This is a genomic window from Pyramidobacter sp. C12-8 (genome assembly GCF_002007215.1).
Taxonomy (GTDB): Bacteria; Synergistota; Synergistia; order Synergistales; family Dethiosulfovibrionaceae; genus Pyramidobacter.
In genome coordinates, this window is sequence record NZ_MUHX01000018.1 from 1 (window position 1) to 50746 (window position 50746).

General features: G+C 64.3%; 45 protein-coding genes and 1 riboswitch. Of the genes, 28 read left to right on the top strand and 17 right to left on the bottom strand.

Annotated elements, in window-relative coordinates:
- Positions 1 to 544: helix-turn-helix domain-containing protein (locus B0D78_RS07795; protein WP_143521785.1), on the bottom strand; the 544-nt coding region annotated here is incomplete at its 3' end.
- Between the two features lie 126 nt (positions 545 to 670).
- Positions 671 to 918: riboswitch (cobalamin riboswitch) on the top strand.
- 153 nt (positions 919 to 1071) lie between these two features.
- Here B0D78_RS07795 and B0D78_RS07800 point away from each other — a divergent pair.
- From B0D78_RS07800 to B0D78_RS07880, 17 genes are all read left to right on the top strand, one after another.
- Complete coding sequence (locus B0D78_RS07800) at positions 1072 to 2616, top strand: ABC transporter substrate-binding protein (protein ID WP_078016452.1); 1545 nt, start codon at positions 1072 to 1074, stop codon at positions 2614 to 2616.
- An 87-nt stretch (positions 2617 to 2703) separates the two neighbouring features.
- Positions 2704 to 3693 carry an ABC transporter permease gene (locus B0D78_RS07805; protein ID WP_199674641.1) on the top strand — a complete coding sequence of 330 codons (990 nt, stop codon included), beginning with the start codon at positions 2704 to 2706 and terminating at the stop codon, positions 3691 to 3693.
- Positions 3686 to 4540, top strand: a complete 855-nt coding sequence (locus B0D78_RS07810) for an ABC transporter permease (RefSeq protein ID WP_199674642.1) — start codon at positions 3686 to 3688, stop codon at positions 4538 to 4540. Before B0D78_RS07805 ends, B0D78_RS07810 begins: the two co-directional genes overlap by 8 nt.
- Positions 4541 to 4549: 9 nt before the next feature.
- Complete coding sequence (locus B0D78_RS07815; protein ID WP_078016414.1) at positions 4550 to 5416, top strand: ATP-binding cassette domain-containing protein; 867 nt, start codon at positions 4550 to 4552, stop codon at positions 5414 to 5416.
- Complete coding sequence (locus B0D78_RS07820) at positions 5409 to 6038, top strand: ABC transporter ATP-binding protein (RefSeq protein WP_078016415.1); 630 nt, start codon at positions 5409 to 5411, stop codon at positions 6036 to 6038. The genes B0D78_RS07815 and B0D78_RS07820 overlap by 8 nt, the downstream gene beginning before the upstream one ends.
- Before the next feature lie 260 nt (positions 6039 to 6298).
- The gene (locus B0D78_RS07825; RefSeq protein WP_078016416.1) at positions 6299 to 7678 is read left to right on the top strand and encodes an NAD(P)/FAD-dependent oxidoreductase; all 1380 of its coding nucleotides are present in this window, start codon (positions 6299 to 6301) and stop codon (positions 7676 to 7678) included.
- Between the two features lie 119 nt (positions 7679 to 7797).
- Positions 7798 to 8598, top strand: a complete 801-nt coding sequence (gene nudC / locus B0D78_RS07830) for an NAD(+) diphosphatase (RefSeq protein ID WP_078016417.1) — start codon at positions 7798 to 7800, stop codon at positions 8596 to 8598.
- Positions 8599 to 8950: 352 nt separating this feature from the next.
- The gene (locus B0D78_RS07835) at positions 8951 to 10081 is read left to right on the top strand and encodes an ABC transporter substrate-binding protein (RefSeq protein WP_078016418.1); all 1131 of its coding nucleotides are present in this window, start codon (positions 8951 to 8953) and stop codon (positions 10079 to 10081) included.
- Between the two features lie 170 nt (positions 10082 to 10251).
- Positions 10252 to 11133, top strand: coding sequence for a branched-chain amino acid ABC transporter permease (locus tag B0D78_RS07840; RefSeq protein ID WP_078016419.1), 882 nt, complete (start codon positions 10252 to 10254; stop codon positions 11131 to 11133).
- A gap of 2 nt (positions 11134 to 11135) precedes the next feature.
- Complete coding sequence (locus B0D78_RS07845; protein ID WP_078016420.1) at positions 11136 to 12206, top strand: branched-chain amino acid ABC transporter permease; 1071 nt, start codon at positions 11136 to 11138, stop codon at positions 12204 to 12206.
- Positions 12196 to 13029, top strand: a complete 834-nt coding sequence (locus tag B0D78_RS07850) for an ABC transporter ATP-binding protein (RefSeq protein ID WP_078016421.1) — start codon at positions 12196 to 12198, stop codon at positions 13027 to 13029. Before B0D78_RS07845 ends, B0D78_RS07850 begins: the two co-directional genes overlap by 11 nt.
- A gap of 2 nt (positions 13030 to 13031) precedes the next feature.
- The gene (locus B0D78_RS07855; protein WP_205948276.1) at positions 13032 to 13751 is read left to right on the top strand and encodes an ABC transporter ATP-binding protein; all 720 of its coding nucleotides are present in this window, start codon (positions 13032 to 13034) and stop codon (positions 13749 to 13751) included.
- A gap of 548 nt (positions 13752 to 14299) precedes the next feature.
- A complete protein-coding gene (locus B0D78_RS07860; RefSeq protein WP_078016422.1) occupies positions 14300 to 16132 on the top strand; it encodes an NAD(P)-binding protein in 1833 nt (610 codons plus the stop codon).
- Entirely contained in the window at positions 16126 to 17859 is a 1734-nt protein-coding gene (locus tag B0D78_RS07865; RefSeq protein WP_078016423.1) for an NADH-dependent [FeFe] hydrogenase, group A6, read from the top strand. Before B0D78_RS07860 ends, B0D78_RS07865 begins: the two co-directional genes overlap by 7 nt.
- A gap of 174 nt (positions 17860 to 18033) precedes the next feature.
- Positions 18034 to 18873 carry an MBL fold metallo-hydrolase gene (locus tag B0D78_RS07870; RefSeq protein WP_168170058.1) on the top strand — a complete coding sequence of 280 codons (840 nt, stop codon included), beginning with the start codon at positions 18034 to 18036 and terminating at the stop codon, positions 18871 to 18873.
- 124 nt (positions 18874 to 18997) lie between these two features.
- Positions 18998 to 20182, top strand: coding sequence for a trans-sulfuration enzyme family protein (locus B0D78_RS07875; protein ID WP_078016425.1), 1185 nt, complete (start codon positions 18998 to 19000; stop codon positions 20180 to 20182).
- 76 nt (positions 20183 to 20258) lie between these two features.
- Positions 20259 to 21680, top strand: a complete 1422-nt coding sequence (locus tag B0D78_RS07880) for a YfcC family protein (RefSeq protein WP_078016426.1) — start codon at positions 20259 to 20261, stop codon at positions 21678 to 21680.
- Positions 21681 to 21850: 170 nt separating this feature from the next.
- Here B0D78_RS07880 and B0D78_RS07885 read toward each other — a convergent pair whose 3' ends face one another.
- The 12 genes from B0D78_RS07885 to B0D78_RS07940 form a co-directional block, all read right to left on the bottom strand.
- Positions 21851 to 23305, bottom strand: a complete 1455-nt coding sequence (locus B0D78_RS07885; protein WP_078016427.1) for a Na+/H+ antiporter NhaC family protein — start codon at positions 23303 to 23305, stop codon at positions 21851 to 21853.
- A gap of 270 nt (positions 23306 to 23575) precedes the next feature.
- A complete protein-coding gene (locus tag B0D78_RS07890) occupies positions 23576 to 24169 on the bottom strand; it encodes a hypothetical protein (RefSeq protein ID WP_078016428.1) in 594 nt (197 codons plus the stop codon).
- 229 nt (positions 24170 to 24398) lie between these two features.
- A complete protein-coding gene (locus B0D78_RS07895; RefSeq protein WP_120372981.1) occupies positions 24399 to 25883 on the bottom strand; it encodes an ankyrin repeat domain-containing protein in 1485 nt (494 codons plus the stop codon).
- 317 nt (positions 25884 to 26200) lie between these two features.
- Positions 26201 to 27346, bottom strand: a complete 1146-nt coding sequence (locus tag B0D78_RS07900; protein WP_078016430.1) for a M20 metallopeptidase family protein — start codon at positions 27344 to 27346, stop codon at positions 26201 to 26203.
- Positions 27347 to 27393: 47 nt separating this feature from the next.
- The gene (locus tag B0D78_RS12825; protein ID WP_168170059.1) at positions 27394 to 27597 is read right to left on the bottom strand and encodes a hypothetical protein; all 204 of its coding nucleotides are present in this window, start codon (positions 27595 to 27597) and stop codon (positions 27394 to 27396) included.
- 34 nt (positions 27598 to 27631) lie between these two features.
- Positions 27632 to 28876 carry an aspartate kinase gene (locus B0D78_RS07910; protein WP_078016432.1) on the bottom strand — a complete coding sequence of 415 codons (1245 nt, stop codon included), beginning with the start codon at positions 28874 to 28876 and terminating at the stop codon, positions 27632 to 27634.
- 3 nt (positions 28877 to 28879) lie between these two features.
- Positions 28880 to 29578 carry a 2,3,4,5-tetrahydropyridine-2,6-dicarboxylate N-acetyltransferase gene (gene dapD / locus B0D78_RS07915; RefSeq protein ID WP_078016433.1) on the bottom strand — a complete coding sequence of 233 codons (699 nt, stop codon included), beginning with the start codon at positions 29576 to 29578 and terminating at the stop codon, positions 28880 to 28882.
- 27 nt (positions 29579 to 29605) lie between these two features.
- Positions 29606 to 30253, bottom strand: a complete 648-nt coding sequence (locus B0D78_RS07920) for a 4-hydroxy-tetrahydrodipicolinate reductase (RefSeq protein ID WP_078016434.1) — start codon at positions 30251 to 30253, stop codon at positions 29606 to 29608.
- The gene (gene dapA, locus B0D78_RS07925; RefSeq protein WP_078016435.1) at positions 30253 to 31143 is read right to left on the bottom strand and encodes a 4-hydroxy-tetrahydrodipicolinate synthase; all 891 of its coding nucleotides are present in this window, start codon (positions 31141 to 31143) and stop codon (positions 30253 to 30255) included. The genes B0D78_RS07920 and dapA overlap by 1 nt, the downstream gene beginning before the upstream one ends.
- A 246-nt stretch (positions 31144 to 31389) precedes the next feature.
- Positions 31390 to 32376 carry an aspartate-semialdehyde dehydrogenase gene (locus B0D78_RS07930; RefSeq protein ID WP_078016436.1) on the bottom strand — a complete coding sequence of 329 codons (987 nt, stop codon included), beginning with the start codon at positions 32374 to 32376 and terminating at the stop codon, positions 31390 to 31392.
- 538 nt (positions 32377 to 32914) lie between these two features.
- The gene (locus B0D78_RS07935; protein ID WP_168170060.1) at positions 32915 to 34288 is read right to left on the bottom strand and encodes an MATE family efflux transporter; all 1374 of its coding nucleotides are present in this window, start codon (positions 34286 to 34288) and stop codon (positions 32915 to 32917) included.
- A gap of 242 nt (positions 34289 to 34530) precedes the next feature.
- On the bottom strand, positions 34531 to 35730 hold the full coding sequence (locus B0D78_RS07940; RefSeq protein ID WP_078016438.1) for a dicarboxylate/amino acid:cation symporter: 1200 nt from the start codon (positions 35728 to 35730) through the stop codon (positions 34531 to 34533).
- 333 nt (positions 35731 to 36063) lie between these two features.
- Between B0D78_RS07940 and B0D78_RS07945 the strand changes: the two genes are divergently transcribed.
- Both B0D78_RS07945 and B0D78_RS07950 read left to right on the top strand, forming a co-directional pair.
- Positions 36064 to 37512 carry a M20 family metallopeptidase gene (locus tag B0D78_RS07945; RefSeq protein ID WP_078016439.1) on the top strand — a complete coding sequence of 483 codons (1449 nt, stop codon included), beginning with the start codon at positions 36064 to 36066 and terminating at the stop codon, positions 37510 to 37512.
- Between the two features lie 56 nt (positions 37513 to 37568).
- Complete coding sequence (locus tag B0D78_RS07950; protein WP_078016440.1) at positions 37569 to 38714, top strand: DUF362 domain-containing protein; 1146 nt, start codon at positions 37569 to 37571, stop codon at positions 38712 to 38714.
- An 88-nt stretch (positions 38715 to 38802) separates the two neighbouring features.
- Here the strand turns inward: B0D78_RS07950 and B0D78_RS07955 are convergent, their stop codons facing one another.
- Entirely contained in the window at positions 38803 to 39501 is a 699-nt protein-coding gene (locus tag B0D78_RS07955) for an aspartate/glutamate racemase family protein (protein WP_168170061.1), read from the bottom strand.
- 188 nt (positions 39502 to 39689) lie between these two features.
- On the opposite strand from B0D78_RS07955, the gene cobT reads away from it, so the two are divergent.
- From cobT to pcp, 9 genes are all read left to right on the top strand, one after another.
- The gene (cobT, locus tag B0D78_RS07960) at positions 39690 to 40751 is read left to right on the top strand and encodes a nicotinate-nucleotide--dimethylbenzimidazole phosphoribosyltransferase (RefSeq protein ID WP_078016441.1); all 1062 of its coding nucleotides are present in this window, start codon (positions 39690 to 39692) and stop codon (positions 40749 to 40751) included.
- 113 nt (positions 40752 to 40864) lie between these two features.
- Positions 40865 to 41185, top strand: a complete 321-nt coding sequence (locus B0D78_RS07965; protein WP_078016442.1) for a cysteine-rich small domain-containing protein — start codon at positions 40865 to 40867, stop codon at positions 41183 to 41185.
- Between the two features lie 52 nt (positions 41186 to 41237).
- On the top strand, positions 41238 to 41759 hold the full coding sequence (locus B0D78_RS07970; RefSeq protein ID WP_078016443.1) for a bifunctional adenosylcobinamide kinase/adenosylcobinamide-phosphate guanylyltransferase: 522 nt from the start codon (positions 41238 to 41240) through the stop codon (positions 41757 to 41759).
- Complete coding sequence (locus B0D78_RS07975) at positions 41747 to 42535, top strand: adenosylcobinamide-GDP ribazoletransferase (RefSeq protein ID WP_168170062.1); 789 nt, start codon at positions 41747 to 41749, stop codon at positions 42533 to 42535. Before B0D78_RS07970 ends, B0D78_RS07975 begins: the two co-directional genes overlap by 13 nt.
- Positions 42520 to 43095, top strand: coding sequence for a histidine phosphatase family protein (locus tag B0D78_RS07980; protein ID WP_158606288.1), 576 nt, complete (start codon positions 42520 to 42522; stop codon positions 43093 to 43095). The genes B0D78_RS07975 and B0D78_RS07980 overlap by 16 nt, the downstream gene beginning before the upstream one ends.
- The gene (gene cbiB / locus B0D78_RS07985) at positions 43092 to 44072 is read left to right on the top strand and encodes an adenosylcobinamide-phosphate synthase CbiB (protein ID WP_078016446.1); all 981 of its coding nucleotides are present in this window, start codon (positions 43092 to 43094) and stop codon (positions 44070 to 44072) included. Before B0D78_RS07980 ends, cbiB begins: the two co-directional genes overlap by 4 nt.
- Before the next feature lie 237 nt (positions 44073 to 44309).
- The gene (locus B0D78_RS07990) at positions 44310 to 45227 is read left to right on the top strand and encodes an NAD-dependent epimerase/dehydratase family protein (RefSeq protein ID WP_078016447.1); all 918 of its coding nucleotides are present in this window, start codon (positions 44310 to 44312) and stop codon (positions 45225 to 45227) included.
- Positions 45228 to 45345: 118 nt separating this feature from the next.
- Entirely contained in the window at positions 45346 to 46455 is a 1110-nt protein-coding gene (locus B0D78_RS07995) for a pyridoxal phosphate-dependent aminotransferase (protein WP_078016448.1), read from the top strand.
- 43 nt (positions 46456 to 46498) lie between these two features.
- Positions 46499 to 47116, top strand: coding sequence for a pyroglutamyl-peptidase I (gene pcp, locus B0D78_RS08000; protein ID WP_240496145.1), 618 nt, complete (start codon positions 46499 to 46501; stop codon positions 47114 to 47116).
- Between the two features lie 128 nt (positions 47117 to 47244).
- On the opposite strand, the gene B0D78_RS08005 is transcribed toward pcp, so the two are convergent.
- From B0D78_RS08005 to B0D78_RS08015, 3 genes are all read right to left on the bottom strand, one after another.
- On the bottom strand, positions 47245 to 47787 hold the full coding sequence (locus B0D78_RS08005; protein ID WP_078016449.1) for a nitroreductase family protein: 543 nt from the start codon (positions 47785 to 47787) through the stop codon (positions 47245 to 47247).
- Between the two features lie 167 nt (positions 47788 to 47954).
- Positions 47955 to 49322, bottom strand: coding sequence for a tRNA uridine-5-carboxymethylaminomethyl(34) synthesis GTPase MnmE (mnmE, locus tag B0D78_RS08010; RefSeq protein WP_078016450.1), 1368 nt, complete (start codon positions 49320 to 49322; stop codon positions 47955 to 47957).
- Positions 49323 to 49441: 119 nt separating this feature from the next.
- On the bottom strand, positions 49442 to 50299 hold the full coding sequence (locus B0D78_RS08015) for an alpha/beta hydrolase family protein (RefSeq protein ID WP_168170063.1): 858 nt from the start codon (positions 50297 to 50299) through the stop codon (positions 49442 to 49444).
- Positions 50300 to 50746 lie beyond the last annotated feature (447 nt).

Genomic DNA, 50746 nt, shown 5'->3' on the forward strand with positions numbered 1-50746 from the left:
AACAGGCGCCAGTCACGATCCCCGTCGCATCGTCAATATAAGCGTGCAGCGTCGCGCGCCCGTTCCCCCTGCCAAACCATTCAAACGACGTGGCGTCAGTCTGCCACAACATCCCCGCGGCCACCTTCCGCGGTCGGGAACGGTGAAGCTTCGGCCGCCGCCGCACACTCTTCTTGCTCCTGATCCCCTCGTCCTTCAGAATGCGGACGACACTCGAACGGCTGATCCCGATCCCCTCCCGTTCGTTCAGGCATTCCGCAAAGTGAGAGAAGTTGAAATCGTAATAGACCTCCTTATACGCCTTCAGCACCGACTCCCGAACCTCATCTCCGATCCTGCGCCGAGACGTTCTGCCGCGGTTACCATGAACAAGCCCCGCCGCCCCTTGAGCGACGAACCTCTTCTTGATCCTGATGATTTGCCGTTGACAGAGCCCCAGCTTCTCCGCCGCCTCCCTGTTCGTCATGCGTCCGTCGACAAGCGCTCCGATAATCCTGATACGATCCAGTTCCTTTTGTGACAATGTCATTCGCTCCTGTTTCATGAACGGTATTATCTCAGAGTGACATTTTCTTGGAACAGTTATGGGGGACTTTATCACTGAACAACGACATCTCTTCTTTGTCGTCAATTGATTTTTTCACGAAGTTATATTAAACTCGCTGCATGGAAAGAATTGCGGAAAATGTGTCGCCGTTTCCCTTCCGTTCGGCGGAAACGGCGTAAATGGAATGGGGTGAAAATCCCCGCGCGGCCGGCACTGTAAGCGCGAGGTCACGCCGAAGCGCCGCCGTGGTATGGGCGCCGGGACGAAAGTCCGTCACTGTGGCTTCGCCATGGGAAGACAGGCGTGAACGCGGCAAGACCATCGTCTTCCAGAGCGCGAGTCAGGAGACTTACACATTTTCGAAAGAAGCGTTCGCCGTGCCCAAAGCGAGCGCCGAGTGCGCGTGAAAACGGACGCGCCGGTTTGTGTCCTTGCGGACGCAGCCGGCGCGTTTTTTCGTTTTCACTCTCCGGCCAAAGCGCCAAGAGCGCGGTTTTCCGCGCAAGCATACTTTGGAGGCAGACATGAAAAAGAGTTTTCTTGCGGCGTTGGCTCTGGCAGCCGTGCTCTGCGGCACGGCCATGGCGAAGGACGAGATCGTGATCTCTACGGGCGTCAACATGGTGGCGGGCAAATTCGATCCCATTCTCGGGCACGGCGTGTGGGGACCCGATATTTTCCACTGCCATCTGCTGAAATCGGGAAAGGACAACGTGCTCGAGAAAGATCTGGCGGTACGCGAGAAAATCAGCGGCGACGGTCTCAGCTACACGTATGAGATCCGCCGCGACGTAAAGTTCGCCGACGGCACGCCGCTGACCGCCCAAGACATCGTCTTCACCTACGAGAAGACCAAGGCCAGCGTTTCGGCCGCCGACCTGACGGTCATGGAGAGCGTGAAGGCCCTCGACGATTTCACGGTGGAATTCACGTTGAGCGAGCCTTCGTCGCTGTTCCCTTACGCTCTGAGCTTTGTGGGCATCGTGCCGGCGCACGCTTATCACGAAGCGTACGGCGACCGGCCGGTGTGTTCGGGAGCCTGGCGCGTCGTCGATTTCCAGAAAGATCAGCAGTTGATTCTCGAACCGAACCCCTATTATTACGGCACAAAATCGCCGTTCCGGCGCGTCACGATTCTCAAGATCGACGAAGACGCGGCGTTGGCCGCCGCTCAATCGGGGCAGCTGGATCTCGTCCTCGTCAATTCCGAGTACGCGCACTCGGCGGTGGAAGGGATGGAGCTGCTGAGCCTCGACGTCCTGGGGACGTTGGCGGTGAACCTGCCGGTCATTCCGGAGGGAACGGCCCCCGACGGAAGCAAGACGGGCAACAACGTGACGTGCGACCCCGCGATCCGCAAGGCGCTGGATATCGGCATCAACCGCCGGCAGCTGGTGGAACGCGCTCTGAACGGCATGGGCACGCCGGCCTGCTCGATTGGCAGCGACACGCTTCCTTGGGCGGCTCATATCGATTTTGAGGACAATCGCGTCGAAGAAGCCAAAAAGCTCCTCGAAGACGCCGGCTGGAAAGATACCGACGGAGACGGCATCCGCGAGAAAAACGGCGTCAAGGCCGAGTTCACCGTCACCGGCCGCAGCAACGATCTGGATCGCTACAATACGGTGGTGGCGCTGGCTGATAACGCCAAAGCTCTCGGCATCCGCATCATCGCCAGATCGGCGCCCTGGGCGGAATGCCGAAAAGCCCGCGCGGTCCCTACGTGTTGGAGCGTCGGCGCTCCCAGCCCCATGGACTTCAGACTGTATTACCATTCCTCCAACATCAACAAGGCCGTCATCAACAATCCGTCGTCCTACAGCAATCCCGACGTCGACGCGCTCATCGACCAGGCGATGCGCGCCACGGACCAGAACACGGCCAGCGCGTTCTGGAGCAAGGCCGAGGCCCGTGCCGCCGCGGACGTGCCGTTTCTGTACATCAGCCGTCCCCGGAACAATTATCTCGTCCGCAAGGGGCTACGCCTCCCCCCGCTGAATAAGATCCCCGTACGCAATCAGGGACTTTCGGTCGTCGAGAACATGAACGAGTGGTCCTGGGACGACTGAGGCTTTTCATGAAGTTCTGCCGAAAGGCGGAATTCAGCCATGCTTTCGTTTTTTCGACACAGGACAAAGGAAGGAGCTCCCGTTCCCGTGAATAAAAGCCTTCTGAAATATCTGAGCGGCTCGCTGACGCGAATGCTGCTCTTGCTTGCATCCGCTTCGATGCTCAGTTTCTTTCTGGTCACCGCCTCGCCGATGAACGCCGTCGACGCCTTTCTGGGCGAGATCAACGTCTCCGACGAACAGCGGGCCCACATCGAAGAACAATGGGATTTGGACAAGCCGCCGCTCCAGCGCTATGTGATCTGGGCAAAACGCGCGCTTCACGGCGATTTGGGCAGGTCGGTGTCGCTGCATCAGCCGGTTGCGTCGGTGCTGCGCGAGCGTTTCAAGGCCTCGCTGCTGCTGATGGGCACGGCATGGACGCTCTCCGGCGCGCTGGGGCTCGTTCTTGGCGTCGCCGCCGGCACGTATCGCGACAGCTGGCTCGATAAGATCGTCAGGACGTTCAGCCTCGTGCTGGCGTCGACGCCGACGTTCTGGATCGGTCTGCTGGTGCTGGTGGTCTTCGCCGTCGAGCTGCGCTGGTTCCCGCTGGGACTCTCCATTCCGATCGGGCGCCTCGCCTCGGAGGTCACCTGGGGCGAACGGCTCCATCACCTCGTCCTGCCGGCGCTGACATTGTCCATCACAGGCGTGGCCAACATCGCGCTGCACACGCGGCAGAAGCTGATCGACGTGCTCGAGAGCGAGTACGTCGTCTTCGCCCGCGCCCGCGGCGAGACGCTCGGCCAGATCATCCGCCGCCACGGCCTGCGCAACATCGCCCTGCCGGCGGTGACGCTGCAGTGCGCTTCGGTGAGCGAACTGTTCGGCGGCTCGGTGCTGGCGGAGAAAGTTTTCTCCTATCCAGGGCTTGGCGCCACCGCCGTCGAGGCGGGGCTTCACGCCGACGCGCCGCTGCTGATGGGAATCGCGTTGTTCAGCGTCCTTTTCGTGTTCGCCGGCAACCTCGCGGCCAACCTCATTTACGGCTTCGTCGACCCGCAGATCCGCGAGGGAGGGCGCTCCAGTGTCTGAGCTTGCCTGCGCAAAACCGGCGAGGGCCTGGCTGAATCGCCGCCGCAAAACGCTGCTGATGATCGGCACGGGAACGCTGATCTTGTCGGGCGTATTCGTCTGGGGGCTGCTGCTGCCGCCGGAAAGTTTCGAGGCAAACTATTCGGCCCGCCGCCTGGCGCCGTCGCTGGCGCATCTGTTCGGCACGGACAATCTCGGGCGAGACATGTTCTACCGCACGGTCGCGGGGCTGTCGCTGAGCATCCGTATCGGCCTGCTGTCGGCGGCGATCAGTTCGGTGATCGCACTGGTCCTCGGCAGTCTGTCGGCGATCTTCGGCGGCACGGTGGACGCCGTGGTCAACTATCTCGTCGATCTGTGCATGGGCGTGCCGCACCTGATCCTGCTCATTCTGATTTCCATCGCCATGGGCGGCGGCGCGGCCGGCGTCATCACGGGCGTGGCGGTGACGCACTGGCCCAACCTGACGCGACTGATTCGCGCCGAGGTCATGCAGATCCGTTCGGCCCAGTACGTGCAGGTGGCCCGCAGGCTGGGCAAAGGGCCGCTGCACATCGCCGTACGGCACATCGTCCCGCACGTCTTCCCGCAGTACGTGGTGGGTCTGATCCTGCTGTTTCCGCACGCGATCCTGCACGAAGCGGGCATCACCTTCCTCGGCTACGGTCTGCCGCTGGACACGCCGGCCATGGGCGTGATCCTCTCGGAATCGATGAAGTATCTGGCGGCGGGGATGTGGTGGCCGGCGTTCTTCCCCGGAGTCGCGCTGCTGCTGGTGACGCAGCTTTTCGACGGCGTCGGCGACTATCTGCGGGTACTGATCGACCCGCACAGCGCCCGCGAATAGGAGGCCCTCATGAACGAAGACAAGCACATCCTGCTTGACGTGCGCCACCTGTCGGTCGGTTTCGAGAGCTACGACGCGCGGCTGGAGAAAGTGACGTTCCAGGCCATCGCCGATCTGAGCGTGACGCTGAGCGCGGGCGAGATTCTCGCCGTGGTCGGTTCCAGCGGTTCCGGCAAAAGCCTGCTGGCGCACGCGGTGATGGGCATTCTGCCCGGCAACGCGCGCACCGGCGGCGAGATGTTCTACCGCGGCGAAGCGATGACGGCGGAAACGAAAGCGCGGCTGCGCGGGCGCGAGATCGCCTTCATCCCCCAGTCGGTGGCGTTTCTCGACCCGCTGATGCGCGTCGGTCCCCAAGTCTGCGGCGTCCCGGGCAGGGGACGGTGTGCGAAGATGCGCGAAGCGTTCGCCCATTTCGGTCTGAAGCCGGGCGTGGAAAAACTCTATCCATTCCAGCTTTCGGGCGGCATGGCGCGGCGCGTGCTGCTCTCCACGGCCTACGTGGCCGACGCCGAACTGATCATCGCCGACGAGCCGACGCCGGGGCTCGATTTGGAGATCGCGCTGGAGGCGCTCAAAGACTTCCGCGTCATGGCCGATCACGGCAAGGCGGTGCTGCTGATCACGCACGACATCGACCTGGCGCTGCACGTCGCCGACGCGATCTCGATCTTTTACGACGGACGCGTCGTGGAGACGGCGGCCGTCAGCTCTTTCAGCGGCGACGGAGAAGGGCTGAAGCACCCGTACAGCCGCGCGCTGTTCCGGGCGCTGCCGCAGAACGGCTTTCGCCTCGACCGCTGCGCGGCGTGCGGTTCCAGCGGCGCGACCTGGGACGTGGACGAACGGGGAATGAGGTGCGGCTGCCATGCTTGAGGTGAAAAAAATTTCTTTCCGCTACGGCAGCGGTCCGTGGATTTTGAAGGACGTCAGCCTCTCCGTGGCGGAAGGCGAGCGCGTCGCCATTCTCGGCCCCAGCGGCTACGGCAAGAGCACGCTGGCCAAGGTGATGGCCGGCTACGAGCGTCCCGCCAGCGGCGCAGTGCTGTGGAACGGCGCGCCGCTGCCGGCGAGAGGCTACTGCCCCGTGCAGCTCGTCTATCAGCATCCTGAAAAAGCGCTCAACCCGCGCTGGAAGATGGAAAGATCTCTGTACGAAGCGGGGCCGTTGGACGGCGAGGTGCTGAACGAAATGGGCATCCGTTCCATCTGGTACGACCGCTGGCCCGTCGAGCTGTCCGGCGGCGAACTGCAGCGCTTCTGCGTCGCCCGCGTGATGCGCCCCGAGACGCGCCTGCTGATCGCCGACGAGATGACCACCATGCTCGACGCGCTCAATCAGGCGCACATCTGGAACTTCGTGCTGAACTACGCCGAGCGCCATCGCATGGGACTCGTCGCCATCACGCACAATCCTTCGCTGGCCGAGCGCGTGGCCACGCGGATTATCCGCATCCCCGAACTGAACCGCGTGGAAGTGGACCGCCGCGACCTGTAACAGACCGGGCACTGACGGCAAACGGCCGCGCGACGATGGATTTTTTCATCGTCGCGCGGCCGTTTATATTGTTCCACGTGGAATATTTTCGCCTGAATCCTCTCGGCGTCAGGATCGAAGAGTTTCTCGCCCAGGGCAGTTCGACGAGAGCGCACCGCTTTTTCCGCGCCGACATTTTTGTTTTTCCCGGCATGCTATAATTCATCAAGATCTCGAACGGTAAAATCAAACGTTCCCAAAAAGAACTTGGGGGAAGAATCATGAACTACGATGCGATCATCGTCGGCGCGGGGCCGGCGGGGATTTTCGCGGCGCAGGAACTGGCCGGCGCCGGCAAAAGAGTGCTGATCGTCGACAAGGGGCGGCTGATCAGGGAACGAATCTGCCCGATCATGGCGGGACAAGCCGACCGCTGCGTCAACTGCCCGTCCTGCGCGGTGGTGTCCGGCTGGGGCGGCGCGGGGTCGGCTTCCGACGGCAAGCTGACGATCACGACCGGCTACGGCGGCAACCTCGAAGAGTACGTCGGCACGGCGGAGCTGGAGCGCCTGATGAAAGCCGTGGACGACCGTTTCGTCGCCGACGGCGCCGATCCCCATCTTTACGAGCCGAGCGGGCAGAACGTGCACGACACGATCCGCCGGGCCGCCTCGAAAGGCATCAAGGTGCTGCCGGCCAGGATCCGCCACATCGGCACCGACGCCTCGCGCGAGGTGCTCGACGCCATGTACCGCTCCCTGCGCGACAAATGCGACATCCTCATGAACACCTTCGTACAGGACATCCTTGTCGAAAACGGTGCCGCCGTCGGCGTGGTCACGAGCGACGGCACAGAACACCGAGCCGCCGACGTCATCGTCGCGCCGGGACGCGACGGCGCTTCGTGGCTGGAGGGGATCGTCAGACGACTGAAGCTGCCGATCGCCTCGATGCCGGTGGACATCGGCGTGCGCGTCGAAGTGCCCGACAGCGCCTGCGAAGAGCTGACCCGCGACTTTTACGAAGTCAAATGTCTCTACAACACGCCCACGTTCGACGACCGCGTGCGCACTTTCTGCATGAACCCGTCGGGCTTCGTGGTTTCCGAGTTCAACCGCACGCACGGCCTCGTCACCGTCAACGGGCACAGTCTCAAGAACACCAAGTCGCACAACACCAACTTCGCCGTGCTCGTCACCAAGAATTTCACGCGCCCGTTCACCGACCCGATCGGCTACGCCACGCACATCGCCCGCCTCGCCAACATGCTGGCCGGCGGCGGATTGCTGGTGCAGCGCCTCGGCGACCTGCGCGACGGTCGCCGCTCCACGCCCGACCGCATCGCCCGCGGCATGATCGAGCAGACCGGCCCCGCCGTCCCCGGCGACCTCAGCCTCGTGCTGCCCCACCGCCACATGACCGACATCGTCGAGTTCCTCGACGCGCTGAACGTGATCATGCCCGGCGTCAACCAGAACGACACGCTGCTCTACGGCGTGGAGATCAAGCTCTATTCGCTGCGTCTCGAGCTGGGAAACAACCTCGCCGTGCCCAACGTCAAACATCTGTACATGGCCGGCGACGGGGCCGGCGTCAGCCGCGGCATCATCCAGGCGGCGGCCAGCGGGCTTGTGGCCGGAAGGGCCGTTCTCGGCGCCTGAACTCTTAAAAATCTTCTTTGGAATGCAGGGAGGCTGATTCTTCATGGAAGAAAAACGCGTTACGCCCGGCGCGCCCCGCGTCATGCCCATTCGGGCCGCGAAAGCCGGGGGCGCTCTGAATGCTTGACGAAAACACGGCCGTACTTTTTCAGGGCGATTCGGTCCTGCTCTTTCAGGGGCGCCTGCCCGGCGCCGCCGAGGCGGGGCGGTTGCCGTTGAGCGACTCGGGGCCCTTCGGCAGTCTCGGTCCCGCTGGCTGCGTCTGGGGACGCGTCGAAGCGGACGCAAAACTCCCCGAGGGCTGGAGCGCCGTCAGCCGCCGCTCTTTCGGCGAGCAGTTCGGCAGGGAAGACTTTCAGGCCATGAGCGCCGCCTGGGGCCTGGCCGACTGGCATCGTCAGGCCCGCTACTGCGGCTGCTGCGGCGCGAAGATGGAGCCCGCGCCCGGCGAGCAGCACGCCATGAAGTGCCCCAGCTGCGGGCACACGCTCTTTCCCGTCATCTGCCCGGCCATGATCGTGGCCGTCGAGCGCGACGGCAAGCTACTGCTGGCCATGAACCGGCGGAACAGATTCAACCGTTTCAGCGTGCTGGCGGGATTTCTCGAAGTCGGCGAGTCGATCGAAGACGCCGTCGTCCGCGAGGTGCGCGAGGAAGTGAACGTCGAAGTGGACCGGGACAGCATCCAGTATCTGTACAGCCAGTACTGGCCGTTTCCCCGCTCGCTGATGCTGGCCTGCCGCGCCCGCTGGAAGAGCGGCGAGCTCCGCCCCGACGGCGTGGAGATCGGCGAGGCCCGCTGGTTCGCCCCCGAGGAGATCCCCGACAATATCCCCGGCACGCTCACCGTGGCCGGTTGGCTGATCCGCGACTTTCTCGCGCGCCACCCGCGCCGCGGAAACGCCGCCGAAAACCGCTGACACCGGTTCCCGGCTGCCTAAAATCTATTCGATAAAACGAGGGCTGACCGATCTTTTCGGCCAGTCCTCGTTTTTTTTGCTCGCCGCCGTTCAACAACTCAAGAATAAATATTCTGATTATTTTATTATTTGCCGTCTAAACTTTAGGCTTGAATTAACGCAATAATTGCAATATTACTTATTTTAAAGGCGTCGACAGTTTACTTTTCGCTGAGCCGCTCATATAATTCATTTTCATAAACGCGAAAAGGCATGGCGTTCCTTCGCCAGAGCGGACCGCGCGCCTTCGCGTCGGCAGACCTGCCTGAAAGCGCATGCTCTGCAAATTCTCGCTGAAAGGATGTTTTACACGATGAAAAAGGATGTATTCGTATTCGCTTTCGTTTTCGCCGCCTCCATGATGGCTGGCTGCGCCTTCGGCGCCGACGCCTTCAAGCTGGGCGGCACGGCTCCGCTGACGGGAGGCGCCGCCATTTACGGCAATGCCGCCAAGAACGGCGCGCAGATCGCCGTCGACGAGATCAACGCGGCCGGCGGCATTCGGTTTGAGCTGAATTACGAGGACGACACGCACGACGCCGAAAAGGCCGTCAACGCCTACAACGCCCTCAAGGACTGGGGCATGCAGCTCTCGCTCGGCTCGGTCACGTCCAAACCCTGCGAGGCGACGGCCGCCGAGAACTTCGCCGACCGCATCTTCGCGCTCACTCCTTCCGCTTCGGCCGTCGCCGTGACCGCCGGCAAGGACAACGTGTTCCAGATGTGCTTCGTCGATCCCAATCAGGGCTCCGCCTCCGCACAGTACATCGCCGGCAAAGCTTTGGCCAGGAAAGTCGCCGTGATCTGGAAGAACGACGACGTGTACTCCAAGGGCATTCATGACACATTCGCGACCAAGGCGGCCGAAGCCGGCCTCGAAGTGGTCAGCGACACCACGTTCGCCGACGGCAACGACACCGACTTCTCGGTGCAGCTGGCCGACGCCCAGAAGTCCGGCGCGGAGCTGGTCTTCCTGCCCATGTACTATCAGCACGCCTCGCTGATCCTCGCTCAGGCGGCGGCCATGAACTTTGCGCCCAAGTGGTTCGGCGTGGACGGCATGGACGGCATCCTGACCATGGAAGGTTTCAACAAGGAACTGGCCGAAGGCGTCATGCTGCTGACGCCGTTCAACGCAGATTCCACGGACGAGCGCACGGCCGCTTTCGTGGCCGAGTATCGGAAGCGTTTCGGCGAAGTCCCCAATCAGTTCGCCGCCGACGCGTACGACTGCGTTTACGCTTACAAACAGGCGCTCGAAAACGCCAAGGCCGTGCCCGACATGAACGCCGAGAAGCTCTGCGAGCTGATGATCGGGCAGTTCACGACGATGACGTTCAACGGACTGACGGGCGGCAACATGACGTGGAAGGCCAACGGCGAGATCTCCAAGGATCCCAAGGGCATGATCATCAGAAACGGCGCTTACGTCGGGCTCGATTAAGTTTCACGGGCGGAAGCGGACGGCGCGCCGTTCCGCCTCGCCTGAGAGCGTCGCCGGAAGGCCGGCCTGACCGGTCCTTTCGGCGGCGCTCTCGCTTTTCTCTTCCGAACGGCTCCATCCCGCCGTTCGCCGCTTTTCCACTTTTTTGCGAGATCTTTCGAGGTGAACTCATGACCTTTCTGAACTTCTTTATCAGCGGCGTCGGCCTGGGCAGCATCTACGCGATCATCGCGCTGGGCTACACCATGGTCTACGGCATCGCCAAGATGCTCAACTTCGCTCACGGCGACGTGATCATGGTCGGCGCCTATGTCTGTTTCTACGCCGTGTTCCGCTTTCACCTGCCGGCGATCGCCGGCGTTGTTCTGGCCATGGCGGTCTGCACGCTGCTGGGCATTGTCGTGGAAAAGCTGGCCTACAAGCCGCTGCGCCAGGCCCCGTCGCTGGCGGTGCTGATCACGGCCATCGGCGTCAGTTACTTTTTGCAGAACACGGCGCTGCTGCTGTGGACGTCGAATCCCAAGGTGTTCCCCTCGGTGGTCGGGCACGGCGCGGTCAAACTGTTCGGCGGCCGGCTTTCCATCTCTCACGTGACGATCGTGACGATCGTCTCCTGTCTGGCGATCATGACGGCGCTGTCGTGGTTCGTCGGACGCACGCGCATGGGCAAGGCGATGCGCGCCTGTTCGGAAGACAAGGGCGCGGCGCTGCTGATGGGCATCAACGTCAACGCCACCATTTCGCTGACGTTCGCCATCGGTTCCGGGCTGGCGGCCGCAGCCGGCGCGCTGCTGTGTTCGGCCTATCCGACGCTGATGCCGACGACGGGTTCGCTGCCGGGCATCAAGGCGTTCACGGCGGCCGTTTTCGGCGGCATCGGCTCCATTCCCGGCGCTTTTCTGGGCGGGCTGCTGCTGGGCGTGATCGAGATCTTCGCCAAGGCATACATCTCCACGCAGCTCTCCGACGCCGTGGTCTTCGCCGTGCTGATCGTGGTACTGCTGGTCAAGCCCGCGGGACTGCTGGGCCGTCAGATGCAGGAAAAGGTGTAGCCGTGAAACGTCTGATCAACCTCAAAAGACCCGAAGCCCGCCGCGTTTACGGTACGTACGCGCTGGTGGCGCTGGCCTACGTCGTTCTCCAGACCATGATCTCGACGCGGACGCTCAGTTCGTCCATGAGGGGGATGCTGGTGCCGATCTGCGCCTACATGGTCATGGCCGTAGCGCTGAATCTGGTGGTGGGCGTGCTCGGCGAGCTGTCGCTGGGGCACGCCGGCTTCATGTCCGTGGGCGCGTTCACGGGCGTCGCCTGCGCCATCTTGCTGCAAGATCTCGTCCCCTTTGCGCCCCTGCGTCTGTCCGTTTCCATGGCGGCGGGGGCGGCGTTCGCGGCGCTGGCCGGTTTTTTGATCGGCATTCCCGTGCTGCGGCTCAAGGGCGATTACCTGGCCATCGTCACGCTGGCGTTCGGCGAGATCATCAAAAGCGTGCTGAACAACTTTTACATGGGCGTCGACAAGGCGGGGCTGCACTTCAGCATGCTGGCCGACACAACGGGGCTGCTGCCCGGCGGCCGTTTGATCGTCGGCGGCCCGATGGGCGTCGGCGGCATCCGCAAGATCGCCACGTTCGGCGCCGGCTTCGCGCTGGTGATGATCGCGCTGGTCGTCGTCTACAATCTCATCAACAGCCGTATGGGGCGCGCCTTCCAGGCCGTCCGCGACGACCGTATCGCCGCCGAGAGCGTCGGCATCGACGTCACCAGGTACAAGATGACCGCCTTCGTCGTTTCCGCGGCGCTGGCGGGCGCGGCCGGCTGCCTGTTCGCCATGAACTACTCCACGATCGTCGCCAACAAGTTCGACTTCAACACTTCGATCCTGATCCTCGTCTTCGTTGTTTTGGGCGGCCAGGGCAACATGCTCGGCTCCATCGTCGCCGCCGCGGCGCTGACGATCCTGCCGGAAAAGCTGCGCGAGTTCCGCGATTACCGCATGCTGATCTACGCGGTGCTGCTGATCGCCATCATGCTGGGCTCCAACAACGCGGCCGTGAGGAATTTCTTCGCGCGGCTGAAACTTTTCGGCCGCGCCTCAAAGGAGGAAGCCCTCCATGGCCACTAAACTCGTTCCCGTCCCCTCGCGCGCGCTGCTTCCCGAGCGCGACGCCGGACGCGCCCCGATCCTGGAGTGCGTCAATCTCGGACTGACGATCGGCGGTCTGAAGATCGTCGAGAACTTCAACCTCACCATCGGCCGCACGGAGATCGCCGGGCTGATCGGTCCCAACGGCGCCGGCAAGACGACGGTCTTCAACCTGCTCACCAAAGTCTACCACCCCACCACGGGCACCGTGCTGCTCGACGGGCAGGACACCGCCGGCATGACGCCGGCGCAGGCCAACCGCCTCGGCATCGCCCGCACGTTCCAGAACATCCGACTTTTCAAGAACCTCAGCGTCGCCGACAACGTCAAAGTCGCCATGACCAACGACATCCACTACGGCCTGTTCGGCGCGATCCTGCGCCTGCCGCGCTACCGCCGCCAGGAACTGGCTGCCCATCGCCGCGCTCTTAAGCTGCTGTCCATCTTCGACATGCAGGGTCTGGCCGACGTCAAGGCCGGTTCGCTGCCCTACGGCGCGCAGCGCCGCCTCGAGATCGTGCGCGCTCTCGCCACCTACCCGTCGCTGTTGCTGCTCGACGAGCCGGCGGCGGGCATGAATCCCTCGGAAACGCGCGAGCTGATCGACAGCATCCGCCGCGTGCACGAGATGTTCCCGATCGCCATCATGCTCATCGAACACGACATGAATCTGGTCATGAACCTGTGCGAGGGCATCTGCGTGCTCAACTTCGGGCGCGTCATCGCCAAGGGCGCGCCGGCGGACATACAGAGCGACCCCGCCGTCATCGAGGCCTACCTCGGCCGGCAGAAGGAGGGCTAACCATGGCCGATCCAATCCTCAAAGTTGACGATGTTCACGTCTTTTACGGCAGCATCCACGCCATCAAGGGCATTTCCTTCGAAGTCTTTCAGGGCGAGATCGTCACGCTGATCGGCGCCAACGGCGCCGGCAAATCCACGACGCTGAACGCCATCTCCGGCCTGCTGCCGCGCACGGGCGGCGTCTCTTTCTTCGGCCGCCGGCTGGCGAAAGTGCCGCCCTACAAGGTGGTCGAGCTCGGCCTGGCGCAGGTTCCCGAGGGGCGCCGCGTCTTTCTGCACATGTCGGTGCAGGAAAATCTGGAAATGGGCGCCTACACGCGCCATGCCGCCGGCGCGCAGAGCCTCGCCGCCGATCTGGAAAAAGTCTTCGCGCTTTTCCCGCGCCTGAAGGAACGCCGCCGTCAGGTGGCCGGCACGCTCTCAGGCGGCGAGCAGCAGATGCTCGCCATGGGACGCGCGCTGATGAGCCGTCCCAAGCTGCTCATGCTCGACGAGCCCTCCATGGGCTTGGCGCCGCTGCTCGTCGAAGCCATTTTCGACATCATCGACAATCTGCACGCGAACGGCGCCACGATCCTGCTCGTCGAACAGAACGCGCGCATGGCGCTCTCCATCGCCGACCGCGGCTACGTGCTGGAAACCGGCCGCATCGTCGCCACCGGCACCGGGCGCGAACTGCTCGACTCTCCCGCCATCAAAAAAGCCTATCTGGGCGGCTGACAAACGGATGAAGAAATTCCCATCAAACGCTCGATCTCAACAAGGATCCGAAAGCGGACTATGATCCATGCGTCCGTTTCCGGATCTTTTGCTTTCAGGAGATCTATTGTACCTTGACTGAGATATCAAACGGCCAAAATGCCGGCGGGGAATCCACAAAACGAGCTCGCAGAGCGCACAACGGAAAAGATAGCCCCGAGCGGCTGCCCCCTCGGAGTGCGGAACGCTCGGCGTGAAACCGTTCTATTGAGGATTTGCATGAAACCGAATCGTTCCAAGAGCCAAAAAGCCATGCGGCGTTTTACATTATTATGATGCAAAATGCCGTTTGCGTTTTATAAGCCCAGATCAAGTTAGTCTCATCAAATCAATTTGAGAAAAATAATTCCCTATTGAAACTTTTCCCCATATTGTCTAGAATAAAATTATATTACTGTTTTTTGCAGAGATAGAGAAAAAGAACGCTTTCGCAAAAACAGCATGCCTTGAACCGGAGATTCGGAGGGGACCGGCGAAAAGGCATATTTTCCAAAACAGGGGGAAGAATCGTGAGCAGACTCAGCATCGTCACAAAGAATCAGGCGCAGACGACCGTCGAAGGCCTGTACAAGGACATGGAGCGCCGCATTCAGGCCAGTCCTCCCGAACTGTGTCCGGTCGATCTGGCCGTTTCGTTCCTGCACATCTGCCACTCGCAGTCGTGCGGCAAGTGCGTGCCCTGCCGCGTCGGCCTCAGCCGTCTGGAAGAACTTCTCAATTCCGTGCTGGACGGCCGCGCCGACATGGGCACCATCGACACCATCGAGCGAACGGCCGAGAGTGTCTACCTCACCTCGGACTGCGCCATCGGACAGGAAGCCGCCCGCATGGTGCTCAAAGGCGTGCGCGGCTTCCGCGACGACTTCGTCGAACACATTCAGCACGGCCGCTGCATGTGCCTGCAAAACCAGCCCGTGCCCTGCGTCTCGCTGTGCCCGGCGCACGTGGACATTCCCGGCTACATCGCCCTGATCCATGCCGGCCGTTACGGCGACGCCGTGCAGCTGATCCGCAAGGACAATCCGCTGCCCGCCGTGTGCGGCATGATCTGCGAGCACCCCTGCGAGACTCGCTGCCGCCGCACGCTGGTCGACAATCCCATCAACATCCGCGGCTTGAAGCGCTACGCCGTGGAGCACGAGGAGACGATCCCCGTGCCGAAGCGCGCCCCCGCCACGGGCAAAAAAGTCGCCGTCGTCGGCGGCGGCCCCGGCGGACTGAGCGCCGCCTATTATCTGTCCATCATGGGGCACGACGTGACCGTTTACGAGCAGCGTCAGCAGCTGGGCGGCATGCTCCGCTACGGCATCCCCGCCTACCGCCTGCCCCGCGAAGTGCTCGACCGCGAGATCGCCGGTCTCCTTTCGGCAGGGATCCACGTCAAAACCGGGATCAGCGTCGGCAACGACGTCTCCGTCAAGGAACTGTACGATCAGTACGACGCGCTGTACCTTTCCATCGGCGCCCACATCGACAAGAAACTGGGCATCGAGGGCGAAGAGGCCGAGGGCGTCATCTCCGCCGTGGAGATGCTGCGCGCCATCGGCGACGACCATTATCCCGACTTCACCGGGCTCGACGTGATCGTCGTCGGCGGCGGCAACGTCGCCATGGACGTGGCCCGCTCGGCGGTAAGGTGCCACGCCAAGTCAGTGCGCCTCGTCTACCGCCGCCGCAAGGAGGACATGACCGCCCTGCCCGAGGAGGTGGAAGGCGCCATCGCCGACGGCGTGGAGATCGTCGAGCTTCACGCGCCGCTTCGCATCATCAGGGACGAAAACAACAAGGTCGTTTCGCTCTGCACGCAGCCGCAGATCATCGGCGGATTCAAAAACGGCCGGCCGGCGCCGGTCGACGCGGACGCGCCGGAGATCGACTTCCGCTGCGACCGCGTGCTGGTGGCCATCGGCCAGGGCATCGAGTCGCGCACGTTCGAGCAGTACGGCATCCCCGTCAAGCGCGGCGCGATCGAGAGCATGGACACCACCGGCATCAGGAACGCCGACGGCATCTTCGCCGGCGGCGACTGCGTCACCGGGCCTGCCACGGTCATCCGCGCCATCGCCGGCGGCAAGGTCGCGGCGGCCAATATCGACGAGTATCTGGGCTTCGACCACGTCATCACGAGCGGCATCGAGGTGCCGCAGGTGCGCTTCGACGACCACGCATCCTGCGGCCGCGTGAACATGGTGGAACGCCCCGCTGCGGAGCGGATCCACGATTTCGATCTGATGGAGCTGCCGATGAGCGACCAGGAAGCGTGCCAGGAATCCGGCCGCTGCCTGCGCTGCGATCACTTCGGCTACGGCGTGTTCAAGGGGGGGCGTGTGGAAAAATGGTAAACGTCGTCATCGATGGCAAACACATTCAGGTTCCGGAAAGAACGACGATCCTCGACGCCGCCAAGAGCGCGGGGATCAGGATCCCCACGCTCTGCTTCCTCGCCGGCGTCAACGAGATCGGCGCCTGCCGCGTCTGCGTCGTCGAGGTGGAAGGGTACGAGCGGCTCTTCACGGCCTGCAACAATCCCGTTGAAGAGGGCATGGTCATCCACACCAACAGCAAAAAAGCCCGCGAGGCCCGCCGCGCCAACGTGCGCATGATCCTCTCCGAGCACGACGACCACTGCCCGACGTGCGTGCGCAGCGGCAACTGCGAGCTGCAGCGCATCGCCAACGAGCTCAACATCCATGACACGCCGTTTGAAAAGCATTACGTCGACCGGCGGACCAGTCCCGATTTTCCGCTCATCCGCGACTTTTCGCTCTGCATCAAGTGCATGCGCTGCGTGCAAGTCTGCGACAAGATCCAGCACGCCAACGTCTGGGACGTGGTCAACACCGGGGCCAAGACCACCGTCGACGTGGCCCGCGTCTATCGTCTCGAAGACGCCGACTGCGCCCTGTGCGGCCAGTGCATCACTCATTGTCCCGTGGGCGCGCTGCACGAACGCGACGACACGCAGAAAGTGCTCGACGCCATCGACGATCCCGAAAAGATCGTGCTCGTCCAGATCGCTCCGGCCATCCGCACCGCCTGGGGCGAGGAGTTCGGCATGAAGCCCGAGGAGGCCACCGTCACGCGTCTGGCCGCGGCGCTGCGCCTCGTCGGCTTCGACTACGTGTTCGACACCGACTTCTCCGCCGACCTCACGATCATGGAGGAAGGCAGCGAGTTCGTAGAGCGTCTCAAGCACCGCGACCGCGAGAAGTTCCCGATGTTCACCTCCTGCTGCCCGGGCTGGATCCGTTTCGTCAAGAGCCACTGGCCGCAGTACGTCGACCAGCTGTCGTCGGCCAAGTCGCCGCAGCAAATGTTCGGCGCCATCGCCAAGAGCTGGTACGCGCAGACGCTCGGCGTCGATCCGTCCAGGATCTTCTCCGTCTCCATCATGCCCTGTCTGGCCAAAAAGGCCGAGTGCGCGCTGCCCGGCATGGACGACGCCGGCGCGGGACAGGACGTGGACGTGGCGCTGACCACGCGCGAAGTGTCGCGCCTGATCCGCTCGCTGCAGATCCAGCCGCAGGACCTCGAAGACGAAGCGCTCGACATGCCGCTCGGCGTCGGCAGCGGCGCGGGCGCGATCTTCGGCGCCACCGGCGGCGTCATGGAGGCGGCGCTGCGCAGCGCCTTCTTCCTCGTCACCGGCAAAAACCCCGAACCCGACGCCTTCAAATCGGTGCGCGGCATGGACGGCTGGAAAGAGGCCGAGTTCGACATCGCCGGCGCGTCGCTCAAGGTCGCCGTCGTCAACGGCCTCGGCAACGCCGACAAATTGCTGGCCGCGCTCGACCGCGGCGACGTGCGCTACGATTTCGTCGAGGTCATGGCCTGCCCCGGCGGCTGCGTCGGCGGCGGCGGGCAGCCCATCCACGACCGCGTGGAAATGGCCCCGAAACGCGCCCCCACGCTCTACGACATCGACCGCGGCATGGCGCTGCGCTTTTCGCACGAGAACCCGTCCGTCCTCGAGTGCTACAAACAGTTCCTCGGCGCGCCGCTGTCGGAAAAGGCGCATCATCTGCTCCACACGACGTACCACGGCTGGAAGATGCCCGGCGAAAAGTAGCGGGCCGCTTCGCGCCGCGACAAAAAAGTTCCGCCCCGTTCGCCCGGGGCGGAACTTTTTTTGCGCGCCCCGCAAAGGCCGAGAGGCGCCGCTCTTTCCAGTGGACAGGGCGGCGCCTTTGTTGTATCTTTGGCGATATGACCTTTTTTCCGCGGCGCGAAAGGAGCGGTGGACGTGAACGAACGGAGCGATTTTTTCAAAGCCGTCGACTTCGGCGACGGCATCCTGCGCCTCGAGGGCAGCGGCAGCGTCTATTGTTATCTTGTCGAGGGGCGCCAGGGCGCGTTGCTGATCGACACGATGACCGGCCTCGGCAATCTGCGCGCCTTCGTGAAAAAACTGACCCGCCTGCCTCTGACCGTCGTATGTACGCACGGTCACTTCGACCATATCGGCGGCGCGCTCGACTTCGAAGAAGCCTGGATCCCGGCGCGCGACGCCGGCATGATCGCCGAGCAGAACGCCGTGGAACGCAAATTCCAGTTCGAAAGCCGTCTTTGCTCGCTGCGCAGGGTCCCCCTGCAGTTCACGCGGGACGACTTCACGCCGCCTCATCCCATCAAGTGGCGGCCGCTGTACGACGGCGGACGCTTCGACCTCGGCCGCCGCATCGTCACCGCCGTCGACGTCCCCGGGCACACGCGCGGCTCCATGGGGTTCCTCGACTCCAAGACGGGCATTTTCTTCTCCGGCGACGCGGGCAGCCACAGCACCTTTCTGTTTCTCGACTGCTCCGCCACGGCCGCGGCCTGTCTGAGAGGGCTGCAGCGCCTCAAACGCATGCGCGAGTGCCAGATCAGCCAGTGGTACAACTTCCACAACTACACGGAGATGCCGGCTTCGATCCTCGACGAGCTGATTCAGGGCTGCCGGGACGCGCTCGCCGGCAACGCGAGCGGTCCCGCCTTTCGCGGCAACGACGACTGCCGCTTCGTCTATCCTGTCGACGCCAAGTGGAAAAGGCTGGACGGCGGTTTCGGCAATCTGATCGTCTCGCTCCGCCGCCTGCGCTGAAAGCCTTACAGGGCAGCCGCTTGTGAAGAACAATTTTACAGATCCGGAATTCTGGCATAAAATCAAACTGCACTCCGGCAGTTTCGCGATCACAATCTCACCGACAGAAAAGGGGCGTTTTTCCATGGAACGGAAACCAAGCGTCAATACGCTGGCGGTCCACGCCGGCGCGCGCAGGGACGATGCTTTCGGCGCGATCAACACGCCAGTCTACATGACCTCCAACTACCGCATCCCCACCGACGGCACGCCCGTCGACTGGAGCGGCATCAACAGCAACATCTACCAGCGCAACCGCAACGTCAACCAGATGGTGCTGCAGGACCGGCTCTGCGCCCTCACCGGCGCCGAGGACGGCGCGGTGTTCGCCAGCGGCGTGGCGGCGCTGATGAGCGTGTTCACCACGTTCCTCAACTCGGGCGATCACGCGGTCATTTCCGAGGTCTGCTACAGCGCCACGAACCTGCAGTTCCGCGAGTTTTTGCCGAAAAAGTACGGCATCCAGGTGACCTTCGTCGACATCACCGACGCGGAGGCGGTGCGCCGCGCCGTGCGCCCCAACACGAAGCTGATCCACGCCGAAACGCCCGGCAACCCGACCACGGGCATCGCCGACCTCGACGCGCTGGCGCGGATCGCCCGCGAGGCGGGGGCGCTGCTCTCCGTCGACGCCACGTTCGCCGGGCCGCTCTGCCTGCGCCCGCTCGAACACGGGGCCGACCTCGAAATCCACAGCATGACCAAGTACATCAACGGCCACGGCGATTCGCTCGGCGGCTGCGTGCTGGGCAGCCGCGGGCTGCTGACGAAGATCAAGGAAGAGGCCATGGTCAACTACGGCGGCATCCTCAGCCCGTTCAACGCCTGGCTGGTGGCGCGCGGCCTGGCGACGGTGCCGCTGCGCATGGCCCAGCACTGCCGCGCCGCGCAGGCCGTAGCGGAATTCCTCGAACGGAGCCCGGCCGTGCGTTTCGTCTGGTACCCGGGGCTGGCGAGCCACCCGCAGCACGAACTGGCCAAGCGCCTCATGCACGGCCAGTACTCGGGCATGATCTCGTTCGACATCAACGGCGACGAGAAGGTCCACCAGAAGTTCCTCGACAGCCTGCGGCTGATCACGCACGCCGTGTCGCTCGGCGACATCGAAAGTCTGATCGTCTACTACGACAAGAACAGCGACAAGCTGCCCCACTATCCGCCCGTCTACCGCGAAGGCTTCTTCCGCTTCAGCGTCGGCCTCGAAGACCCCGACGACCTGACCGCCGACTTGCAGCAGGCGCTCGAGGCCAGCGGCGCGCCGAAAGCGTAGTTCGCGCGGGACGGAAAGGACTGGCGGGCCGCGGCAAAAGCGCGCCTTCAAAAACGTTTTCGAGGAGGCTTTCATCATGAGCGAACCAACCGCCCAAGCGGCGGCAAAAAGAAAACTGCACATGCCCGACACCTGGCTGGTCGTCTTCGCCATCGTCGCGGTCATGGCCGCGCTGTCCTGGGTGATCCCGTCGGGCAGCTTCGACTACCAGAAGGTCGACGTCAACGGCACGATGCGCAGCGTCGCCGTCGCCGGATCGTACCACGCCATCCCCAAGGCGCAGACGAAGCCCACCGGTTTCATCGGCCTGTTCGCCTCGCTTTATCAGGGCTGCTACGAGGCCGCCGACATCATCTTCGTCATCCTCACCTGCGCGGCCACGTTCGGCGTCATGGTCAAGACCGGAGCCTTCCACGCCGGCATCGGCAAGGTCATGAAAAAGGTCGGCCGCCGCGAAAAGCTGCTCATCCCCATCCTCATGATCCTCTTCGGCCTGGGCGGTTCGGTCTTCGGCATGCTCAGCGAGTTTTACGGCTTCTACCCGCTGATCGTCGGCCTCGGCGTCGCCATCGGCTACGACGCGATGACGGGATTTGCCATCCTCGCCCTCGGCGAGTACGTGGGCTTCATGGCCGCGACGCTGAATCCTTATTCGGTCGCCGTCGCCCAATCCATCGCCGGCGTGCCGCTCTACTCCGGCGTCGTCTACCGCGCCGTCTGCTTCGTCGTGTTCATGGGCCTCTGCATCGCCTACGTGATGCGCTACGCCGCGAAAGTGAAAAGATCGCCGCAGGCGTCGGTGATGTACGGCGAACCCTGCCTCCATTCCTTCGACCGCGGCGAGCTCGACCAATACGACTTCACCCGGCGGCACGGGCTGATCCTGCTCGACGTGCTCGTCACGCTGGCCGTGCTGATGATCGGCCTGACGCAATGGGGCTGGGGCTACAAAGAGCTCTGCGGGCTGTTCATCGTCATGTCGGTCGCGGCGGCGCTGATCTCCGGCTGGAACCCCAACACGTACTGCGCCGAAATGCTGACGGGCGCCAAGGGCGTGCTCTGGGGCTGCATCCTCACCGGTCTGGCCAAGAGCATCGTCGTGATCATGAAGGACGCCCAAATCATGGACACGATCATCAACGCGCTCGCCAATCTGCTCAAAAACGCGCCCTCGCCCATCTCCGCGCAGCTGATGTTCGTCGTGCAGACGGTCATCAACTTCCTCGTGCCTTCGGCTTCCGGCCAGGCGGCCGTGACCATGCCGATCATGGCGCCGCTGGCCGACGCGCTGGGCGTCAGCCGTCAGGTGGCCTGCCTGGCCTATCAGTTCGGCGACGGCCTCTCCAACATCCTCTGGCCGACCTGCGGCATCGTCATCATCTGCGGCCTCGCCGACATCCGTTACGACCTGTGGCTGAAATGGTTCGCCAAGCTGTTTGCCATGCTCTTCGCCGCGCAGATGATCATGATCGAGATCGCCGTGCTGATGGGCTGGTAGCGCAAACGCCGCCGCGGAGAAACGGCGAAAGGCGAAAAAACGCTACAACCAGAAAATAACGCAACGCCCGGCAGCTGATGAGCTGCCGGGCGTTTTTCAGCGGCGATGTTCCACGTGGAACATCGCCGTTCCGCTCATTTTTTCAGACAACGCGCGCGAAACCTCTCGCGTCAAACCTCCTTTTTCAAACTGACCTCCGGCTCGCGGGGGATGCTGAACAGCGGGATGAAGCGGTCCCAGCCGGTGATCGTCAGGACCAGCATCGAGATCACGGCGATCCAGGCGAAATAGTTGTGCGTGATCACGCCCATCACCGTCAGCGTGTCGGCCGCCAGCGGATACACCGACATGGCGATGCCCATGAAGAAGCCCATGTAGGCGTGCCACGGGATCAGCTGCGACCCGAGCACGGCCATGGCGTCGGAATACGTGGCGTTGCGCAGCGCCAGACGGTACATGGCCTTCTCGTCGCCCCGCACCGATTTCTCCGTGAGATTCTTGATGATCGGGCTGATCGTGACGATCTGCGCCATCTCGTCGGCCATCGCCGCGTTGCCGATCAGGCACAGCAGCGCGTTGCAGAACATCAGCTGGCGCACCTTGGAGACGACCCTCAAGATCATCGCGGCGATCGAATCGAACGCGTTCATCTTGCGCATGACGCCGCCGAAGGCGCCGACCCAGAGCATCATGGCGATCGACCAGCCGCCCGCGGCCGACGCGCCGTCGTAAACCAGCTGCAGGAACTTGTCGATGTCGGTCACCGTGCCGGCCATCCAGCCGAAGATGCCGGAGAAAAGGATGCCCGCGCCGAGGCAGATCAGAGTGCTGACGTTGCGTACGGCAAGAAGAAGCACGACCAGCAGCGGGATCACCATGTAATAGGGCACGCCCGCCTGGACCTGCTTCAGCAGCGTCACCGCCGCGGGACGTTTGTCGGCCAGGACCGTCCACACGCCCTCGGGGATCTGCTGGATCGCCACGGCCGCCGAACCTTCCGTGTCGGGCAGTCCCATCGCCACGGCCGCAAAGTAGAAGACCACGGCGCTGACGATCAGGCACAGCCCCGACCACACGCCCTGATAGCGCATGCGGTCGACCAGCTGCACATTCTGCATGCCGCAGCTGACCACCGTCGTGTCGGAGATCAGGCCGATATTGTCGCCGAAGCACGAGCCGCCGGCGATCGCGCCGACCGTCAGCACCACGCTGCCGCCGACGATATGGTTCAGCCACAGGAAGATCGGCGCGCAGGCCGCGAACGTCCCCCACGACGTGCCCGTGGCGACGGACAGCACGCAGGTGACGAGGAATCCCACCACCGCCACCAGCTTGGCCGTCAGCCCCAGCGACAGCGCCAGATTGATGATCGCGGCCGCCACGCCCGTGGCCATGAAACACTCGGCGACGGCGTAGGCCGCTTCCAGGATCAGGAACACGATCAGGAAGTTTTTCAGGTTGTCCAGCGCCGCGTCGAGCAGTTCGCTGAACTTGTAACGCTCCGTGACCATCGCCACGAGGCAGGCGCAGATGAAGGAAATCGGCGACGCCAGCAGGATGTCCATGCCGGAAAGCATCAGCCCGGCCATAACGCAGATCGGCAACAGCTTTACCAGTGCGATCATACAAAAAAACCTCCCTTTCGGATTCTTCGGCGGCTTCTCACGAAAAAAAGCGATTCACCAACGGGATCTTCTGCATTCTCCTCCCGGCGTGTCCTCTTCTCTCCTCTCTCCTCCCCAAAGTATCGCTGCATTTCATGAGCGCCGCGCCGATTAACAGTTTTTAAATTATACAATACAGGATCTCCGAATTCAAGAGAACCCCTCGCCCTTTTCTCGGGGCTCCGGCCGCTCCGTCTCTCGGCCGGAGCCAGCGCCGTCCTTTCGTCCGCTTCAAGCGCGGGCGGATTCGTCGAGGCGCAGGCGCCGTTCCACGACGGCGCGGACGGCTTCGTAGTTTTCGGGCGTGCAGAACAGGTAGATCTTGTCGGCGGCGTTCGCTTTGACGACGATCAGCCGCTCCTTGGGATTGAATCTGGCAGAGCGCAGCGAGCTCCAGCTCAGGGAACGCCGCAGCGAGCCGCGAGCCAGCAGCGACGAGCCGGCGGCCGTGAAGCTGCGCGCGAACATAGAAAGGAACAGCCCCAGCCGGAAGAGCGCGCTCAGCCGCCTGCGCTGACGCTCCTGATTGGCCGCGTAAACGCCGCTTTCGTCGAGACGGTATTCCACGTCGTAGCCGCCGCCGAAGACGGCGATCACGAAGAGCGCGCCGATCGCGAGAAAAAAGCCGACAAAATAAAAAGCATAGCGCGCTTCCCGCACGCCGTCGGCAAAGCCGAGCTTGCCCATCCAGAGCAGCAGCAGACCGAACGGAATTCCTATGACCGCCGCGATCTGCCGCGTCACGGGATTGTTGCGGAAAAAAGAGACGCGCGTTCTCCACTCAATGGGCTCCGCACCGGGAGCGCCGCTCTTTGGCGCCGTCATGGAACATTCCTCCTTCGGGATGCGGGGCGTCGCGGCGCGCCCGTTCGGGCTCCGCCGCGCCGCCTGTTTCATTAACGAAAAGATCATGGCTGAAGCGTAGCGCCGCAAAGGGTGATCTTTTTTCGAACGTCTCATGCCAAAGCGTGATAGTGCGTTTTTGGCAAAAGCGAACGGCCTTTCGCCGTCGCGAGACGAAAAAGCGGCGGCCTCCCGCGGCCGCCGCCTGGCGTTACATTTTCGATTTCAGGTATTCGGGAACTCCCGGCACGCCCCAGCTCTCGGCCAGGGACAGCGCCGTTTTCCCGTCAGCGGCGGCGATCTTCGGATCGGCGCCGGCTTCGACCAGCGTCTGCACGACCTTCAGCGGCGCGCCCCAGCCGGACGCTATAAGCAGCGGGGTTTCGCCGTTCTTTCCGTACCGCTCGTTGAGCGGCACGCCCTTGTCGCAAAGCAGGCGGAAGCAGGCCAGAGCGTCGTTCCACGCCCGGTCGGCGCCCTCTTTCGTGCGTTCCTGATCTTTGGCGGCGTCGCACAGCTTCCCGGCGACGATGTGCATCAGCCCGTATCCGTCCTTGGAAGCGATCTTCGGATCGGCGCCGGCGTCGAGCAAGGCCGTCAGCAGGTTGGGATCGGCCGCTCTGCCGAGCGCCAGCGCCGAAATGCTGGCGCCGTCCTTGTCGCGCTCGTTGACGTCGTACAGCCTCAGCGAGATCAGCCAGAGCAGCCGCGCGGCCGCGTTCTTGCTTCTGGCGGCGTAGTACAGCGCGGAGTTGCCGTTCTTGTCGACGCCCTTGGGGTCGGCGCCGTGGTCGAGCAGCCACTGCAGCGTCTCCGGCGTAAAGTTCTCCCGCGCCGCGGCTATCATGAAGGGCGTCACGCCGCCGTCTCCCACAATGTCGAGCTTCGCGCCCCGCGCCAGCAGCGCCTTGGGGATCTCCAGATTTTCGTCGCCGGGCTGGTCAAGCCGCAGCGCCCACAGCAGCGGCGCCGCGCCGCCCGCGGCGACGTTGACGTCCGCGCCGCGCTCGACGAGCAGGAGCGCCGCGGGGCGGTTGTAGTTTTTCAGCGCCCAGGTCAGCGGCGAATAAGCCGTTTCTTTAGGGCGCAGATTGACGTCGGCGCCCTTGTCGAGCAGCAGCTTCGCCACGGCGAGGTTGTCCGTTTCGCCGACGGCGAAGATCAGCGGCGAACGGCCGTCGGAAGTCAGAACGTTGACGTCGGCGCCGCGGGCCAGCAGCAGCTCCGCCAGCGCCGCGTTGCCCTCGGAGGCGGCGTAGTGCAGCGCGCGGAATCCCTTCGCGTTGGCGGCGTTGGGGTCGGCGCCGTGTTTCAGCAGCAGCTCCGCGACCGGCAGCCCTTTCTCCTCCTGGGCGGCCAGGATCAGCGCCGTGACGCCGCCCTTTTCCGTCGAACCGCCCGCGGTCGGAGCGTTGGCGTCGGCGCCGTGGGCCAGCAGCAGTTCCGTGATCGCCGCGTCGCCGTGGCGCGCGGCCTCGTGCAGCGCGTTGTACCCCGCCGTGTCGGTGTCGCAAATGCTCACGTCGGCGCCCAGTTTGAGCTGCTCTTCCGCTCTTTTCAGCTCGCCGTAGCGGGCGGCTTTCATCAGCTCCGTGCGCCCGTAGCGGTCGACCGCGTTGACGTCCGCCGCTCCCGCGCTGCCGCACAGGGCCAGGACGGTCGCGGCGCACACCCAGAACTTCACGATCTTTTTCATGCGTTCGCCTCCTTTTGATATGTCAGCCGCCAGCAGCCGACGACGTACCAAACGAAAATTCCCGCGGCGCGGAGCGCCGCCCTGCCGATCGAAAATTTTAATCGGCAAAGACATGAATTTTACGTCGTTTTTTTGTTTTATAGGTTATTTTATCATAAGAACAAGATTATGCAAGCGTCCATAAAACAAAAAGCCGCCGCGAACACACGGGGACGCCGAGAAAGATCCGGAAACGAAACGCCGCCGGGCGGCCGTTCGTTTTTCGCCTTTCTTCGCGCCTTTGCGTCTTCGCGGCGGCTCTTGTTTGCCTTTGTCCTTTACGCCTGACTCTGCGCCCAGGCGGCGATCAGCGCCGCGCCGACGGGCAGGCAGCCCTCGTCGGGATAAAAGCGCGGGCTGTGCAGCGGCTCTTCGGCCCCGCCGGGGCGGCGCGCGCCGAGATCGACGTAGCAGCCCGGCACGCGCTCGGCGATGCAGGCGAAGTCGTCCACGCCCAGCTGCGGGCAGGGCGGCGCGATCACGTTTTCCGCCCCCAGCTCGCGCGCGCCGGCGCGGCGCACGGCTTCGGCGACTTCGGCGTCGTTGATCAGCGCCGGGTAGCCTTCGATGAATTCCACTTCGGCGCTCAGCCGCAGGGCCGCGGCCATGCCCCCGACCAGTTCGCGCACGCGCGCCGCCATGCGCGCGCGCGTGGCGGGGTCCAGCGTGCGCACGATGCCCTCGAACCCGGCGCTGTCGGGGATGATATTGCGCGCCGTGCCGGCGGCGAACCTGCCCACGGTCAGCACGGCCGGATCGAGCGGGCTGGTCTCGCGGCTGACCAGCAGCTGCAGGGCCGAGATGATCTGCGCGCCGCCGGCGACGACGTCGGCGCCGAGGTGGGGATAGGCGCCGTGGCAGCCGCGCCCGCGCAGCGTGACGTTGAACATGTCGCTGGCGCCGCGCGCCGGGCCGGAGATGACGCCGATCTGACCGACCGCGAGCGACGAGGCGACGTGCAGGCACAGCGCCGACGAAACGCCGTCGAGCGCTCCGGCTTCGATCATCTTCGCCGCGCCGCCGTCGGTCTCCTCGGCGGGCTGAAAGAGCACGCGCAGGGTCGCCGCGCGTTTGCCCTCGCCGCGCAGCAGGCGCAGCGCTCCCAGAGCGCAGGCCATGTGCGCGTCGTGCCCGCAGGCGTGCATCTTGCCGGCGTGGCGCGACGCCTGAGGCAGCCCGGTGGCTTCCGTGACGGGCAGCGCGTCCATGTCGGCGCGCAGCGCCACGACGGGCGCGCCCGGCTCGCCCGCCAGCTCGGCGACGAGGCCGCCGGCGCAGGCAAAATGCGGCACGCCCATCTCGTCGAGGCGCTCCGTCACGTAAGCGGTCGTCTCGGGCAGGTCGCGGTCCAGCTCGGGAATGCGGTGTAGCGCCTGATGCACTTCCGTCAGCCAGGGCTGGATGGTTTGCGCTTTTTTATACATCGTCACACACCTCGTCGCGTTCGATCTGGATATTCGTCCGTATTTTCTCATGGCGCGGGAACAAAAGCTACCACGGAGACACGGAGAAAACCAAAAGAAAAATTCTTGAATATTTTTTGCGCGGAAAGTTTTTGCGAAAAATGGGCGAGAGTCTTCATTCCCGCACTGCAATTTTGCTTTTGGCTTTCGCCGCGCAGCGGCGGCGCGTTTTCCTTCGCTTCGCCGCTTCTCCGTGGCGCCCCTTGTTTCAAAAAAAGCCCCGCGGCGGGCGCGAGGCGGTGGTAATCACTCTCCGACCTTGCGGTCGAACTCGGTCATCAGCGCGTCGGCGGCGCTCTGCGCCTGGGCGCGCGGCACGAGCACGGCGATCTTGATCTCCGAGGTGGTGGCGCCGAGCACGTCGATACGGGCGCGTTCGAGCGCGCCGAAAAAGCGCCCGGCCACGCCGGAGGCCGCCTGCATGCCGACGCCGATGGCCGACACTTTGGCGACCTCGCCGTCGACGGTCATCGTCCAGCCGTCCAGCCCCCGCAGGGCCGCTTCCAGGGCCGGGCGGACTAGGCCCACGTCGCCGCGGATCACGGAGAACGTTACAGCCGCTTCGCCTCCCTCGGAGACGATGGTGATCATGTCGAGGTTGATGCAGCGCGCCGCCAGCTCGTTGAAGACGCGCGTGTAGAGGTGCACGTCCTCGGGCAGGCCGCGCAGGTTGACCTTGATCTGGTCGGCGTCGACGGCCACGCCGGTGACGACGGGATGCTCAAGCCATTCGGGAAGGTTTTTCACGATTCTCGTGCCTCTTTCGTCGGAAAAAGTGGAGCCGCAGTAGAGCTCCACCTGCTGCTTGTCGGCGATCTCCACGCCGCGCGAGTGCAGCACCTTGGCGCCGGAGGAGGCCATTTCGAGCATCTCTTCGTAGGTGACGTACTCCAGTTTTTTGGCCTCGGGGATGATGCGCGGGTCGCAGGCGTACACGCCGTCCACGTCGCTGTAAATTTCGCAGGGGCAGCGCAGCGCCGCGGCGATGGCGATAGCGGACGTGTCGCTGCCGCCGCGCCCGAGCGTGGTCAGGTCGCCGTTCTCCGCGACGCCCTGAAAACCCGTCGCCACGACGACGCCGCGTTCGTCAAGTTCCTTGCGGATCCGTCCGACGTCGATGTCGCGGATGCGCGCGCCGCCGTAGGCGTTGGTCGTCAGCATGCCGATCTGATAGGCGTTCATGGACAGGGCGTCGCATCCGAGGTCGCGCAGGGCCATGGCCAGCAGCGCGGCCGAGACCTGTTCGCCCGTGGCCATCAGCATGTCCATCTCGCGCTTGTAGCCGGCGCTGTTGCCGGACACGTCCGCGGCGAGGTCGATGAGGCGGTTGGTGGTCTTGCCCATGGCGGAGACGACGACGACCAGGCGTTCGCCGCTCCGGCAGCGGGCGGCGACTTTGGCGGCGACGGCGCGGATCTTGTCCGCGTCGGCCACGGACGAGCCGCCGTATTTCAGCACCGCGGTGCGGACGATCTGTGCGGGAGCCGCCATTTCCTAAAGCTCTCTCAGGGCTTCGACGACAGCCGTCTTGCCCTCGGTGCGGGAATCCACGTTTTTAATCACGCGCGCAGGCGTGCCGGCCACGACGACGCCGGCGGGAACGTCGGCGGTGACGACCGCGCCCGCGGCGACGACGGATCCGGCCCCGACGCGGACGCCTTCGAGCACGACGGCGTTGGCGCCGACGAGCACGCCGTCTTCGATGACGACCGGCTGGGCGCTGGCGGGTTCGACCACGCCGGCGATCACCGCGCCGGCGCCGATGTGGCAGTTTTTGCCCACCTGCGCGCGTCCGCCGAGCACGGCGTTCATGTCGATCATCGCGCCTTCGCCGACCGAAGCGCCGATGTTGATCACCGCCCCCATCATCACCACGGCGTTTCTGCCGATCTCCACCATGTCGCGGATCACCGCGCCGGGTTCGATGCGGGCTTCGTAGCGGGTCAGGTCGGCGAGCGGCACGGCGCTGTTGCGCGCGCAAACTTCCACCTCGCAGTCCTCGATACGGTCGCCGTTGGCTTCCAGAACTTTGAGGATCTCGGGCAGGTCGCCCTTGACGGTGCCGAAGCTGGAACTGCCCACGAAGTGCAGCGCGCCCCACTCGACGTCTTTGAGATCGCCGGCCACGAAAGCGCGGGCGACGGTGCGTTTTTTCGACTCCTTGATGAGGCGGATCACTTCTTCTGTGTTCATCGCGAAAACTCCTTCATGACGGCGCGCTCAGCCGCGCACCACGTCTTCGAATGTGAACAGGCCCTTGTCCTTCGTCAGCGCGAAACGCGCGGCCCTGACCGCGCCGATGGCGAAGACGCTGCGGCTGATGGCGTGATGGCGGACGCTGAGCGTCTCGCCCTCGTTGCCGAACAGGGCCTCGTGGTCGCCCGGCAGGCCGCCGAGGCGGAAGGAGTGCATGGGCACGTCGCGCCCCAGCGCTTTGCCCAGCATCAGCGCCGTGCCGGAGGGCGCGTCTTTCTTGTGGACGTGGTGCGCCTCGGCGATCTCGGCGTCCCAGTCGGCCAGCAGCGGCGCGTACTCGCGCAGGATCATGGCCATGACGGCGATGCCGATGGAATAATTGAAGCTCTGTACGACCGGAACTTCCTCGGCGAGGCCGCGCAACGCGGCCATGTGCCCGTCGTTCAGCGCCGTGGTGCCCATGACCAGCGCGCTTTTGTGGCGGCGGCACAGCTCGACGGTGCGCGGCAGGACGGCGGCGGACGAAAAGTCGAAGATAACGCGCGGCGTGCCGTCGCAGGTCTCGCCCTCGTCCCAGACGCGGAGACAGGGAGTCCCGCCGGCGGCGGCCGCGATCTCGCGCCCCATGCGCCCGGTGGAGCCGATCACGCCATAGGGAACGGAGAGCGCCATTATTCGGCCTCCAGCGCGCCCAGTTCGAGCAGGTCGGCGCGCACCAGCTCGCGCGTTCTTTCGCCGGCGGGCACCAGCGGCAGACGCAGCTCGTCGCGGCACAGTCCCAGCTCGCCGGCGGCGAACTTGACGGGGATCGGGTTGGACTCGTTGAAGAGATCCTTCATCAGCGGCAGCAGCCGCAGATGCAGCCGGCGCGCCGCCGCCACGTCGCCGCCGAGCGCGGCGTCGATCATCGCCACGGTCTGCGCGGGCAGCACGTTGGACAGCACGGAGATGACGCCGTCGCCGCCGCAGCAGACGAGGTGGAAGGCCTGGTCGTCGTTGCCCGACCAGACGCGGAAGTCGGGACGCACGACCCGCAGCGAGCGGATCAGGCTGTCGCACTGGTACTGGTTGCCGCTGGCTTCTTTGACGCCGACGATGTTCTCGATCCGGGCCAGGCGCAGCGCCGTTTCCGGCGCCAGATTGACGCCCGTGCGCCCGGGCACGTTGTACAAAATCACGGGGATCCTCACGGACTCGGCCACGGTGCGGAAATGCCGGTACAGTCCTTCCTGGTTGGGCTTGTTGTAGAAAGGCGTCACCACCAGCGCGCCGTCGGCGCCCAGCTCCTCGGCGCGGCGCGACAGGTCGACGGTCGTCGCCGTGTTGTTGGTGCCCGTGCCGATGATCACGGGGATTCGCCCGTCCACCGTGCGCAGCGCGAAGGAGATCACCTCGTCGCGCTCCGCGGGCGTCAGCGTCGCCGCCTCGCCCGTGGTGCCGAGCACGATCAGCGCGTCGACGCCGTTTTCCACCTGAAAGTTCAAAAGCTCGCCCAGCGCGTCGAAGTCGACGGCTCCGTTGCGGAAAGGCGTGATCAGCGCGGTGCCTGTACCTCTGAACATGAAAATGCACTCCTTTGCGTGAAAGTCTTCTTAAAAACAAAAGCAACCACGGAGAAACGGCGGAGCGGGGAAAAACAAAAATACCGGAAAAACACGGCGGCGCGCCGCCGTCGGACGCGCGAAAAAAGGAAACTCTTTCTCCGCCGCGAAAATCAGATGACGATAAACTCAGCAACTCCAAAGGGTGAAAAAGCAAAACGCGAAAAATGTTCCACGTGGAACATTTTCCCATGAACGGCGAACCGCTCAGCGCACGCCGTTCAGCGCCGCATGACGGAGCAGGATGCGCACGGCGTTGGTGGCCGCGCCCACGCGCACGTTGTCGGCCACGTTCCACTGCAAAAAATGCGTGTCGTCGAAGCTGCGCACGCGGCTGACGAACGTCACGTCCGTGCCCGCGGCGTCCACCGCGGGCGTGACCACGGGCTCGTCGCTGACGGTCACGTGCTCCTGCGTTCGCATCACTTCGAGCAGTTTTTCGATCGTGCCGAAGGGTTCGCGCGTCTCCGCGAAGACCGCTTCGCTGTGGCCGTACAGCACCGGCACGCGCACCGTCGTGGGCCAACACATGATCGAACCGTCGCGCAGGATCTTGCGCGGCTCGTCGACCATCTTCATCTCTTCCTTGGTGAAGCCGTTGTCCAAAAACGCGTCGATCTGCGGCACCACGTTGCGGTGGATCGGCGCCGCGAACTTCTCGTATTTCGTGCCGCCGCGCTCCTGCGCCAGCAGCTCGTCGATGCCGCGCCGTCCCGCGCCGCTGACGGCCTGGTACGTGCTGACGACGATGTTTTTGAGGCCGAAGCGCTCGTGCACCTTGTACAGCCCCAGCACCATCTGGATCGTCGAACAGTTGGGATTGGCGATAATGCCGCGGTAGCCCGCGAGCAGATCGCCGTTGATTTCCGGCACCACCAGCAGCTTTTCCGGATCCATGCGCCAGCGCGAGCTGTTGTCGATCACCACCGCGCCGCGCGACGCGGCGACGGGGGCGAACCACGCCGACAGCTCCGACCCCGCCGACATGATCACGTAATCGAACGTCCCGGCGGGGACCCACTCCTTCGTCAATCCCTCGACCGCCACGCGGCGGCCGGCGAACTCCAGTTCCCTTCCCGCGCTGCGGGGCGAAGCGAAAAAGCGGATCGTCCCGGGGCGGACTCCCTGCTCCTCCAAAACGCGGACCATCGTGCGGCCGACTTCGCCCGTCGCACCTACCACCGCCAGTTTCATTTTACCCGACTCCTCCCTGTGAAAAAAGCGTTTCAATTTTTCTGCGATTGAAATTTCGGCTCAAAAACGGCGCATCTCCGTGCGCCCGAAACTGAACGCACAGGGACGCGCCGTTCAGCCTCCAGCACGCGGTACCACCCTGCTTGGGCGCGATTTCGCGCCGCCGCGCACGGTGTACCGCCATACTAAAAAAACTCGCCCCCACATCGTTCTGTAGGGACGAGCCATCACAGTCTCGCGGTACCACCCTGCTTGGACGCATTCCATCTCACGCCCCGCTTGGACCCCGGTCACGGAGGGTCAGTTCGGGAAATGTACTCCGGCACACAAGCCTTTCCATTCCGGCTCCCCGGGCCTTGCTCCTCAAAAAAATCGCGCTGAAAGCCCTTTCAGCCTGCGGGGCTTCCTCTCTGGCACGGCGACACGCTCTTCAAGGAGATCCGGTTCAACGCCTTTATATCGCTCTTCAGTTATGGGTGAAATTATAGCCTCATTTCTCAAACTGTCAAGGGAGAAAATTCTCACGATTTTGAAAATATCACGCCGCCGCATGCAGGTGCCCCGCCCGGGCGATGCTGCGCTTCATCCAGCCGCTGCAGAAATAGTACAGCACGAACAACGCCGCCGTCTGCGCCCAGCTGATCGGATAGCTCCAGGCCACGACGCGGATGTCCCAGTGCGAGGGCACCACCAGCCACATCCAGGCCAGCCGGAACGCGCACACGCCGACGGCCATGATCGCCGTGGGGGCCAGCGAATCGCCCGTGCCGCGGATGCCGCCGGAGATCGTCTCCACCACCACGTAGGAGAAATACCACGGCACCATCAGCCGCATCAGCATGAGCCCCTGGCCGATGACCTGCGGATCGTCGGTGAAAATGCGGAACCAGAACTCGCCGCCCGACAGGAATGCCGTCACGATGATCCCCGTGGCGACGAAAGCCATCAGCGAGCAGACGCGGATGCTGCGGATCACGCGGCCGTAGCGCCGCGCCCCGAAGTTCTGTCCCGAGAACGTCGACAGCGCCATGCCGAATGCCGACATCACCATCCAGTAGAGCGCGTCGATCTTGCCCAGCGTCGCCCAGGCCGCCACCACGTCCACGCCGAACTTGTTGGTGACCGCCTGAATGATGACGTTGGAAAACGAGTACATCGTCGCCTGGATCCCCGTCGGCAGACCGATACGGATGATGTTCTGCAGCAGCAGCCAGTCGCAGCGCAGCTTGCGGAGCTCCAGCCGGAACGGCCCCGATTCGCGCGCCAGCAGCCACCACACGCCCGCGGCGCAGAATCCCTGCGAGAGGATCGTGGCGTAGGCCACGCCGTCCACGCCGCAGTTATAACGCACGATCAGCAGCAGATCGGCGGCGAGATTGACCGCCGTGCCGCCCGCCAGCAGATAGAACGGGCGCTTCGAGTCGCCCTTGGCGCGCAAAATCCCCGAGCCCATGTTGTACAGCAGCGAGGGAACGATGCCCGCGAAGTAAATGCGCAGATACGACACGGCGTGAGGCATCACGTCCGGCGGCGTGCGCATCTTTTCCAGCGTCCACCCCGCGGCCGTCACGCCCAGGACCGTCATCGCCGCGCCGGCCGCCAGCGCCAGAACCATCGCCGTGTGCACCGCACGCGACGTGCGTTCCGGGTCGCCGGCGCCGAAAAACTGCGCGATCACCACCGTGGCGCCCGTCGACAGCCCGGCGAAAAAGCCCACCAGCAGCGCGATCACCGTGCTCGTCGGGCCGCCCACGGCCGCCAGCGCCACCTTGCCCACGTAGCGGCCGACCACGACCGCGTCGACCGTGTTGTACAGCTGCTGAAAAAACGTGCCCAGCATGATCGGGAAGAAAAAGGCCAGCAGCTGCTTCCAGATCACGCCCTCGACGATTTGATTGTTCCCGCGCTCCATACGATTCACCCGATTTCATAAACGACGCTCGCGCCCGCAAAAACATAATTGATTATTTTATCACTGCAACGCCGCCGCACTGAAAGAGTTAAGTCGTTCAAGACTTTTTATACCTTGCCAAGCGAAAAAAACAACGACGCCGCCCGCGCCGGACAGAACAAGAAAACGCTCTCCCGCGACACTGTCGGGAGAGCGTTTTCTTGTTCTCAATTCGCTGTCGGCGATTCTTTCCCCGCCCGAACTTACAGTTCGGCGCCTTCGCTCTTGGCGACCACCGTCGCCACGGCCGCGTCGCCGGTGATGTTCAGCGACGTACGGATCATGTCGAGCACCGCGTCGATGCCGGCGATCATGGCCACGCCTTCCATGGGCAAGCCGGCCTGGGTGGTGACGAGGGTGAGCATGATCAGCCCGCCGCCGGGAACGCCGGCCGTGCCGATCGAACCGAGCGTGGCGGTGACGAGAATGCCGAGCTGGGCCGTCAGACTCAGCGGGATGCCGAAGGCCTGGGCGATGAACAGCGCGCAGACGCCCTGATACAGCGCCGTGCCGTCCATGTTGATCGTCGCCCCCAAGGGCAGCACGAAGGACGCCACCTTGTCGGGAACACCCATGTTATGGCAGCACTCCATCGTGACGGGCAGCGTGCCCGAGCTGGAGCGCGTGACGAACGCCGTCAGGCTGGCTTCCTTGATGCCCTTGAAGAACCACAGCGGGCTCTTGCGCGCAAAAACGGCGACCAGCCCGGAATAGACGAGCACGGCGTGCAGGATGCAGCCGATGTAGACGGCGCCGATGACTTTTATGAAGGGGAGCAGCACCGCGGCGCCGTACTTGGAAACGGTCACGGCGATCAGCGCGAAGACGCCGTAAGGCGCGAACTTCATGACGATCGCGGTCATCTTGTACATCGTCTCCGCTATCGAGTTGAAGAAGTCGAGCGCGGGCTTGCCCTTCTCTCCGGCCAGCGTCATGGAAACGCCGAGGAACAGCGCGAAGACGATGATCTGCAGCATGTTGGCATTGACCATCGACGCGAAGGCGTTCTTCGGGAACATGTTCGTCAGCACCTGCCCCAGCGAGGGCGCGGCCTTGCCTTCGACCGCCTTGGCAAGGGCGATGTCCATGCCGGCGCCCGGCTGCATGAGATTGCCCAGAGCCAGACCGATGGCGATGGCGACCGCCGTGGTGACCAGATAAAGGGCGATCGTCTTCACGCCGATGCGGCCCAGCGACTTGAGGTCGCCCAGCGACGCCACGCCGACGACGAGGCTCGACAGGACCAGCGGCACGATCAGCATGCTCAGCAGGGCCATGAAGATCTTGCCAAGGGGGTCCACATACGCCACCACATCCGGCGCGGCCATTCTGCCGAACAGGATGCCGGCGACAAAACCGATGCTGATCTGCCAAATCAAAGGAACTCCGCGTTTTTCTGCCATGAGAACCCCTCCTCAGATAAATAAAAACGATAAATAAAAGTCGCAGCAGAAACTGCTTAAATAAAATTATATAACACGGAACGGCCGATTCAATGCTGTCTTTTAATGAAAATTTCGACGGCATCCGCGAGATTTTCGTCGAAAAACATTGGGAATAGACCGCAAATTCAGAAAACCTCGCAACGTTTTATCCGCGCGGCCGGCCGGAATGCGGCGAGCCGAAAGCTTTCTTGCGCAGGAGAAAAGGAAGGCGCTATAATAAAAATCTCAAACATTCCGCGGCCGGCATGGACCTGCGGAAGCGGCGTCATTCTTTGAAGGGAGCGATGTTCCATGGACAAGAAAAAAATCGGCGAGATCATCGAATCGCGCGGCGTCCGTTACGCCGAAACGGCCGACGAGATCTGGGGCTACGCGGAGACGGCGTTTCGCGAGCACAAGTCGATGGCGGCGCAGATCCGCCTGCTCGAGGAAGAGGGGTTCAACGTGGCGACGAACGTCGGCGGCGTGGAGACGGCGTTCTGCGGCGAATGGGGCGAAGGACGCCCCGTGATCGCTTTCCTCGGCGAGTTCGACGCGCTGGCCGGGCTGAGCCAGAAGGCCGGGCTCGACCGCAGGGATCCGGAAGTCCCCGGCGGCAACGGGCACGGCTGCGGACACAATCTGCTTGGCGTCGCCTCCATCGCCGCCGCCGCGGCGCTGAAAAAAGTCATGCAGGAACAGGGACTGAAAGGCACCGTGCGCTATTACGGCTGCCCCGGCGAAGAGGGCGGCAGCGGCAAGGCCTTCATGGTCCGCGAGGGCGTCTTCGCCGACGTGGACGCCGCCGTCACCTGGCACCCGTCCAACTGCACCTTCACCGCCGGCACCTCGTCGCTGGCCAACGCGCAGATCTATTACCGCTTCCGCGGCGTCAGCGCCCACGCGGCCGCCGCGCCCCATCTCGGCCGCAGCGCCCTCGACGCCGTCGAGCTGATGAACGTGGGCGTGCAGTTTTTGCGCGAGCACGTCATTCAGGAAGCGCGCATGCACTACGCCATCACCGACGCGGGCGGCGTCTCGCCCAACGTCGTGCAGCCCTACGCGGAGGTGCTCTACCTGCTGCGCGCCCCCAAGAGCGGTCAGGTGAAGGAGATCGTCGAGCGCGTCGACCGCATCGCCCGGGGCGCGGCGCTGATGACCGACACGACGGTGGAAAAGGATTTCGTCAAATCCTGCGCCAACATCGTCAACAACGAGACGATGGAGCGCTGCCTGCAAAAAAATCTCGAATTCTTCGGCGCGCCCCATTTCGACACCGCCGACGAGGAGCTCGCGCGCAAGATCTTCGAGACCACGCCCGGGCCGGGACGCTTCGAAGACCTGGAAAAGCGCGTCAGAGGCGCCGGCGAGGCGGGACGCCGGGCCCTCGAAGAAGCCAAAAAGGATCCACTGCCGCGCCGCATCCTGCCCTACGTGCCCTCCGGCGTTCCCATGGGCGGCTCCACCGACGTGGGCGACGTCTCCTGGCAGACGCCCACGGCCCAGATCTACATGGGCACCTGGCCCAACAGCACGCCCGGCCATTCCTGGCAGGTCGTGACGGTCGGCACGTCGCCGCTGGCGCACAAGGGCATGCTCCAGGCCGGCAAGGTCATGGCCGCGGCCGGCTACGATCTGATGACCGACCCCGAGCTGCTCAAAAAAGCCCAGGACGAACTGAAAGAGCGCCTGCGGGGCGAGACCTACGTCCCCATCCCCAAGGGCGTCACACCGCGCGGCCTTTCCGGCGCGAAAAGCTGAACGCGCCCCGCCTTCTCCGCTCCGGCCGGCGGATTTTTCCCAAGGAGAGTCATCCCATGACGACCGTCGCGCTTTTTCACTGTGAAGACTACGCGCCCGCCCGGCTCGACCCGATCGTACGGGAATGTCTGTCGCTGCGCGCTTTCCCGCGCGGCGGCCGCGTGCTGGTCAAACCCAACATGCTCGCCGCCCGCGCGCCGGAGAAATGCGTGACCACGCACCCGGCGGTCGTCGATTCGGTCTGCCGCGCCCTGCTCGATCTGGGCTGCCGGCCGGTAATCGGCGACAGTCCGGGCATCGAACCCTTCGCGCTGGTGGCGAAGGCGTCGGGCATCGGCGAGGTGGGAGCGCGCCTCGGCGTGCCGGTGCAGGAACTGAGACGTTCCACGCTCTGTCCGCCGACGCCGGGACGCGTCAACAAACGGCTGGAACTTTCGGCCGACGCGCTCGAGGCCGACGCCGTCGTCAGCCTGCCCAAAATGAAAACGCACTGTCAGATGCAGCTGTCGCTGGCGGTCAAAAATCTTTTCGGCGCCGTGGTCGGCACGCGCAAGGCCCAATGGCACTACGCCGTGGGGCTGGACCGACGCCGCTTCGCCGATCTGCTGCTGGACATTTCGCTGTCGCTGCCGCCGCTGCTCTCGATCGTCGACGGCGTCATCGGCATGGAAGGGCGCGGCCCCAGCAACGGCCGGCCGCGCGCTTTCGGACTGATCGGCGCGAGCGGAGATACGGTGGCGCTCGACTCGGCGCTGTCGGCCATGATGGGGCTGCCTCCGCAGGATTTTTTTCTGCTGCAGGCGGCTCGCGTCCGCGGCTTCGCAGGCTGCGATCTGAGCGGCGTGGAATGGCGCGGCGACTTCGATCCCGCCGGCCGTTTCCCCGACGTCGACATTCCGGCGCTGGACGCGATCAGCCTCATGCCGCGCTTTATGGACCGTTTCGGGCGGCGTTTTCTCGCCTCGCGTCCCGAGCAGATCCGCGAGCGCTGCATCGCCTGCGGCCGCTGCGTCGCCGTCTGTCCCGCCGGGGCGTTGAAGCTGGAAAACGGGACGCTGTTTTTCGACTACGCCGCGTGCATCCGCTGTTACTGCTGTCACGAGATGTGTCCCCGCGACGCCGTCGCTTTCCGCGAAGGGGCGCTGATGAAGCTGTTCGCTCTGCTGAGGAAAACGCGCCGCGCCGGGCGCGGGAAAATTTGAATCCGGCGCGAAAAACCGCGAGGGCGGACGATTGGATTTTGGCCAATCGTCCGCCCTCGCGGCTCGTGATCTCTGTTCGTCTTTTCTCTTACTCTTCCGCGTAGAGGGCTTCGAGGCAGGCGCGCGCGAGGCTGCGCAGGCTGGAGATGCCCATTTCCGGCGGCAGCGAGCTGGCGTCGTAGGCAAGCGGCAGTTCCGTGCAGGCGGTGACGATCGGGGCGCGGCGGACGGCCCACAGCCTGGCGGCGATCTCGTCCATGACCGCGCCGCCGGCTTTCAGCTCGCCGGCCTTGACGTGGACGATGGCTTGGGTCGCCAGTTCGCGGACCTCTTCGCTGGCGTCGAAGAAACGGTAGCCGCGGCGCGCCGCTTCCTTCTCGTAGATGCCCGAGGCCAGCGTCGCGCCGGTGGCGATGATCCAGCAGCCGTCGGGTGCGGCTTTGACCGCGTCGGCGACGGTGGCTTCGACGATGTGGATCAGGGAGGCTCGCAGCTGGGCGCGGAACGGGTCGATGAAGATGTGCGCCGTGTTGCAGGGCACAGCCAGCAGATCGGCGCCCCAATCGCACAGCGTGTCCAGCCCTTGGCGCAGCGCGGCGGCGGGGCTTTCGCCGCGGCCGAAAAACGCCGCCGTGCGGTCGGGCGTCTGCGCGTTGGAATAGACGTAGACGACGGGGTGCTCCTGATCGCGCTTCGCCGGGGCCATGGCCGCCAGCAGACGCATGAATTCGGCCGAGGCCGCCGGGCCCATGCCGCCGTAAACGCCGAGGATTTTTCGAGGGATCATGTCGTTCACCTGCGTTTCGCAAAATTTAACGCTCGCAGAGCGCGCGCCGATTATCTTATTCCCGTTTGCGGGCGCTGTCAAACGGCCGCCGTTTGGGGGAACGGCGCGCGAGTGATAGAATAGAGGCGAAAAAAGCGCGCGGCTGGCCGGGCGCGGAAAATTCCGCACGATCAAAGGAGAAAATTCTCGTGAACGTCGATCTGAACGAAATCAACTCGCGCCTGACCGGCCTCGACGAGGCGGCGGTCAAGGCCTCGCAGGAAAGATGGAGCGTCGTCGCCAAGCCTTTGAAAAGCCTGGGGGCGCTCGAGGATCTGGTGACGCGGATCGCCGGGATCACGGGCGAGGCGCGCTTCGACATTGGCAAACGCGCGCTGGTGGTGATGTGCGCCGACAACGGCGTGATCGCGCAGGGCGTGACGCAGACGGACGAGTCGATCACGGCGCTGGTGGCCGCCGACCTGGCGAAGGGCTGTTCCTCCGCCAATCTGATGGCGCGCGTGGCGCGCGTGGACGTGATCCCCGTGGACGTGGGCGTGAAAAATCCGCCCGACGCGCCGGGGCTGATCAGCCGCCGTATTGCCGCCGGCACGCGCGACTTCACTTCCGGGCCGGCGATGACGCGCGAACAGGCGCTGCGGGCGATCGGCGTCGGCATCGAAACGGCGCGCGAGTGCCGCGAAAAGGGCTACCGCCTGATCGCCACGGGCGAGATGGGCATCGGCAACACCACGACCAGCGCCGCCGTGGCCGCCGCGCTGCTGGGCTGCGAGCCGCGCGGGATCACGGGGCGCGGGGCCGGGCTTTCGGACGAGGGGCTGAAGCGCAAGATCGCCGCGATCGAAAAGGGCATCGCCGTCAACCGCCCCGACGCAGACGACGCGCTGGACGTGCTCGGCAAGCTGGGGGGCTTCGACATCGCCGCCATGGCGGGGCTGTTCATCGGCGGCGCGCTGGCGCGCCTGCCCGTGGTGATCGACGGCGTGATCAGCGCCGTCGGCGCGCTCGTGGCGCGACGGCTGTGCCCCGGCTGCGCCTTCGCCATGATCCCCAGCCACATGTCGGCGGAACCGGCGGCCCGGCGAGTCTTCGGCGAGCTGGGGCTGGAGCCGGTGATCCGCGCCGGGATGCGCCTCGGCGAGGGCACGGGCGCGCTGTGTCTGTTCCCGCTGCTGGACATGGCCATGGCGCTCTACGACGGCCTCGTCTTCAGCGATATCGGCATGGAAGCCTACACGCCGCAGTCATAAAGTTTTTGAGGACAAATCCGCCACGAAAAAACGCCGCCGGCGACTCGCGAAAGACCAGGCGTTTTTCTCCGTTCGCCGTCATAGCCTTTGTTTCCCGCACAGGAGGGGATCGCGTGAGCAGAAAAGACGTCATGAACAAAAAGCCAGAGGAGTGCAATTATTCGTTCTTCAGCCACAAGGACTGCGAGTTCTTCCCGTGTCACAGGGGCATCGCGCCGGAGGACTTCAACTGCCTGTTCTGTTACTGTCCGCTGTACTGCCTCGGGCGCGAGTGCGGCGGCAACTTCCGCTACCTCGAAAACGGCGTCAAGGACTGTTCGAACTGCCTGATCCCGCACCGGCGCGACAGCTACGGCTACATCGCCGCGCGCTTCACGAAGATCGTCAAGGCCATGCAGGAGCGCGAGCGGGCCGCGGCAAAGGACGGAGAATGAAAATGTTCCACGTGGAACATTTTCGCGCCCGAAGCCGCACGAGGCGTCGCGAATGCTGATTTTTCTGACCGGCGCCGCCAACAGCGGCAAAAGCCGTTTTGCCGAAACGATCGCTGCGCGCTTTCCCGGCAAAAAAATTTACGCCGCGACGATGATCCCCTGCGGGGCCGAAGGCGCGGCGCGCGTCGACAGGCACCGCCGCCAGCGCGCCGGGCAGGGGTTCGTCACCGTGGAGTGTCCGCGCGGGCTCGACGAGATTTCCGCCGGGAAGAACGCGCTGGTGCTGCTCGAGGACGTGTCCAACCTGCTCGCCAACGAGATGTTCGGCCGCGGCCGCCGCGGCGCGGAGGACGAGGCGCTGCGCCAGATCGTTTCTCTCGCCGGGCGCGCCGCCGTGGTGATCGCCGTGACGATCGGCGGCGTCAGCGGCGAGGGCTGCGACGCGGCCACGAAAAATTACGCGGCCGCGCTGAACCGCCTCAACGAACGGATTGCCGCCGCGGCCGACGCGGTGATCGAAATGCGCGGCGGCGCGCCGCGGCTGCTGAAGGGAGAATGCCCATGGATTGCTTGAAACCGCTCTGGATCGCGCTGTCCACGTATTCGGCGATTCCCGTGCCGCAGTGCGGATGGGACGAAAAGTCGCTGGCCCGTTCGTTCTGTTTTCTGCCCGCGGTCGGCCTGCTGATCGGCGCGGCGCAGGGCGCGTGGCTGTGGCTGTGCTGGTTTGCCGGCTTCAATCTGCTGCTGCGCAGCGCCGTGGCCGTGGCCGTGCCGCTGCTGGTCAGCGGCGGCATCCACATGGACGGCTTCTGCGACACCATGGACGCGCTTGCATCCCATCAGCCGCCGCGGCGCTGTCTCGAGATCATGAAGGACTCGCGCGCCGGCGCGTTCGCGATTATTTACTGCGGCGTCTACCTCGTGCTCGATCTCGGGCTGGTCAGCGAGGCGGCGGGGCTGCCAGGGGTCTTCTGCCTGATCTTCACGATGTCGCGCGCCGTTTCCGTGCTGTCGGTGCTCAGCCGTAAAAACGCCCGCGGCGGCGGCATGCTGGCGCAGTTTCAGCAGCCGGCGCAGACTCTGCTGGTGCGGCGCTGCGCCTGGGGCTGGATCGTCGTCTGCGCGGTCGTGATGGATTTCTGCGACCTGTACGCCGGCACCGGCGCGCTGCTGGGGGCCGTGGCGGCGTGGTTCGCCTATCACGCCATGGCGGAGAGGCGCTTCGGCGGCATCACCGGCGACACGTCGGGATTTTTCGTGCAGACGCTCGAGCTGGCCATGCTGGCCGGCATGGCGCTGGGACAGGCCGCGGAGATCGCGAGGTTCGCGCTGTGCGGATCCTTCTGATCCGTCACGGCGCGACGGTCAGCAACCGGGCGCGTCTCTATCTCGGCCGCCGCGACGAGCCGCTTTGCGAACTCGGCGTCACGCAGGCCCGCGTCTGCGCCGCCGGACTGCCGCCGGTGGAAAAAATCTTCGTCAGCCCGCTGCGCCGCTGCCGCCAGACCGCCGCGATCCTCTTTCCGCGCCTCGAACCGGTCGTGATCGGGGCGTTCGTCGAGATCGACTTCGGCCGCTTCGAGGGGCGGTCGCACGACCAGCTCGCACGCGGCGACCCCGCCTACGCCGCCTGGCTCGAATCGCGCGGCGAAGGGCCGATCCCCGGCGGCGAAGACATGGCGGCGCTGCGGCGGCGCTGCCGCCAAGGATTTATGGACATGACCGCGCAGTCGCGCGGCTGCGGCCGTATCGCCGCGGTCGTTCACGGCGGCACGATCATGGCCGTCCTCAGCGAGTTCTGCGAGCCGCCGCGCCCCTTTTACGACGGCTTCGTGAAAAACTGCGGCGTCGTGCGCTGCGTCTGGGACGGCGCGCGCCTGCGCCTCGAAGGCGGCGACCTCGCATGACGTTCCCCGCTTCGGCGGCGGCGCTGACCGTCGGTTTCGCGCTCGATTTGCTGTGCGGCGACCCGCACGGCTTTCCCCACATCGTCGTCTTCGCCGGCAAACTGATCGCCTGGGGCGAAAAGATCCTGCGCCCGCTCTTCCCCCCCACGAAACGGGGCGAGCGCGCCGCGGGGGCCCTGCTGGCCCTGACCGTCGCCGCCGTCTGTACGGCGCTGCCGGCGCTGCTGCTGCGCGCCCTGTACGACCGTTCGTTCTGGGCCGGGCTGGCGGCGGAGAGCTTTTTCTGTTATCAGCTTTTGGCGGCGCGTTCCCTCCGCGACGAAAGCCGCAAGGTCGCCGCGGCGCTGGAAGCCGGCGACTTGCAAAGCGCGCGTTACTGGCTTTCGATGATCGTCGGGCGCGACACCGAGTTCCTCGACGAGACCGGCGTCGTCGAAGCCGCCGTCGAGACCGTGGCCGAGAACACCGCCGACGGCGTGGTCGCGCCGCTGTTCTGGATCGGACTTTTCGGCGTGCCCGGAGGCTGCTTCTGCAAGGGCGTCAACACCATGGACTCGATGATCGGCTACAAGAACGAGCGTTACCGCCGGTTCGGCACGGCCGCCGCTCGTCTCGACGACTTCGTCAACTTCGTCCCCGCCCGCCTGGCCGGGCTGCTGATGGTCGCCGCCGCCGGACTGTGCCGCTTCGACATGGCCAACGCGTGGCGGATCTTCCGCCGCGACCGCCTCAGGCACGCCAGCCCCAACTCCGCCCACGCCGAAGCCGCCTGCGCGGGGGCGCTGCGCGTCCGGCTGGCCGGCCCCGCCAGCTACGGCGGACAGGTCGAGGCCAAACCGTTCCTCGGCGATCCGCTGCGCCCCGTGGAGACCGCCGACATCGCCCGCGCCCACAAGCTCCTTTTCGCGACCGCCGCGCTCTCCTTCTTCTTCGCGCTGGCGCTGCGCCTTCTGATTGTCCGCGGCTTTCGATACTAATTTTTGATCAAAACGCTGACATAGTTTGCAGGGCGCTACGGGGGAGTCCAGTCGCTCAGGACTATCTCGACCGCTGCGCGGTCTGCGCAGCTCGCTTTGTGAATCTCCCCCGCAGCGCCCTTGCGTTCGGCTTTTTAATTAAGAAATAGTATGAGCCGCGCCGGGGTACATGCGCCGCCGTCTTTTCGACGCAGAGGCGATCGGTAAAATCCAGTTTGCGAAAGCGGGAGGACGACGATGAAAAAAATTTTGGTTACGGGCGGAACGGTATTTGTGAGCCGTTATGTCGCCGAATACTGCGCCGCGCGGGGGCATGAGGTTTTCGTGTTGAACCGGGGCACCAAAACGCAGCCGCCCGGCGTCAGCCTGATAAAGTGCGATCGTCATTCCATCGGGGACAAGCTGAGAAACATCCGTTTCGACGCGGTCGTCGACGTGACGGCGTACGACGCGCGGGACATCGTCGCTTTGACCGGCGCGTTGGGCGACTGCGGCGCTTACGTGATGATCAGCTCCAGCGCCGTCTATCCCGAAACGGGAGCGCAGCCGTTCCGGGAAGAAAGTCCGTTGGGGCCGAACAAGTTCTGGGGTGAGTACGGCGTCGGCAAGATCCTCGCGGAACGGGCGCTCCAGGAGCGCTTCCCCGGCGCGTATATTTTGCGCCCGCCGTATCTGTACGGAGAAATGAACAACGTCTACCGCGAGGCGTTCGTTTTTGAATGCGCGGAAAAAAAGCGCCCGTTCTTCCTGCCGAAGGACGGGGCGATGAGATTGCAGTTTTTCCACGTAAGGGATCTGTGCAGGTTCATTGACGTTGTTCTCGAAAAACGACCGGAACGCCATGTTTTCAACGTTGGAAACAACGATCCGATCACCGTGAAAGACTGGGCGGCCCTGTGCTATCGGATCGTCGGCCGAAAGCCCGAATACGTCGGCGTCCACGAGGACGTCGAACAGCGGAACTATTTCAGCTTTTACGATTACGAGTACCGCCTCAACGTGGAAAATCAGCGCGCGATGATGCCGGAGACGACGTCCCTGGAGGACGGGCTCGAAAGAGCGTACGCATGGTACCGCGGCAATCGGGAAAAAGTCGGCGTCAAACCGTTTATCGCTTATATCGACGAGAACTTCGGACGGATCCCGAAGTTATGATCGGCTGCCTGTACTGGCGGCAGCCGCCTCGCCCTGGAAGCTTGACTGATCCTCTTTTCGACACCTCGAGAGCCGCCGTCCGCACGGCGGCTTTTATTTTCATCGGCGCTGTGTTAGTATGACGGCAGTCCGCCCCTGCTCGGCCTGGCGTCTTTCCGAAAGCGGGGGCTATTTGGGAGGCTTCGCTTTGAAAAAATTCGACCACGGCGGAGACGTTTATTCCCGCGACGTCGATCTCGATTTCTCCGTCAATCTCAATCCGCTGGGCATGCCGCCGGCGGTGCGCGAAGCGCTGCGGGCCGGCGTCGATTCCTACGCCGCCTATCCCGACCCGCACTGCCGCGCGCTGCGGGCGGCGCTGGCCCGCGCGCTGCGCGTCGAGCCGTGGCAGCTGCTCTGCGGCAACGGCGCCGCCGATTTGATCATCCGCCTCTGCCTAGCCCGAAAGCCGGAAAAAGCGCTGCTCTGCGCGCCGACCTTTTCGGAATACGAGAAGGCCGCGCTGCTCTCCAGCGCTCGGGTGAAGAAGTTCATCCTGCGCGAGGAAGACGACTTCGCTCTCGGCGGCGGGATCCTCGGCGAATTGACGGGCTCCTACGCGCCGGACCTATTTTTCCTCTGCAATCCCAACAATCCCACGGGACAGCTGACCTGTCCCGCGCTGATCGGCCAGATCGCCGCCGTGTGCGAGAAGCGGGGCACGCTGTTCGTCGTCGACGAGTGCTTTCTTCCCTTCACCGGGGCGCCGTCGGCGCGCCCGCTGCTGAACGCGCATCCGCATCTGGTCATCGTCGATGCGTTCACCAAGTTGTACGCCATGGCTGGCCTGCGGCTGGGCTTCATGATTTCGGCCGATCGCCGGCTGGTCGAAAAGGTCGCCGCTTTCGGCCAGAGTTGGAGCGTCTCCGCCCCGGCGCAGACGGCCGGCCTCGCGGCGCTGTCCGGCGACGGGGAATGGACCGCCCGTACCCGCGCCGTCGTCGCGGCGGAACGAGCCTTCGTCCGCGCGGGGCTGCGCGAACTGGGATTCAAAGTCTACGACAGCGCCGCCAACTACATTCTCTTCCGCAGCGAGAAGCCGCTGTTCGAGCCCATGCTCGCGCAGGGCGTCCTGATCCGTTCCTGCGCCAATTACACGGGTCTCGACGAACGTTACTACCGCGTCGGCGTCAAACGGCGCGCCGAAAACGAACGGCTGCTTGCCGCCCTGCGCCGCGCGCTGGCGTGAATTTCACACTCTGCGATCGAAGAAAGAAGGAATGACCGTGAAAATGCTTCTCACTGGATTCGAGCCCTTCGGCGGCGAGACGATCAACCCCGCGCAGGAAGCGCTGGCGCTGGTGCCCGATCGGATGGGGGCGCTGGAGATCGTCAAGCTGATCCTGCCCGTCGTCTTCGGCACGTCCATCGCCGTGATCCGCGCCGCGCTGCGCGAACACCGGCCCGACGCCGTGCTCTGCGTCGGCCAGGCGGGAGGACGCATGGAAGTCACGCCCGAACGCGTGGCGCTGAACCTGAGCGATGCGCGCATCCCCGACAACGAGAACAATCGTCCCATGGACGAACCGATCTTCGCCGACGGCCCCGCCGCCTATTTCGCCACGCTGCCCGTCAAGGACATGGCCGCCGCCATCCGTATCGCCGGTCTCCCGGCGCGCGTCTCCAACACGGCCGGGCTTTTTGTCTGCAACCACGTGATGTACGGCGTGCTCTATCACCTTGCCCACGAACTGCCCGACGCCATCGGCGGCTTCATGCACGTGCCTTACGCTCCCGAACAGGCCGCCCGTCAGGCCACGGCCCAGCCTTCCATGGCCAAAGACGACATCGCCCGCGCCATCGCCGCCGCCATCGGCGCCATCGAGCGCCATCTCGCGGCGCGGCGGTAAATCTCGAACGATGGACGGGAGCATCCATTCCGTTTCGCCTCGGCGTTGACCGCCCAACGCGATCCTCGACACAAAAAAGCCGCCGCTTTCGCATCGGAAAAGCGGCGGCTTTTTTATCGAACCATGAGTCAACGCCAGATCAGCAGTTCTTCCACGGACTTGCGCGGGCGCGCGGCGGGCGTTTCGGCGGGGCGTCCCAAAGCGATCAGCGCGGAAACCGACTGCCCCTCGGGCAGGCCGGCGAGACGGCAGACGTCGTCGTTGTCGAAGACGCCCATGATCACCGTTCCCAAACCGGCTTCATGCGCGGCAAGACAGAAGGCCTCGGCGGCCAGGCCGGCGTCGAACGACTGCCAGTGGCTGCCCTTGGAGGTGGACGGCACGCCGTCCTTGTCATAACCGCTGACGCCGTCGAGCGTTATGAGCAAGATCAACGCGGGCGCGCCGGCGACGATCTGCGCGTTCCGCTCGAAGCCCATCAGTCCCTCGGCGGCGATCCGGCCTTTCAGGGCCGGATCGAGCACGGCCATGTAACGTACCGTCTGCGAGTTCTTCCACGTCGGGGCGAAACGCGCCGTGTCCACGATGCGCTCGATCTCTTCCTTTGCCACGGGCGCGTCCGAAAATCTGCGCACGCTGCGGCGCCCTCTGATGCATTCGAGAGCTTCCATAGGTCCCGCCTCCTTTGCGTTTTTGACGATTTCAGCGTCCGGCTCGTCGCCGGACGACCGTCGCGGATGTTCCACGTGGAACATCCTTTCCGCGCGGCGCACGATGATCCGGTGGGCATCATGCGCCGCGCGCCCTTTGAATATTTTCCGGCGAAAAGTTTTCGCCGTTATTTGCCGATGCAGAAGCGGCCGAAAATCTCGTGCAGCAAGTCTTCGTCGCGGTCGCCGCCGAGGATGCGGGAGAGCGAGCGGCGGGCGTCGCCGACGCAGCCGGAAACGAGCGCCTGATCGAGACCGTCGCCGAGAGCTTTCAGTCCCGTGCCGACGCTGGCGATGGCGCCGCGCAGCTCCTCTACCTGGCGCGAGCTGGCATTCAGGCCCGTATCGAGCGCGCCGGTGCCGGAGACAAGGCCGACGAGGGATTCCTTCAGTTCGTCGAGGCGCAGTCCCTTGGCCGCCGACACGGAAATCACCGTGCTGGCGGGGATCAGGGCCGTCAGCGAGGCTTCGCTGATCTGCTGCGGCAGGTCAGCCTTGTTGAGGACGACGAGGTGCGGCGTGTCGGCCAGCTCGTGGACGCGGTCCACGTCTTCCTGATGGAGCGGTTCGCTGCCGTCGATGACCCAGACGCAGACATCGGCCTCTTTCATGGCGGCGCGGGCGCGCTCGACGCCGATGGCTTCCACTTCGTCGTGATAGTTCTCGGTGATGCCGGCGGTGTCGACGAGGCGCAACGGGATGCCGCGGTAGGTCAGCACGGCTTCAATGACGTCGCGCGTGGTGCCGGGGATGGCGGTGACGATGGCGCGCGACTCCTTGAGCAGCGCGTTGAGCAGCGACGACTTGCCGGCGTTGGGGCGGCCGACGATGGCGACGCGGATGCCCTCGCGCAGGATGACGCCGGAAGAGCAGCGCTCGAGCAGATCCGCCAGCGACTGGCGCACGACCTCGAGGCGGCCGGCCAGCGACTCGTCGGCGACGTAGGGCACGTCTTCCTCGGGAAAGTCGAGGCCGACTTCGATCTCGGCACCGAGGGAGGTCAGTTCTTCATAGATCTCGCCGACGGCGCGCGTCAGCTCGCCGTCCAGCGTACGGTTGGCGGCGCGCAGGGCCTCGTTGCTGCGGGCCTGGATCAGCGCGCCGACGGCTTCGGCCTGCGAGAGGTCGAGGCGGCCGTTTTCGAAGGCGCGGCGGGTGTACTCGCCGGGCAGGGCCATGCGCGCGCCGCCGGAAATCAGCAGCTCGAGGCAGCGCTGCGCCGCCAGGCTGCCGCCGTGGCAGTGCAGTTCCACCAGATCTTCGCCGGTGTAACTGTGGGGCGCACGAAACGGCAGCACGAGGATGTGGTCGATCTCCTCGCCCGCTTCGTCGAGCAGCACGGCGTTGCGCGCGAAACGCGCTTTCAGCGGCGCCTCGGTCTGAAGACGCACCTGGCGCTGCGCGATCGACCAGGAATCGGGGCCCGAAAGCCGCACAATGGCAATGCCGCTGTTTCCCCAAGCCGTCGAAATTGCCGCGATCGTGTCTCCGAACACAATGGTCACCTCCCCGAAAGAGTCGCCTTGCTTTCTCGTCTCCAACTTCCCGGTTTTATTATAGCAGAGCGCAAATTCATTATGACGATTTTAGTTAAAAAATCAAGAGCCGCAAATTTTCACCGCGCCAGCGAGTCGGCGATGAAGCGGGGCGCAAATTCCGCCAGCGCCACCCGCGAGCCGCAGAGGCCGTGCGCGGCGGGATAAACGGCCAAGCGGCGCAGCGCGCCGCCACGGCAGTTTTGCAAGCTTGCCCACAGCCGCCCCATCATCGGCTCAAAAGGCGCGACGGTATCGGCCGTGCCGGCGGCACAGCAGACGTCCATGTCCTTCACGGCGTCGAAGGCGTTTTCGAAACTCCAGTCCCGCACGGAACGCACGTTTTCAAAGAGCGCTTCGGGGCCGTCGGAGTTCAGCACGGAACCGCTTTTCAGCAGTTCCTTCAACGGCCGCGGCTCGCCTTCGCGCAGGAAATACGTGGGATCATAGGGAGCTATCAGAATGAGCCCGCGCAGCCACGCCAGCCGACGGGCCGCGTTCAGGCTCGTCCAGCCGCCGACGCTGTGCCCGGCCAGGAAGACCGCTTCGGGATCGATGTTGTGCCTCCGTCCCGTTTCGCCGCAGCGCGCTTCGTTCGCCAAGGCCACGGCGTCTTCGACGCAGTGAGTGAACGTGTATGTGCCCCGACTACCCCAGGCGCCGCGATGGTGCGGCACGATAACGACGCAGCCGATGCGGCGCAAAGCCTGCGCCAGATCGTCGTTGCGTCCCGTGCCGGGGAAGCCGTGCAGCAGGATCACGCCGGGGCGCGCCCTTCTGAAGCTGCCGTCGGGCCACATCACCTGGCCATAGATATGTCCGCCGTCCACGGCCAGGTCGATGGCGTCGTAATCGGCAGGCGCAACGCCGTCTTCGCACGGTTTGTCCTTCGTCAGCCAGCGCAGGTCGACGCGCCCGTTTCCGCTCGATTCGTCCATACGGATCGCCCCTTTTCGGCAGCGTCTCCTCCCGAGACGCGCCCTTGTGATCTGTTCTTCATCAGATATACCGCGCCGCGTCCGCGCGGTCAAGTACGGACGAACGCTTTTCCGGTAAATTTTCAGAGTAAATGCAACCTCGTCAAAGTAAATGCGACGGGGTTGCATTTACTTTGACAGGACAAAAGCAGCAAGCAGTCATTACGAACACATAATAACGATCAAGATTGCGCTAACGGAACAAATTCAAGGGGATGAAAAGCTGTTACGAGGAAATTGTCCGAAAAAAGTGCATACAAAAGTGATCCTCAACTGAAAGCAAAATTTTCAGTTCAGAGTTAATGCAATCAAGAAATTAAAAAGGAGCCGTTATTTACCGGCGAGAAGAGTCCGCTTTAAACAGATATCCTGTGGCGGAATAAGTTCGAGTCCGAGTAAATGCAATAC

Coding starts and splice junctions, on each gene's coding strand:
- B0D78_RS07800 (WP_078016452.1), top strand. CDS start 1,072: ATGAAAAAGAGTTTTCTTGCGGCGTTGGCTCTGGCAGCCGTGCTCTGC.
- B0D78_RS07815 (WP_078016414.1), top strand. CDS start 4,550: ATGAACGAAGACAAGCACATCCTGCTTGACGTGCGCCACCTGTCGGTC.
- B0D78_RS07820 (WP_078016415.1), top strand. CDS start 5,409: ATGCTTGAGGTGAAAAAAATTTCTTTCCGCTACGGCAGCGGTCCGTGG.
- B0D78_RS07825 (WP_078016416.1), top strand. CDS start 6,299: ATGAACTACGATGCGATCATCGTCGGCGCGGGGCCGGCGGGGATTTTC.
- nudC (WP_078016417.1), top strand. CDS start 7,798: ATGCTTGACGAAAACACGGCCGTACTTTTTCAGGGCGATTCGGTCCTG.
- B0D78_RS07835 (WP_078016418.1), top strand. CDS start 8,951: ATGAAAAAGGATGTATTCGTATTCGCTTTCGTTTTCGCCGCCTCCATG.
- B0D78_RS07840 (WP_078016419.1), top strand. CDS start 10,252: ATGACCTTTCTGAACTTCTTTATCAGCGGCGTCGGCCTGGGCAGCATC.
- B0D78_RS07850 (WP_078016421.1), top strand. CDS start 12,196: ATGGCCACTAAACTCGTTCCCGTCCCCTCGCGCGCGCTGCTTCCCGAG.
- B0D78_RS07855 (WP_205948276.1), top strand. CDS start 13,032: ATGGCCGATCCAATCCTCAAAGTTGACGATGTTCACGTCTTTTACGGC.
- B0D78_RS07865 (WP_078016423.1), top strand. CDS start 16,126: ATGGTAAACGTCGTCATCGATGGCAAACACATTCAGGTTCCGGAAAGA.
- B0D78_RS07875 (WP_078016425.1), top strand. CDS start 18,998: ATGGAACGGAAACCAAGCGTCAATACGCTGGCGGTCCACGCCGGCGCG.
- B0D78_RS07880 (WP_078016426.1), top strand. CDS start 20,259: ATGAGCGAACCAACCGCCCAAGCGGCGGCAAAAAGAAAACTGCACATG.
- B0D78_RS07885 (WP_078016427.1), bottom strand. CDS start 23,305: ATGATCGCACTGGTAAAGCTGTTGCCGATCTGCGTTATGGCCGGGCTG.
- B0D78_RS07890 (WP_078016428.1), bottom strand. CDS start 24,169: ATGACGGCGCCAAAGAGCGGCGCTCCCGGTGCGGAGCCCATTGAGTGG.
- B0D78_RS07895 (WP_120372981.1), bottom strand. CDS start 25,883: ATGAAAAAGATCGTGAAGTTCTGGGTGTGCGCCGCGACCGTCCTGGCC.
- B0D78_RS07900 (WP_078016430.1), bottom strand. CDS start 27,346: ATGTATAAAAAAGCGCAAACCATCCAGCCCTGGCTGACGGAAGTGCAT.
- B0D78_RS07910 (WP_078016432.1), bottom strand. CDS start 28,876: ATGGCGGCTCCCGCACAGATCGTCCGCACCGCGGTGCTGAAATACGGC.
- dapD (WP_078016433.1), bottom strand. CDS start 29,578: ATGAACACAGAAGAAGTGATCCGCCTCATCAAGGAGTCGAAAAAACGC.
- B0D78_RS07920 (WP_078016434.1), bottom strand. CDS start 30,253: ATGGCGCTCTCCGTTCCCTATGGCGTGATCGGCTCCACCGGGCGCATG.
- dapA (WP_078016435.1), bottom strand. CDS start 31,143: ATGTTCAGAGGTACAGGCACCGCGCTGATCACGCCTTTCCGCAACGGA.
- B0D78_RS07930 (WP_078016436.1), bottom strand. CDS start 32,376: ATGAAACTGGCGGTGGTAGGTGCGACGGGCGAAGTCGGCCGCACGATG.
- B0D78_RS07935 (WP_168170060.1), bottom strand. CDS start 34,288: ATGGAGCGCGGGAACAATCAAATCGTCGAGGGCGTGATCTGGAAGCAG.
- B0D78_RS07940 (WP_078016438.1), bottom strand. CDS start 35,730: ATGGCAGAAAAACGCGGAGTTCCTTTGATTTGGCAGATCAGCATCGGT.
- B0D78_RS07945 (WP_078016439.1), top strand. CDS start 36,064: ATGGACAAGAAAAAAATCGGCGAGATCATCGAATCGCGCGGCGTCCGT.
- B0D78_RS07950 (WP_078016440.1), top strand. CDS start 37,569: ATGACGACCGTCGCGCTTTTTCACTGTGAAGACTACGCGCCCGCCCGG.
- B0D78_RS07955 (WP_168170061.1), bottom strand. CDS start 39,501: ATGATCCCTCGAAAAATCCTCGGCGTTTACGGCGGCATGGGCCCGGCG.
- B0D78_RS07970 (WP_078016443.1), top strand. CDS start 41,238: ATGCTGATTTTTCTGACCGGCGCCGCCAACAGCGGCAAAAGCCGTTTT.
- B0D78_RS07975 (WP_168170062.1), top strand. CDS start 41,747: ATGGATTGCTTGAAACCGCTCTGGATCGCGCTGTCCACGTATTCGGCG.
- cbiB (WP_078016446.1), top strand. CDS start 43,092: ATGACGTTCCCCGCTTCGGCGGCGGCGCTGACCGTCGGTTTCGCGCTC.
- B0D78_RS07990 (WP_078016447.1), top strand. CDS start 44,310: ATGAAAAAAATTTTGGTTACGGGCGGAACGGTATTTGTGAGCCGTTAT.
- B0D78_RS07995 (WP_078016448.1), top strand. CDS start 45,346: ATGACGGCAGTCCGCCCCTGCTCGGCCTGGCGTCTTTCCGAAAGCGGG.
- pcp (WP_240496145.1), top strand. CDS start 46,499: ATGCTTCTCACTGGATTCGAGCCCTTCGGCGGCGAGACGATCAACCCC.
- B0D78_RS08005 (WP_078016449.1), bottom strand. CDS start 47,787: ATGGAAGCTCTCGAATGCATCAGAGGGCGCCGCAGCGTGCGCAGATTT.
- B0D78_RS08015 (WP_168170063.1), bottom strand. CDS start 50,299: ATGGACGAATCGAGCGGAAACGGGCGCGTCGACCTGCGCTGGCTGACG.